Genomic DNA, 54,351 nt, shown 5'->3' on the forward strand with positions numbered 1-54,351 from the left:
GGACACCGCTCTTCCATGGGTGGTGGCTGCTCGGCCGGCTCACGGGGGCCGACCGCGCGCTCAGCGAATCAGCGGAAGAGGACGCCCGCCGCCTCGACCGTGGCGTCCGTGGGGACGGCGATCAGGCCCATCTCGGCGCCGGAGGCCAGGAGGGGGTGGGCGGGGAGGATGCGGACGGTGTAGCCGAAGGGGCCCGTCCGGTCCAGGACCAGCGGCCCCTCGTAGATCCAGCGGCCCTCCATGTCGGGCCCGCCGGCCGGCTTGAGCGGCACGGTGACCGGATCGGCGATCCGGTCGGACTCGTCGACCCGGCCGGAGACCAGCTGCACCTCGACGTCCTCGGGGGCCAGCTCCTCCAGCGCGACCCGGACGCGGAGCGCCAGGGTGCCGCCCAGTTCGGCCTGGCCGTTGGCGGGCGTGGCGGCGCTGCCGGTCTCGACATGGTCGACGGCCACCCGCGGCCAGGCCTCCCGCACCCGCGCCTTCCACCGCGCGAGGTCGCGCGCGGCGTCCGGGGTGAGGGCGCGGTGGGCGTGCGCGGCCGGCGCGTAGAGCCGCTCGACGTACTCCCGCACCATCCGGCCGGCCAGCACCTTCGGGCCGAGGGTGACGAGGGTGCGGCGGACCATCTCGACCCAGCGGTGCGGTACGCCCGCCTCGTCGCGCTCGTAGAAGCGGGGCGCGACGCGCTGTTCGAGGAGTTCGTACAGGGCCGCGGCTTCGAGGTCGTCGCGGCGTTCCTCGTCGGTGGCGGTGCCGTCGGCGGTGGGGATGGACCAGCCGAAGTCCGGCTCGTACCACTCGTCCCACCAGCCGTCGAGGACGGAGAGGTTCAGCGCGCCGTTGAGGGCCGCCTTCATGCCGGAGGTGCCGCAGGCCTCCAGGGGGCGCAGCGGGTTGTTCAGCCAGATGTCGCAGCCCGGGTAGAGCTTCTGCGCCATGGCCATGCCGTAGTCGGGCAGGAAGACGATGCGGTGCCGGACCCGCGGGTCGTCGGCGAACCTGACCAGTTCCTGGACGAGGCGCTTGCCGCTGTCGTCGGCGGGGTGCGCCTTGCCGGCCACCACGATCTGGATCGGCCGCTCGGGGTGGAGCAGCAGCTCCATGAGGCGGTCGCGGTCGCGGAGCATGAGGGTGAGGCGCTTGTAGGACGGTACCCGGCGGGCGAATCCGATGGTGAGGACGTCGGGGTCCAGGACGGAGTCGATCCAGCCCAGTTCGGCGGTGGCGGCGCCGCGCTGCCGCCAGGAGGCGCGCAGCCGGTTGCGTACTTCGGTGACGAGCTGTTCGCGCAGGGTGCGGCGGAGGTCCCAGACGGCGGGGTCGGGGATCTCAGCCACGGCCGACCAGCGTTCGGAGCCGCCGACGGTGAGGGCGTCCTCGGCGCGGGTGGCGCCGATCTGCTTGGCGCCGAGGCGGAAGACCTCGGGGGCGACCCAGGTGGGTGCGTGCACGCCGTTGGTGATCGAGGTGATCGGTACCTCGTCGGGGTCGAAGCCGGGCCAGAGGCCGGCGAACATCTCCCGGCTGACGCCGCCGTGCAGGGTGGAGACGCCGTTGGCGCGCTGGGCGAGCCGCAGGCCCATGACGGCCATGTTGAAGACGTTGGGCTCGCCGCCGGGGTAGCTCTCCATGCCGAGGCCGAGGACCCGGGCGGCGTCGATGCCGGGCAGCTCGCCGTCGGGGCCGAAGTGCCGGGCGACCAGTTCGCGGTCGAAGCGGTCGATGCCGGCGGGCACCGGGGTGTGGGTGGTGAAGACGGTGCCGGCGCGTACGGCTTCCAGGGCGCTGTCGAAGTCCAGCCCGCCGGCGTCCTCTTCGGACAGTTCGCGGATGCGTTCCAGGCCGAGGAAGCCGGCGTGGCCCTCGTTGGTGTGGAAGACCTCGGGCGCGGGGTGGCCGGTGAGCCGGCAGTACGCGCGGACGGCGCGTACGCCGCCGATGCCGAGCAGCATCTCCTGGAGGAGGCGGTGCTCGCTGCCGCCGCCGTAGAGGCGGTCGGTGACCTGGCGTTCGCCCGGGCCGTTCTCCTCGACGTCGGAGTCGAGGAGGAGCAGGGGGACGCGGCCGACACGGGCCTGCCAGACGTAGGAGCGCAGCCGGCGGCCTCCGGGCAGCGCGAGGGAGACCTGGGTCGGGCTGCCGTCGGCCTCGCGGAGCAGTTCCAGGGGCAGCTCGTTGGGGTCGAGGACCGGGTAGTGCTCCTGCTGCCAGCCCTCGCGGGAGAGGGTCTGGCGGAAGTAGCCGTGGCGGTAGAGGAGGCCGACACCGATCAGCGGGACGCCGAGGTCGGAGGCGGCTTTGAGGTGGTCGCCGGCGAGGATGCCGAGCCCGCCGGAGTACTGGGGCAGGGCCGCGGTGATGCCGAATTCCGGTGAGAAGTAGGCGACGGCCTCGGGCAGGGCGCCGTCGACGGACTGGTACCAGCGGCGGCCGCCGAGGTAGTCCTGGAGGTCGTCGGCGCAGGCGGTGAGGCGGCGCAGGAAGCGGCGGTCGGCGGCCAGCTCGGCGAGGCGTTCGGCGGTGGCGGTGCCGAGGAGCTGGACCGGGTCGGCCCCGGGCCGCTGCCGGCCGTCGGGGTCGAGGGCGTGGAACAGCTCGCGGGTTTCGGTGTGCCAGGACCAGCGCAGGTTCCGCGCCAGTTCGCTGAGCGGTCGTAGGGACGGGGGAAGGACAGGGCGCACGGTGAATCGACGAATGGCCTTCACGCTCCGACCGTAGCGGCGGGCCGCCCGCGGCAACCACAGCGCGCGCCCCGCGCCGCATACAACCGCTCGAAAGGCCCGCCCCACGCGCCAGGTGTGCTCCCGCGCGCCCCTTGCCGAACGAGCCGTACGTCTCTTGGCCGAGGTGCCTGTCCCGGCGCTGGCGGCGGGGCAGGTCCGGGGGCGCCCCGCCGGGTGCGGGAGCGGGCCGGGCACGGGAATCCGGCCAGAAATCACCGCAACCTTCGCCACGCACGGCGCACCCGATATGGCCGATTCCGCCCCGCCGTCCACTCTTGTACGGACTCCTGGCCCACGGAAGGCTGCAGGATGGCGTCGGTGGAGCGCGGTGCGGCAGCCGGCGCCACGGATCGCAACACCCTTGCCCGCCTGTCGAGTTGAAGAGGGGAACTCCGTACATGGCCTGGACACGAATAGCCCGGCGACGGCTTGCTGCGGGTGGTACGGCCACCGCGTCGGCTGCCCTGCTCTGTGCCGCCGCGCTGCCGGCCCACGCCGCGCCGCCCGAGGGCCGGATCCTGGGAGCGGGCGCGTCCGGCGCGGTGCGCAGCAGCTACATCGTCACCCTCAAGGCGGGCACCCGGGGTGTCGAGGCGCGCTCGGCGGCGGGGAAGGGCCTGGCGGCGAAGTACGGCGTGGCGATCCGCCGGACGTACCACAAGGCCATCAACGGTTACGCGATCCGGGCGAACGAGGCGCAGGCCCGGCGGCTGGCGGCCGACCCGGCGGTGGCGTCGGTGAGCCAGAACCGCACGGTGCGGCTGACGGACACGGCGCGGTCGCCGGGAGCCGCCGACGGGATGCCGGGGACCACAACTGGAACGCCGGGGACCGCCACCGGGACGCCGGGCACGGCCGCGGCCCCCGGGGTCACCCAGAAGAACCCGCCGTCCTGGGGGCTGGACCGGATCGACCAGAAGGCCCTGCCGCTGGACAGGTCGTACACGGCGCCCGCGACGGGCGGGGCCGGGGTGCAGGTGTACGTGCTGGACACCGGGGTGCGCACCTCGCACCGGGACTTCGGGGGACGCGCCAGAAGCGGGTGGGACTTCGTCGACGACGACGCGGACGCGCGGGACACCAACGGGCACGGCACCCATGTGGCCGCCACCATTGCGGGTGAGAAATACGGCGTGGCCAAGAAGGCCGGCATCGTCTCGGTACGGGTGCTGGACAGCAAGGGGGCCGGCACCACCGCCAATGTCATCGCCGGCATCGACTGGGTGGCGCAGCACGCGCGGGGACCCGCCGTGGCCAACCTGAGCCTGGGCAGCATGGCCTCGCCGCAGCTGGACCAGGCGGTGCGCAACGCCATCGCCGCCGGGGTGACCTTCACCGTCGCGGCCGGGAACAACAGCCTGCCGGCCGACCTGTACTCGCCGGCCCGGGTGCGGGAGGCGATCACCGTCGGCGCCACCGGCAGTGACGACGCCCGCGCCGAGTTCTCCAACTGGGGCCCGGGTGTGGACCTGTTCGCGCCGGGGGTGGGGATCACGTCGGCGTGGCACTCGGGGGACACGGCCGTGAAGACGCTGACCGGCACCTCGATGGCCGCGCCGCACGCCGCGGGCGCCGCCGCGCTGTACCTGGCGGACCATCCGGCGGCGAAGCCGGCGGCGGTGGGCGAAGCGCTGGTCGGGCGGGCCTCGGCGGGCCAGGTGAAGAGTGCCCTGGGCTCGCCGAACCGGCTGCTCCGGGTCGAGGGCTCCTGACCCGCGGGACCCTTCGGGACCCGGCACGACGGCCGGCTCCGCCCGACGGCGGGGCCGGTCCGCTGCTGTCCGGACCCCGCGCGGCGGGCGGCGCGCCCGGCCCGGTCACCGCGTCTGTTACGTACGAGTAGTTCACCTGCGGGCGGATTGCCCGGCCGCGGCGCGTGGGAAGGCTCTGTCGGTACGCAGTTGCGTGCCCCCCTCCCCCGCGTGTCCCCCGCCCTGCGCACCTCCAACCGAGTGAAAGGCGACAGGACCGTTCATGCCCGCAACCCGTAAGCCCGCCGCGGAGATACAAAGGACAACACCCCGCAAAGTGTCCCAAGTCTCAGGTGATCCCATGATCGGTCGCATTCCCGTCCTGGACGTCCGTCCCCAGATCGACTGCGGGCGCCGCCCGGCCAAGGCGGTGACCGGCGAAACCTTCGAAGTGTCCGCCACGGTCTTCCGGGAAGGCCATGACGCGGTCGCCGCCAACGTCGTGCTGCGCGACCCGAGCGGCCGGAGCGGCCCGTGGACGCCGATGCGGGAGCTGGCGCCGGGCACCGACCGCTGGGGGGCGACGGTCACGCCGGACGCCGAGGGCCGCTGGACGTACACCGTGGAGGCCTGGTCGGATCCGGTGACCACCTGGCGGCGCGCGGCGCAGGTCAAGATCCCGGCCGGTCAGGACACCGGGCTGGTGCTGGCCGAGGGGGCTTCGCTGCACGAGCGGGCGGCGGCCGGGGTGCCGAAGAACGCGGGGCGCGAATCGATTCTCCGGGTGGCCGACACGCTGCGGGACGAGAGCCTGCCGGCCGCCACCCGGCTGGCCGCCGCGCTCACCCCCGAGGTCATGGACATCCTCGGCCGGCACCCGCTGCGCGAACTGGTCAGCGCTTCCCGGCCGATGCCGCTGCTGGTGGAGCGGCGCCGGGCGCTGTACGGCTCGTGGTACGAGATGTTCCCGCGCTCGGAGGGGGCGTACGAGGCGCCCGACGGGACCATGGTCAGCGGCACGTTCCGGACGGCCGCCGAGCGGCTGCCGGAGATCGCCGCGATGGGCTTCGACGTGGTCTACCTGCCGCCCGTCCACCCGATCGGCACCACCCACCGCAAGGGCCCGAACAACGCGCTGTCCGCGGGGCCGCACGACGTCGGCTCGCCGTGGGCGATCGGCTCGGCCGAGGGCGGCCACGACGCGCTCCACCCGGACCTGGGCACCTTCGAGGACTTCGCGCACTTCGTGCAGACCGCGCGGGACCTGCGGATGGAGGTGGCGCTGGACTTCGCGCTGCAGTGTTCACCGGACCATCCGTGGCTGGACAAACATCCGGAGTGGTTCCACCATCGCCCCGACGGCACCATCGCGTACGCGGAGAACCCGCCGAAGAAGTACCAGGACATCCACCCGATCGCCTTCGACGCGGACTTCCGCGGGCTGGTGAAGGAGACGGAGCGGCTGCTGCGCTTCTGGATGGACAAGGGCATCCGCATCTTCCGGGTGGACAACCCGCACACCAAGCCGGTGGTGTTCTGGGAGAAGGTGATCGCGGACATCAACCGCACGGACCCGGACGTCATCTTCCTGGCGGAGGCGTTCACCCGCCCCGCCATGATGCGCACCCTGGCGCAGGTCGGCTTCCAGCAGTCCTACACCTACTTCACCTGGCGCAATTCCAAGCACGAACTGACCGAGTACCTCACCGAGCTCTCCCGCGAATCGGCCTCCTACATGCGGCCGAACCTCTTCGTGAACACCCCCGACATCCTGCACGCCTACCTCCAGCACGGGGGCCGGGCGGCCTTCGAGGTACGCGCGGTGCTCGCGGCGACGCTGTCCCCGACGTGGGGCGTGTACGCCGGCTTCGAGCTCTGTGAGGGGACTCCCGTCCGAGAGGGCAGCGAGGAGTACCTGGATTCGGAGAAGTATCAGCTGCGTCCCCGGGATTGGCAGACAGCGGGCCGTGAGGGCCGTAGCATCGCTCCCCTCATCACGGCACTCAACCGGCTGCGCCGCCGTCATCCGGCACTCCAGCAGTTGCGTGATCTGCACTTCCATCATGTCGACAACGACGCGATCCTCGCCTACTCCAAGCGCGAGGGGGCCGATGTGGTCATCACGGTCGTGAACCTGGACCCGCACCACACCCACGAGGCGACGGTGTCGTTGGACATGCCGGAGCTCGGCCTCGACCGGCACGAGTCCGTACCGGTGCGCGACGAGCTCACCGGCGAGACCTACCACTGGGGCAGGGACAACTATGTGCGCCTTGAGCCGGGACGCGCCATGGCGCCCGCGCACGTACTGTCCCTGCGACCGTCCTCACCGATCGGAGGGTCACCCAATTGATCGTCAACGAGCCCGTCCCCGACACGTTCGAGGACACTCCGGCCAAGGACCGCGATCCCGAATGGTTCAAACGAGCCGTCTTCTACGAAGTCCTGGTGCGGTCGTTCCAGGACAGCAACGGGGACGGCATCGGCGACCTCAAGGGCCTGACGGCCAAGCTGGATCATCTGCAGTGGCTGGGCGTCGACTGCCTCTGGCTGCCGCCGTTCTTCAAGTCCCCCCTGCGGGACGGCGGTTACGACGTCAGCGACTACACCTCGGTGCTGCCGGAGTTCGGTGACCTCGCCGACTTCGTGGAGTTCGTGGACGCCGCGCACCAGCGCGGCATGCGGGTGATCATCGACATGGTGATGAACCACACCAGCGACCAGCACCCGTGGTTCCAGGAGTCCCGCAGCGACCCCGACGGGCCGTACGGCGACTACTACGTCTGGGCGGACGACGACAAGCAGTACCAGGACGCCCGGATCATCTTCGTCGACACCGAGGCGTCCAACTGGACCTTCGACCCGGTGCGCAAGCAGTACTTCTGGCACCGCTTCTTCTCCCACCAGCCGGACCTCAACTACGAGAACCCGGCGGTCCAGGAGGAGATGATCTCCGCGCTGCGCTTCTGGCTGGACCTGGGCATCGACGGCTTCCGGCTGGACGCCGTGCCCTACCTCTACGCCGAGGAGGGCACCAACTGCGAGAACCTCCCGCAGTCGCACGCCTTCCTCAAGCGGGTGCGCGCCATGGTCGACGCGCACTACCCGGACACGGTGCTGCTGGCCGAGGCCAACCAGTGGCCGGAGGACGTGGTCGACTACTTCGGCGACCCGGAGACCGGCGGCGACGAGTGCCACATGGCGTTCCACTTCCCGGTGATGCCGCGGATCTTCATGGCGGTGCGCCGGGAGTCCCGCTACCCGGTCTCGGAAATCCTCGCCAAGACCCCGGCGATCCCGTCCGGCTGCCAGTGGGGCATCTTCCTCCGCAACCACGACGAGCTGACCCTCGAGATGGTCACGGACGAAGAGCGCGACTACATGTACGCGGAGTACGCCAAGGACCCGCGGATGCGCGCCAACATCGGCATCCGCCGCCGGCTCGCGCCCCTGCTGGACAACGACCGCAACCAGATCGAGCTGTTCACCGCCCTGCTGCTGTCGCTGCCCGGCACGCCGATCCTGTACTACGGCGACGAGATCGGCATGGGCGACAACATCTGGCTCGGCGACCGGGACGCGGTGCGCACGCCCATGCAGTGGACGCCGGACCGCAACGCCGGCTTCTCGTCCTGCGATCCGGGCCGGCTCTTCCTGCCCACGATCATGGACCCGGTCTACGGCTACCAGGTGACCAACGTCGAGGCCGCGATGTCCTCGCCGTCGTCCCTGCTGCACTGGACCCGGCGCATGATCGAGATCCGCAAGCAGAACCCGGCCTTCGGGCTCGGCACCTACACCGAACTGCCGTCCTCCAACCCCGCGGTCCTCGCGTACCTCCGCGAGTACGAGGACGACCTGGTGATGTGCGTGAACAACTTCTCGCGCTTCGCCCAGCCCACCGAGCTGGACCTGCAGGCGTTCGACGGGCGGCATCCGGTCGAACTGATCGGCGGCGTGCGGTTCCCGGCCATCGGCCAGCTGCCGTACCTGCTCACCCTGGCGGGCCACGGCTTCTACTGGTTCCGGCTGCGCAAGGACGCGGTGGCCTAGCCGGACGGACGTTCCGGGCACCGGCCGGGCCTGCGGGCCGGTGCCGCGCGGGCGTTCCTGCTCGGGAGCGCCCGCGCACCGCCGCGTACGGGCCCGTCGCGCCGGCCGGCCGGCCGCGGCGGGGGCGTGCATTACCCGCCCGTACATGCTCGCAAGGCGTGTTCGGGTGTTTTTCGACCTTTCGTCCGGGCAGTCTCCCTACTGCCGCACGGGCCGGATGATCCACACGCCGAGCCTGCGGGCGTGGGGACACCTGCCGCAGATTTCCGCTGCCGTACGGACGATCCTCGCCCGACACGTCCCGCACCGCCCCACAGTAAAGGCCGTATTCCGGGACACTTGCCGTAGCTGTCGTGTGCCCGGGGAAAGGACGCGACGTCATGTCGGAAACCGCCTCGACCCGTGCTCTGCAAGGCCGGCACCACCGGCCGCCCGTCACCGCCACGCCCGGGTTGCTGCCCTCGCTCGTGCCGACGCTGCGCGCATGGGTGCCGCGCCAGCGGTGGTTCGCGGGCAAGGGCCGCCCCGTCACCGGCTTCGACCTGGTCTCGGCCGCCGAACTGCTGCCCGTCGACGGGGCCGGCGCCCCCGGCCTGCTGCACCTCCTCGTCCGTGCCCGGCAGCCCGGACCGCCGGCCGGCACGCGGGAGGACGACGACTGCTACCAGCTGCTGCTCGGCGTGCAGGAGACGCTGCCGCCGCGGCTCGCGCACGCCCTGATCGGCCGTCCGGACGAGGGCCCGCTGGCCGGCCTGTCGGTCTACGACGCGCTGCTGGACCCGCGGCTGTGCACGCTGCTGCTGGAACGGCTGCGGGTGCCGGGGCAGCTGGGCGCGCTCCGCTTCACCGTCGCACCCGACACCGAGATCACCTCCGGGCTCGGCGCCCGGCCGCTCACCACGGAACAGTCCAACACCTCGGTGGTCTTCGGCGACGCGTACATCCTGAAGGTGTTCCGCCGGGCCTCCCCCGGCCTCAACCCCGACCTCGAACTGCCGCTGGCGCTGGCCCGCGCCAAGTGCTGCCGGGTACCGCCGCCCGTCGCATGGTTCGAGTCGTCGGCGGCGGGCCCGGTGCGCCCGGCCGACGGCCACCGCCACCACGCCGCAGAACCGATCACTCTCGGCGTGCTCACCCCCTTCCTGGACGGCGCGGCCGACGGCTGGCAGCTCGCGCTCAACGCCCTGTCGGTACGCGCCGACTTCACCGGCTCGGCCCGCGCGCTGGGCCACGCCACCGCCGAGGTGCACACCGCGCTCGCCGAGGCGCTGCCCACCACCGAGCTGCGCCGCCCCCACCTGGAGCTGATCGCCGCCGGCATGACCGAGCGGCTGGACGCGGCGGCCCGCGCGGTCCCGGCGCTGCGCCCGTACCGCAACCGGCTGCGCACCGCCTTCCAGGCGCTCACCACGCTCGGCGCCGACGGCCGCACCTACGCGGCCCAGCGCATCCACGGCGACCTGCACCTGGGCCAGACGCTGCGGTCCGCGGGCGAGGGCCGCTGGTCGGTCATCGACTTCGAGGGCGAGCCGGCCCGGCCGCTGGCGGAAAGGCGCGACGTCCAGCCCGCGGTGCGCGACGTGGCCGCTATGCTCCGGTCCTTCGACTACGCGGCGCGCAGCGGCCCCGGCGGCGGCGACGCCTGGTCGCTGGAGTGGGCGCGGCGCGCACGGGCCGCGTTCTGCCGCGGCTACGCCGAGGCCGGCGGCCTGGACCCGGACTCCGTTCCGGAGCTGATGCGCGCGTACGAGACCGACAAGGCCGTGTACGAGGTGCTCTACGAGGCCCGGCACCGGCCGGACTGGCTGCCGATCCCGATGGCCGCCGTCCGCCGCCTCGCCGGCCCCGATCCGCGCCTCGGCACCGACCCGGACCTGACGACCGACCCGCACGTGGGCGCGGGGCCCGACCCCTACGCCGACACGGCCCCCGAGGAGGGCGATCCGTCGTTCACGACCCACGCCCCGCCCGAGGACCGCACCTGATCACCGTGCACAGCCCTTCGATCCCCCGATCCCCCGACCGCCCCGCCAGGAGGCTCCTCCCGTGACCCCCCGTCCGCCGTCCCGCCCCTCGTCCGACCCCGCAGCGGCGCCCGACGCCGACGTACCGCAGACCTTCCTGCCGGCCCCCGCCCGGCCGGACGGGGAGCAGGAAGCCCCGCCGGCCCAGCGCACCGGGCCGGGCCCGGGGGCGGAGGCGGCCGCCGAACCCGCCGCGCCGCCGGCGCGGAAGAAGACCTCGCGTACGAAGCCGGCCGCCGCCGGGCCGTCCGACGCGCCGGCCACCGAGGTGAAGCCGGCCGGCACGCCGGAGGCCGGTGCCCCCGGGGCCGGGGGCCCGGACGCCGCCGGCCCGGCCGCCAGGAAGGCCACGGCGAAGAAGCCCGCCGCGAAGAAGCCGGCCGCCGCCTCGAAGACCGCCAAGAAGACCGCGGCGAAGAAGACCACGGCCGATGCGGCCGGGAAGCCGGCCGCGAAGAAGACCGAGAAGAAGGCGACCGGGAAGAAGGCGACCGGGAAGAAGGCGGACGCCAAGAAGCCGGCCGCCAGGAAGACCGGCACCAGGAAGCCGGCGGCCGAGTCGCCGGTGACCGGAACCCCGGCAGCGGCCGCCGTCCCGGCCGGGACCCGCGCGGCCGTGCCCGCCGCGGCCGTCACCGAGGGCGCCACCGCGCAGGTGCCGCCCGCACAGGGCCCCGCCGACGGGGCCGATTCCCGCACCCCCGAACCCGCGACTGCAGCCGGGGCCCTCGCCGGCCCGGCGGCTCCCGCGGCCCCCGGCGGGGTGCGGCCCGCGCCGCCGCTGGGCGACACCGACCGCGGCCGGCTGCTGTCCGGCACCCACCACGACCCGCACGGGCTGCTCGGCGCGCACCCGGTGCCCGGCGGGGTCCTCTTCCGCGCGCTGCGCCCGTACGCCACCTCGGTCGCGGTACTCGCCAAGGGCCTGCGGGCCGAGCTGCCGCACGAGGGCGACGGGATCTTCGCCGGGGTGCTCCCGCTGTCGGAGATCCCCGACTACCGGCTGGTGGTCACCTACGGCGAGGGCCCGGAGGCCCACGAGGTCACCACCCACGACCCGTACCGCTTCCTGCCCGCCATCGGCGAGCTGGACCTGCACCTGATCGGCGAGGGCCGGCACGAGGAGCTGTGGCAGGCGCTCGGCGCGCGCGTCATGGAGCACCAGGGCGTGTCCGGCACCCGCTTCACGGTCTGGGCGCCGAACGCACAGGGCGTCCGCGTCGCCGGGAACATGAACTACTGGGACGGCACGGTCTACCCGATGCGCTCCCTCGGCTCCACCGGCGTGTGGGAGCTGTTCATCCCGGGGCTCGGCGAGGGCGAGCTGTACAAGTTCGACATCGCGCGCCCGGACGGCAGCCACACGCTGCGCATCGACCCGATGGCCCGGCGGACCGAGTGCCCGCCCGCGAACGCCTCCGTCATCGACGTCTCGCGCCACGAGTGGGGCGACGCGGAGTGGATGGCGCGACGCGCCGAACGCCCCGTCCACACGGCCCCGTTCTCCGTCTACGAGGTCCATCTCCCCTCCTGGCGGCCGGGGCTGTCCTACCGCGAACTGGCCGAGCAGCTGCCCGCGTACGTCAAGGACCTCGGCTTCACGCACGTGGAGCTGATGCCGGTCGCCGAGCACCCCTTCGGCGGGTCCTGGGGCTACCAGGTCACCGGCTTCTACGCGCCGACAGCGCGGCTCGGCTCCCCGGACGACTTCAAGTACCTGGTGGACGCGCTGCATCAGGCCGGCATCGGCGTGATCATGGACTGGGTGCCGGCGCACTTCCCGCGCGACGACTGGGCGCTGGCGGAGTTCGACGGCCGGCCGCTGTACGAGCACGAGGACCCGGCGCGTGCCGCGCACCCCGACTGGGGCACCCTGGAGTTCGACTACGGCCGCACGGAGGTCCGTAACTTCCTGGTCGCCAACGCCGTCTACTGGTGCTCGGAGTTCCACATCGACGGCCTGCGCGTGGACGCCGTCGCCTCCATGCTCTACCTGGACTACTCCCGCGAGCACGGCGAGTGGACACCGAACCAGCACGGCGGCCGGGAGAACCTCGACGCGGTCGCCTTCCTGCAGGAGATGAACGCCACCGTCTACCGGCGCTGCCCGGGCGTGGTGACCATCGCCGAGGAGTCCACCGCCTGGGACGGCGTCACCCGCGCCACCCACCACGTCGGGCCCGGCGGCTTCGGCGGCCTGGGCTTCGGCCTGAAGTGGAACATGGGCTGGATGCACGACTCGCTGGTGTACATGTCCAAGGAGCCGGTGCACCGCAAGTACCACCACAACGAGATGACGTTCTCGATGGTGTACGCCTACTCCGAGAACTACGTCCTCCCCATCTCCCACGACGAGGTCGTCCACGGCAAGCGGTCCCTCGTCTCGAAGATGCCCGGCGACTGGTGGCAGCAGCGCGCCAACCACCGTGCGTACCTGGGCTTCATGTGGTCCCACCCGGGCAAGCAACTGCTCTTCATGGGCCAGGAGTTCGCGCAGGGCGCCGAGTGGTCCGAGGGGCACGGCCCGGACTGGTGGCTGCTGGACCCGGCGTACGACGCGGAGCCCGACCACCGCGGCGTCCGCGACCTGGTGCGCGAGCTGAACCGGCTGTACACCGCGACCCCGGCGCTGTGGGAGCGGGACACCGATCCGGGCGGCTTCTCCTGGGTGGACGGCGGGGCGTGGGAGGACAACGTCTTCTCCTTCCTGCGCTACGACAAGGAGGGCGACCCGCTGCTCGCGGTCTGCAACTTCTCGCCGGTGGTGCGGCACGAGTACCGCCTCGGCGTGCCGGAGAACGTGCCGTCCTGGCGGGAGGTGCTCAACACCGACGAGGAGCGGTTCGGCGGCAGCGGGGTGGCCAACGCCGGGCGGCTGAAGTCCGAGCCGGTGCCGTACCACGGCCGGTCCGCCTCCATCGCGCCGGTGCTGCCGCCGCTCGCCACGATCTGGCTGCGCCCCGAGGGCTGACGGCCGTACGGACGTGCTTGCGGGCCGGTGTCGCACCCCCTGCCCGTACGCACAGAAAAGGGGCCCGCCGGCGTCTGCCGCCGGCGGGCCCCGTTCCCCCGTGATCCCCCGTTCACCGGCGGCTCCCCGCCGGCCCTGACGACTCTGCCGCTTCACAGCGTCCGGGGACAGTCCCGCCACGGCTTCGTTTCGCGCCCGCGACACCCTGAGACGCAATCGAGAAATTCCGCACAAGATCGCGAACTTGGAAGGTCCCCGCCGCGGGATGCGGCGGGGACCTTCGCACGGGGAAGCGGGCGCGGTCAGACCGCCGCCTTGTCGCCCTCCGCTCGGGGTTCCGGGAGGTCGCCGGGGGATTCGGGGGCCGGGGCGTGGCCGTCGTCGACGAGGGTGGTCTCGTCGAAGGGGCGGTTGCCCGCGAGGACCTCGGTGACGCGGGCCTTGTCGATCTCCTTGGTCCAGGTGCCGATCAGGACCGTGGCGACCGCGTTGCCGGCGAAGTTGGTCAGCGCGCGGGCCTCGCTCATGAAGCGGTCGATGCCGACGATCAGGCCGACGCCGTCGACCAGGTCGGGGCGGTGCGACTGGAGGCCGCCGGCCAGGGTGGCCAGGCCGGCGCCGGTGACGCCGGCCGCGCCCTTGGAGGCGATGATCATGAAGACCAGGAGGGAGATCTGCTGGCCGAGGGAGAGCGGGCTGCCCATCGCCTCGGCGACGAACAGCGAGGACATCGTGAGGTAGATCGCGGTGCCGTCGAGGTTGAAGGAGTAGCCGGTCGGGACGGTGATGCCGACCACCGGCTTGCTGACGCCCAGGTGCTCCATCTTCGCGATCAGCCGCGGCAGCGCCGACTCGGAGGAGGAGGTGGAGAGGATCAGCAGGAACTCGCGGCCCAGGTACTTCAGCAGCGCGAAGATGTTCACGCCGGCGATCAGCCGCAGCAGCGTGCCGAGGACGACGATCACGAAGAGCAGGCAGGTCACGTAGAAGCCGACCATGATGACGGCGAGGGACTTCAGCGCGTCCAGGCCGGTCTCGCCGACCACCGCGGCGATGGCGCCGAAGGCACCCACCGGCGCGGCCCACATGATCATGGACAGGACGCGGAAGACCAGCTTCTGGAGGTGGCCGATGCCCCGCAGGACCGGCTCGCCGGACTTGCCCATCGCCTGCAGCGCGAAGCCCACCAGCAGCGCGACCAGCAGGGTCTGCAGCACCTCACCGGTGGTGAAGGCGGAGACCAGGGTGGTCGGGATGATGCCGAGCACGAACTCCGAGCTGGACTCGCCGCCGCCCTCGGTCTGTGCCTGGCCCGCGTGCCGGACCGTCTCGGTCAGGTGCAGCCCGGAGCCGGGCTCCAGGATGTTGCCGACGACCAGGCCGATGGCGAGCGCCACGGTGGACATCAGCATGAAGTAGCCGAGGGCCAGGCCGCCGACCGCGCCGACCTTGGCCGCCTTACGGACCGAGCCGACGCCGAGGACGATCGTGCAGAAGATGACCGGCGAGATCATCATCTTGATCAGGTTCACGAAGCCCGTGCCGAGCGGCTTGAGCTCCACGGCGAAGCCGGGCGCGATGAAACCGACCGCGATGCCGAGCAGCACCGCGCCGATGACGGCGATGTAGAGGTAGTGGGTGCGGTCACGCTTCTTCGGCGCGGGCGTGGCGGGCTCGCCGGGGGTCCCGCCACCCGGCAGGGTCGTTGCGGCCACGACTGCCTCCTGTCCTCGATTGTCCGGTTCTGCGTGCGACCTGCGGCTCTTGAACGCAGAACAAAGTCCCGGCGACTATGCACCCCCCTCTTGATCACGTCACCCTTACGTACATTTCGTTCATGTAAACGTGACCGGGCAAACTTATGCACATGCGCCTACCCCGCCCCCGCAGCCTGGCCGGCCAGCTCTTCGCCGTGCAGGCCGTGCTCATCGCGGTCGTCGTCGCGGGCTGTGCCGTCTTCGCGTACGTCAGCGCCGGCGAGCAGGCCGAGGAGACCGCGCGCCGCCAGGCCACCGCCGTCGCCACCTCCGTGGCCGACGCGCCCTTCACCGCGCGGGCGGTCCGCGCCGAGGACCCCACGAAGCTGCTCCAGCCCTGGACCGAGCGGGTGCGCAAGGACGCGGGCATGGCGTTCGTCGTCGTGATGGACACCGACAAGACCAGGTATACCCATACACGGCCGTCCGCCATCGGCAAGAAGTACCTCGGCCACATCGGCCCCGCGCTGCGCGGCGAGGTCTTCCACGAGACCCACCGCGGGACGCTCGGGCCGTCCGTGCGGGTCGTGGCGCCCGTACGGTCCGGCGGCCGGGTCGTCGCGCTGGTCAGCGCCGGGATCACCGTGGAGACGATCAACGGCGGGGTGCGCCGCCAGCTGCTGTCGCTGATCGCCGTGGCGGCCGGGGCGCTGGCCCTGGGCGGCCTCGGCACGTACGTCGTCAACGCCCGGCTGCGCCGCCACACGCACGGCATGAACGCCGCCGAGCTGAGCCGGCTGCACGACTACCACCAGGCCGCGCTGCACGCCGTGCGCGAGGGGCTGCTGCTGCTCGACGGGCGGCGCGCGGTCGCCCTGATCAACGACGGGGCGCGCGAGCTGCTGGGCCTCGCCGGAGACCCGGTGGGCCGGCCGGTCACGGAGCTGGGCCTGCCCGCGCCGCTCACCGAGGCGCTGCGCTCCCCCGGCCCGCGCGTCGACGAGCTGCACCTGACCGCCGACCGGGTGCTGGTGGTGAACACCTCGCCGGTCTCGGGCGGCGAACGGCGCGGCACCCTGGTCACCCTGCGGGACCACACCGAGCTGCAGGCGCTCTCCGGCGAGCTGGACTCGGTACGCGGCTTCGCCGAGGCGCTGCGCTCCCAGGCGCACGAGGCCGCCAACCGGCTGCACACCGTCGTCTCGCTGATCGAGCTGGGCCGCGCCGAGGAGGCGGTGGAGTTCGCCACGGCGGAGCTGGAGCTGGCCCAGGAGCTGACCGACCGGGTGGTGGGCGCGGTGACCGAGCCGGTGCTCTCGGCGCTGCTGCTGGGCAAGGCCGCGCAGGCGAACGAGTACGGTGTGGAGCTGTCGCTGACCGAGGACAGCGGGATCGACGACGGGCTGCTGCCCGCCCGGCTGCCCGCGCGCGACCTGGTCACCGTCCTCGGCAACCTCATCGACAACGCGATCGACGCGGCGTCGGGCGGGCGTCCGGCGGGCGAGCCGGGCCGTGTGGTGGTCACCGCGCGGGCCGCGGACGGCGAGCTGCTGCTGCGGGTCGCCGACTCCGGGCCCGGCGTGGACCCGGACCACGCCGAGGAGATCTTCCGGCGCGGCTGGACGACGAAGGAAGCGGGGCCTACGGTGCACGGCCGGGGCCTGGGGCTGGCCATCGTGCGGCAGACCGTGCGCCGGCACGGCGGCACGGTCACGCTGGACCGGGCACCCGAGGGCGGTGCGGCGTTCGCCGTCCGCCTGCCATTGCGGACGGAGCAGCCGGTATGACCTCTCAGGACGGCACGGGTGGCACCCCGCCGGACACCACCGGCGGCACTCAGCGGCCGCCGTCGTCCCCCATCCGGGTGCTGGTCGTCGAGGACGACCCCGTGGCGGCCGACGCGCACGCGCTGTACGTCGGGCGGGTGCCCGGCTTCACCGTCTCCGGCACCGTGCACACCGCCGCCGCTGCCCGCCGTCACCTGGACCAGCACCCCGTCGACCTGCTCCTGCTGGACCTGTTCCTGCCCGACGGGCACGGCCTCACGCTGGTACGGACGCTGCGCGCGGCCGGGCACACGGCCGACATCTTCGCGGTCACCTCGGCCCGGGACCTCACCGTCGTACGCGAGGGCGTGTCGCTCGGGATCGTGCAGTACGTGCTGAAGCCGTTCACGTTCTCCACGCTGCGCGACCGGCTCACCCGGTACGCCGTCTTCCGCTCGGCGGCCGGCGAGGCCAGCGGCCAGGACGAGGTGGACCGGGCGATCGGCGCGCTGCGGGCGCCGCAGCCGGCCACCCTGCCCAAGGGGCTGACCCGGGCGACGCTGCGCGCGGTGACCGACGCGCTGCGGGCGTCCCCCGAGGGGCTGTCGGCGGGCGCGGCGGCGGAGACGGTGGGCATCTCCCGGATCACGGCCCGCCGTTACCTGGAGCACCTGGTGACCGCCGGGCGGGCGGTCCGGGCTCCGCAGTACGGCCACGTCGGACGCCCCGAATTGCGGTATCGCTGGTCGGACCATTGACCTGGCCAACCGGTCACCTTACGGTCATCCCGCAGCCCGCCGTGGCCAGTTGGAGGTCGTACCATGCGTCCTGCCGTCCCGCTGATGCTCCTCTCCGCCGTGCTCGCCGCCGGCACGCTGACCGCCTGCGGCGGAGGTGCGGGCAGTGACCCGGACACCGTGAAGGTCGCGTTCATCAAGGACACCAACAACAAGGTCACGGTCCGGGACGACTACGTCGGGATGGTCGCGAAGCAGTTCGAGAAGGCCAACCCCGGCAAGAAGGTGAAGCTGCTGCCGATCCAGGCGTCGGAGAACGACTACTACGCCAAGATCCAGCAGACGATGCGCTCCCCGAAGACCGCGCCCGACCTGGTCTACGAGGACACCTTCCTGATCAACTCCGACATCGAGGCCGGGCTGCTGCGCCCGCTGGACGCCTACCTCGCCAAGTGGGACGGCTGGCAGCAGTTCCAGCCCAGCGCGAAGGCGGCGGCCAGAGCCCAGGACGGCAGGACGTACGGCGTCCCGGACGGCACGGACACCCGCGGCCTGTGGTTCAACAAGAAGATCTTCGCGAAGGCCGGGCTGCCCGCCGACTGGCGGCCGAAGACCTGGGACGAGGTGCTGGACGCGGCCCGCACGGTGAAGAAGAAGGTGCCCGGCGTCATCCCGCTGAACGTCTTCACCGGCAAGGGACCCGGCGAGGCCGCCGTCATGCAGGGCTTCGAGATGCTGCTGTACGGCACCGGCAAGGACCCGCTGTACGACCCCAAGTCGAAGAAGTGGGTGGCCGGTTCGCAGGGCTTCAAGGACAGCCTGGAGTTCATCGACACGGTCTACTCCGAGAAGCTCGGCCCCGACGTCTCCGACGCGCTCAGCCCCAACATCCAGACCAATGTCGCCACCGAGCTGCTGCCCGAGGGGAAGCTCGCGATCGACCTGGACGGCTCCTGGCTGGGCCAGCAGTGGCAGCCCAAGGGCGGCGGCAAGCCGTGGCCGGAGTGGTCGAAGACGCTCGGCCAGGCGCCCTTCCCGACGCAGCACGGCCAGGCCCCCGGCAAGGTGTCGCTGGCCGGCGGCTGGACCTGGTCCGTCCCGCAGCGGGCACGCAACCCCGAGCTGGCCTGGAAGCTGATCGAGACCCTGCAGACGAAGCAGAACGCGCTGGAGTGGTGCCTGCGCGGCGCCCAGATCGCGGTGCGCAAGGACGTGGCCGAGGACCCCCGGTACCTGAAGTCCATGCCCGGCGTCGGCTTCTTCACCGGGCTGGTGCCGGTCAGCCAGTACCGGCCCGCGCTGCCCGTCTACCCGAAGGTCTCCGCCGCCATCGGAGAGGCGATGGAGTCGGTCACCGCGGGCGACGCCTCACCCGAGCAGGCGGCGAAGGCGTACGACGGTCAGCTGAGGTCGACCGTCGACGGCCAGGTCGTGACCAGGCGCTGACGGGGCCGGACCGTGCGACGCTCCCGTCCCCTGCGCTGGCTGCCGCTGGCCCCCGCCACCGTCGTCCTGCTGCTCTTCCTCGCGGGCCCGATCGTCTACTGCGTGTACATCGCATTCACCGACATGCAGCTGACCGGGCAGGAGTCCACCTCGTTCGTGGGGCTGGCCAACTTCCGGCGCGCCTTCGCCGACCACGACTTCCTGAACGCGGTCGTCCTCACGCTGGTCTTCACCCTGGTCTCCACCGTCCTGGGCCACAACCTCCTCGGCCTGTCCCTGGCCGGGCTGATGCGCCGCGCCTCGAAGCCGGTGCGCACGGTCACCGGCGCGGTCGTGATCTGCGCCTGGGTGGTCCCCGAGATCGTCGCGGGCTTCCTGCTCTACACCTTCTTCGAGCGCCGCGGCACCCTCAACGCCCTCCTGGACTGGCTCCATCTGCCCACCCAGAACTGGCTGTTCACGCTGCCCGTCCTCGCCGTCTCGCTCGCCAACGTCTGGCGCGGCACGGCCTTCTCGATGCTGCTGTACTCCGCCGCGCTCTCCGACATCCCCACCGAGATCACCGAGTCGGCCGAGGTGGACGGCGCGACCGGCCGGCAGCGTCTGTGGCACATCACCCTGCCCATGATCCGCCGCTCCATCGGCACCAACCTGATGCTGAACACCCTCCAGACGCTCTCGGTCTTCGGGCTGATCTGGGCGATGACCCGCGGCGGGCCCGGCAACCGGAGCCAGACCCTGCCGGTGTTCATGTACGACCAGGCGTTCATGAAGGCGCTGATCGGCTACGGCACCGCGGTCGCGCTGCTGCTCCTGCTGGTCGGCGCCCTCTTCTCCGCCGTCTACCTGCGCCTGCTGCGCGAGGAGGTCTGATGGCCGGGGCCCTGTCCCGCCGCACCCGCCGGCGGCTGGCGGCGGACGCCGCGCTGCTGCTGGTGGCCGCGGCCTTCGCCCTGCCGCTGCTGTGGATGGTCTTCGCCTCGCTGGACGCGCACGCGACGCTGCGTGTCCGGCCGCCGGAGGCCCCGACGACGGCCAACTTCGGCGCCGTGCTGACCGACGAGATCACCTTCACGCCGATGCTCAACAGCCTCGTGCTGTGCGGCGGCGGCACGGTCGTGACGGTGGTCTGCGCGGCCCTGGCCGCCTACCCGCTCTCCCGCTACCGCTCGCGGTTCAGCCGCCCGTACCTGCTGACCATCCTCTTCGCCACCTGCCTGCCCATCACCGCGATCATGGTCCCGGTCTACGGCCTCTTCGTGCAGATCAACCTGATCGACACCCTCTACGGCACCGCGCTCTTCCTCGCCGCCGCCCAACTCCCCTTCGCCGTATGGCTGATGAAGAACTTCATGGACGGGGTGCCGAAGGCGCTGGAGGAGGCCGCGTGGACCGACGGCGCCTCCTGGCGGCAGACCCTCTTCCGGATCGTGCTGCCGCTCATGGGCCCGGGTCTGACCGTGGTGTCGATCTACACCTTCATCATGATGTGGGGGAACTTCTTCGTCCCGTTCATGCTGCTGCTCTCCCCCGACCAGCTGCCCGCCTCGGTCAGCATCTTCACCTTCTTCGGCAACTACGGCGCCGTCGCCTTCGGCGAGCTGGCCGCGTTCTCGGTGCTGTACTCCATGCCGGTCATCGTGCTGTACGTGCTGATCTCCCGCCGGCTGGGCGGCGGCTTCACGCTGGGCGGGGCGGTGAAGGGCTGAGCGAGCGCTCAGTAAGTGGCCAGTTTTGGCCGAGAATCCTCTCGCCAACCGGTCACGGTCCGTGAAAAAATCACCCACCGTCACAAGATCACTCTGCGCTACCCGTAGATTGCTACGAGTTTTCGAAGCAAAGCGCCGAACTACCCGCGTAGACACATCCTGGTCCTTTACGGTGTGGCCGTGCACACGCCAGACAGGGGCGAGCGCCGCCCACCCTTCGACGCCCAGGCAGCCAAGCGCATGCGCGAGGCTCTCGGAATGACGCCCGCGCACGTCGCGTACGGGATCAACGCCGCCTACGGGCGACCGATCCAGCCACGGACGATCGCCGCGTGGGAGCGGGGCGAGGGCTCGCCGACGGAGAGCGAGCTGAACGCGCTCGCGGGCGCCCTGTGGTGCGCGCCCGGTGATCTGCTCGGCACCCCGGACACCCTGCGCGAGTACCGCATCGCCCGCGGCATCGCCGCCGACGACCTCGCGCTGCGGATCGGGATGGAGATCCCCGCGTACGAGCGGATGGAGGCCACCGGCCAGTGGCAGGGCAACGACCGGCAGGCCGCGGCCCTCAAGGCCGAGCTGGACCTCCCGCTGCCCGCGCTGGTCAAGCTGACCGGCCGCGACCGGCAGCTGGCGGAGATGCTGCGCAGCGCCGCGACGACACGCTGGCAGGCGTACACGCGCCCGGTCTGCAAGCTGCTGGGGCTGCCCAAGCCCGTGGTGCAGAAGGCGCTGGAGTTCCTCTTCGAGGAGTACCACCGGCGGATGGCCGGGACGCTGGGCTGGGGCGGCGGCGTGGAGACCGCGGCGGAGTCCAGCGACGCGGGCCGGGAGTTCCTGGCCGACGTGCTCGGCCACTTCTGGGAGCAGGTCGGGGAGGGCTGACGGCGCCGGGACCGGCCGGCGTCCCGGCCCCGGCCCGCGGGCCGGCTCAGAAGACCGACTCGGCCTCCAGCATGCGGTCGGCCGGCACGGTCTTGAGGTGGGTGACCGCCTCGGCGAGCGGGACCATGGTGATGTCCGTGCCGCGCAGCGCCGTCATCTTGCCGAAGTCACCGCGGTGCGCCGCCTCGACGGCGTGCCAGCCGAAGCGGGTGGCGAGCACGCGGTCGTACGCGGTGGGGGTGCCGCCGCGCTGCACGTGGCCGAGGATGACCGGGCGGGCCTCCTTGCCCAGCCGCCGCTCCAGCTCGACGGCGAGCTTGGTGCCGATGCCCTGGAAGCGCTCGTGACCGAACTGGTCGATCTCGCCCTTGGCGTAGTCCATCGTGCCCTCGGCGGGGTGCGCGCCCTCGGCGACGCAGACGACGGCGAACTTCTTGCCCCGGGCGAAGCGCTCCTCGACCATCTTGACCAGGTCGTTCACGTCGAAGGGGCGCTCGGGCAGGCAGATGCCGTGGGCGCCGCCGGCCATGCCGGACTCCAGCGCGATCCAGCCCGCGTGCCGGCCCATGACCTCCACGACCATGACGCGCTGGTGCGACTCGGCGGTGGTCTTCAGCCGGTCGATGGCCTCGGTCGCGACGCCGACGGCGGTGTCGAAGCCGAAGGTGCGGTCGGTGGAGGAGATGTCGTTGTCGATGGTCTTCGGCACACCGACCACCGGCAGGCCCGCGTCGGCGAGCATCCGGGCCGCGGTGAGCGTGCCCTCGCCGCCGATCGGGATGAGGACGTCGATGCCGTAGTCCTTGGACAGGTCCTTGGCCTCCTCGCAGGCCTGGCGCAGCCGGGCGCGCTCCAGCCGGGAGGAGCCGAGGATGGTGCCGCCCCGGGCGAGGATGCCGCCGACGGCGTCGAGGTCGAGCTTGCGGTAACGGCCGTCGAGCAGACCCTTGAAGCCGTCCTCGAAGCCGATGACCTCGTCGTCGTGGCCCGTGACGGCGCGGTGCACCACAGAGCGGATCACGGCGTTGAGGCCGGGGCAGTCGCCGCCCGCGGTCAGGACTCCGATACGCATCGTGCTGAGTCTCCTGTGCTCGATGTTGGTTCTGGTGAGCCGGTGCGATTGTTTCACGGGCCGGTGTCCGGTGACCTCACGCGCCTCGGGTACTCCGTCTCCGGGTACCCCGCACAGGGGGCCTCACCCGCCTCCTGCACCCGCCTTCGCCCACGGGCGGCAACCATGGACACTGGGAGGAAGCGGCTTATCCACTGACGCAGGTATTGTCAAGGGGGGCAAGGCCACCATAACGGGTAATTTCCCCCTGTGAGCATCGGAAAAGGACGGAGATCGCGCGTGACGCGGAGCGTGTACGTGACCGGCATCGGCCGCGGCGACGGACGCCAGGTGATCGAGCTGGGGGTCATGGAGCTGCTGACCCGCCATGTCGACCGGGTCGGCGTCTTCCGCCCGCTCGTGCACGACGACGGCCCCGACCGCCTCTTCGATCTGCTGCGCGCGCGGTACCGCCTCACCCAGCCCGCCGACTCGGTGTACGGCATGGGCTACGAGGAGGCCAACGCGCTCCAGGCCGAGCAGGGCACCGACGAGCTGGTCTCCCGGCTGGTGGACCGCTTCCACGCGGTCGCCAGGGAGTACGACTACGTCCTGGTGCTGGGCACGGACTACGCCGACACCGGCCTGCCGGACGAGCTGAGCCTGAACGCCCGGCTGGCGAACGAGTTCGGCGCCTCCCTCGTCCCGGTCGTCGCGGGCCGCGACCAGGAGCCGGAGGCCGTCCGGGACGAGGCGCGCAACGCCTACCGCGCCTTCGACTCCATGGGCTGCGACGTGGTCGCCGTGGTCGTGAACCGGGTGGCCCCCGCCGACCGCGCCGCCGTCGTGGAGGCGCTGGCCGCCCACCTCCCCGTGCCCTGCTACGCGCTCCCCGAGGACTCCTCGCTCTCCGCGCCGACCGTCTCCCAGATCGTGCACGCGCTCGGCGGCGAGGTGCTGCTCGGCGACGACTCCGGCATGGCCAGGGACGCGAAGGACTTCGTCTTCGGCGGCGCCATGCTGCCCACGTTCCTCAAGGCGCTGACCGAGGGCTGCCTGGTCGTGGCGCCCGGCGACCGCGCCGACCTGATCATCGGCTCGCTCGCCGCGCACAGCGCAGGCGCCCCGCCCATCGCCGGTGTGCTGCTCACCCTGGGCGAGCGCCCGGGGCCCGACATCATGGCGCTGGCCGCCCGGCTGGCGCCCGGTACGCCGGTGATATCCGTGCCCGGCGGGTCCTTCCCCACGGCCGGCGAGCTCTTCGCGATCGAGGGCAAGCTGAGCGCCGCCTCGCCGCGCAAGGCCGAGACCGCGCTGGGCCTCTTCGAGCGGCACGTGGACACCGTCGAGCTGACCAAGCGCATCGCCGTCCTGAAGTCCGACCGGGTCACGCCGATGATGTTCGAGCACGAGCTGATCGAGCGGTCCCGGTCCGGACGCCGCCGCGTCGTACTGCCCGAGGGCACCGAGGAGCGGGTGCTGCGCGCCGCCGACGTGCTGCTCCGCCGGGACGTGTGCGACCTGACGCTGCTGGGCGAGGAGGACGCCATCCGCAAGCGCGCCGCCGACCTCTCCATCGAGCTGGGCGACGCGCACATCATCGACCCGCAGACCGCGCCGGTGCGCGAGCGCTTCGCCGAGCGGTACGCGGAGCTGCGCGCCCACAAGGGCGTGACGTACGAGCTGGCGTACGACGTGGTCGCTGACGTCTCCTACTTCGGCACCCTGATGGTGCAGGAGGGCCTGGCCGACGGCATGGTGTCGGGCGCCGTGCACTCCACCGCCGCGACCATCCGGCCCGCCTTCGAGGTCATCAAGACCAAGCCGGACGCCCAGATCGTCTCCTCGGTCTTCTTCATGTGCCTGGCCGACCGGGTCCTGGTCTACGGCGACTGCGCGGTCAACCCTGACCCGAACGCCGAGCAGCTGGCCGACATCGCCATCCAGTCCGCCACCACGGCGGCGCAGTTCGGCGTCGAGCCGCGGATCGCGATGCTGTCGTACTCCACCGGCACCTCCGGGTCCGGCGCGGACGTGGACAAGGTGCGCAAGGCCACCGAGCTGGTCCGCGAGCGCCGCCCCGACCTGCTGGTGGAGGGCCCGATCCAGTACGACGCCGCGGTGGACGCGGACGTCGCCCGTACCAAGCTGCCGGAGTCGGAGGTCGCGGGCCGGGCCACCGTGCTGGTCTTCCCCGACCTGAACACCGGCAACAACACCTACAAGGCCGTGCAGCGGTCGGCCGGCGCGGTCGCCGTCGGCCCGGTCCTGCAGGGACTGCGCAAGCCGGTCAACGACCTCTCGCGCGGTGCCCTGGTCCAGGACATCGTCAACACCGTCGCCATCACCGCCATCCAGGCGCAGGGCGGCACCGCCCCGGCCGGCCGCTGACCGGCGCTCCCCGACCCATCCCTTCTCCCGAACCGAAAGCCTCTCCATGACTGCCGACGCCACCCGAGTCCTCGTCCTGAACTCCGGATCCTCCTCGCTCAAGTACCAGCTGCTGGACATGAACGGGGGCACCCGGCTGGCGGTGGGGCTGGCCGAGCGGATCGGCGAGCGGACCTCGCGGCTGGTGCACACCCCGCTGGCCACCGGCGGGAAGGAGCGCGAGCGCACGGAGCGGCTGGCCGACCACGACGCGGCGCTGAAGGCGGTCGCGGACGAGCTGGCGGCCGACGGGCTGGGCCTGGACTCCCCCGAGCTGGCCGCGATCGGCCACCGGGTGGTGCACGGCGGGCTGAAGCTCACCGAGCCGACCGTCGTCGACGACGCGGTGCTCAAGGAGATCGAGCGGCTGATACCGGTGGCGCCGCTGCACAACCCCGCCAACCTCACCGGGATCAGGACGGCCCAGCGGCTCCGCCCCGACCTGCCGCAGGTCGCGGTCTTCGACACCGCCTTCCACTCGACGATGCCGGAGTACGCGGCCCGGTACGCGATCGACGTGGAGACGGCCGACGCGCACCGCGTGCGCCGGTACGGCTTCCACGGCACCTCGCACGCGTACGTCTCGCGCGAGACCGCCAAGCTGCTGGGCAAGGACCCGTCCGAGGTCAATGTCATCGTGCTGCACCTGGGCAACGGCGCCTCGGCTTCGGCGGTGGCCGGCGGCCGCTGCGTCGACACCTCGATGGGGCTGACCCCGCTGGAGGGCCTGGTCATGGGCACCCGCTCGGGTGACATCGACCCGGCGGTCATCTTCCACCTGGAGCGCAACGCCGGGATGTCCAGCGCCGAGATCGACGACCTGCTGAACAAGAAGAGCGGGCTCGTCGGGATCTGCGGCGACAACGACATGCGGGAGATCCGGCGCCGGATCGACGAGGGGGACCGGCGGGCGGCCCTCGCCTTCGACATCTACATCCACCGGCTGCGCAAGTACATCGGCGCCTACAGCGCCGTGCTGGGCCGGGTCGACGCGGTGGCCTTCACCGCGGGCGTCGGCGAGAACGCGGCGCCGGTGCGCGAGGCCGCGGTGCGGGGCCTGGAGGAGATGGGGCTCGCGGTGGACGCGCGGCTGAACGCCGAGCGGTCCGGCGAGGCACGCATCATCTCCCCGGAGTACTCCCGGGTCGCGGTGGCAGTGGTGCCGACCGACGAGGAGCTGGAGATCGCCAACCAGACATACGCACTGGTCAGCGCCTAAGTTTCGGCGCTTCCGCCAGGTGGAATATTCCGCTCTGAAACAAACCGATAGGATTCAGCCCATGCGCCGTTCGAAAATCGTCTGCACCCTGGGCCCCGCCGTTGACTCCTTCGACCAGCTGAAGACGCTGATCGAGGCCGGCATGAACGTGGCCCGTTTCAACATGAGCCATGGCACCCACGCGGAGCACGAGGAGCGGTATCACCGCCTCCGCAAGGCCGCCGAGGAGACCGGCCGCGCCATCGGTGTCCTCGCCGACCTCCAGGGCCCGAAGATCCGCCTGGAGACCTTCGCCGACGGTCCGGTGGAGCTGGTGCGCGGTGACGAGTTCGTCATCACCACCGAGGACGTCCCCGGTGACAAGACCATCTGCGGCACCACCTACAAGGGCCTGCCCGGCGACGTCTCCAAGGGCGACCCGGTCCTGATCAACGACGGCAACGTCGCCCTCCAGGTGGTCGAGGTCGACGGCCCGCGCGTGCGCTGCATCGTCATCGAGGGCGGCGTCATCTCCGACCACAAGGGCATCAACCTGCCCGGCGCGGCGGTCAACGTCCCGGCGCTGTCCGAGAAGGACATCGAGGACCTGAAGTTCGCGCTGAACATGGGCTGCGACCTGGTCGCGCTCTCCTTCGTGCGGGACGCCAAGGACGTCCAGGACGTGCACCGCGTCATGGACGAGGTCGGCCGCCGGGTGCCGGTGATCGCCAAGGTGGAGAAGCCGCAGGCGGTCGCCAACATGGAAGAGGTCGTCGCGGCCTTCGACGGCGTGATGGTGGCCCGCGGTGACCTGGCGGTGGAGTACCCGCTGGAGAAGGTCCCGATGGTGCAGAAGCGCCTGGTGGAGATGTGCCGGCGGAACGCCAAGCCGGTGATCGTGGCGACCCAGATGATGGAGTCGATGATCACCAACTCCCGGCCGACCCGCGCCGAGGCGTCCGACGTCGCCAACGCGATCCTGGACGGCGCCGACGCGGTCATGCTCTCCGCCGAGTCCTCGGTCGGCCAGTACCCCATCCAGACCGTCAAGACGATGTCGAAGATCGTCGAGGCGGCCGAGGAGGAGCTGCTGTCCAAGGGCCTGCAGCCGCTGGTGCCGGGCAAGAAGCCGCGTACGCAGGGCGGTTCGGTGGCCCGTGCGGCGGCCGAGATGGCCGACTTCCTGGACGGCAAGGCGCTGGTGGCCTTCACCAAGTCCGGTGACACCGCGCGCCGGCTGTCCCGCTACCGCGCGGTGCAGCCGATCCTGGCCTTCACCACCGACGAGTCCACCCGCAACCAGCTGTCGCTGAGCTGGGGCGTGGAGACCTTCGTCGTGGAGCACGTGAACACCACCGACGCCATGGTCGACCTGGTCGACTCCGAGCTGCTGAAGCTCAAGCGGTACAACGCCGGTGACACCATGATCATCACGGCCGGTTCGCCCCCCGGCGTCCCCGGCACCACCAACATGGTCCGGGTGCACCACCTGGGCGGCGAGCGCGCCTGACGCGCCCGTACGTACGCGAAGGCCCCGCTCCTCGGAGGAGGAGCGGGGCCTTCGCTGTGCGGCTCCCGGAGTGGTATCGGCCGGTGCTGCTGCGTCAGTCGGTGATGAACTGGTGCAGGCCCGGGACGTGCAGGTTGCCGCCGAACTGGCCCGCCTGGTCGATCTTCACCTTGGTGAAGTAGGCGAACGGGGTGTTGAGCGGCGGCGGGTGCTCCGGGTCGAACGTCACGGGGATGAGCCCGAAGAGGTTGCCCTGCAGCTTCTCGGTGTACATGGTCACCTTGCCGCCGCGGATCGTGGACGTGGAACCCTTGGCCGCCTGGACGTGGTACTTCTTGCCGGACGTCGGGTCGTCCACGATCTGGTGCAGGTCGCCGATGTCCACGCTGTCGGCGGTGAACTTCAGGGCCTGCTTGGTGTGGCCGTTCTGGGTGGTGACGTTGACGACGCCCGCGTAGTCCAGGCCGCGCAGGGTGAGCGCGGAGGACTCCAGGTGCCAGGGGTCGTCGGGCAGGGTGACGGGGGTCTGCTCGTCCTTGCCCTTCTGCTTGTTCTCCACGACGCAGGGGTAACCCTGCTTGCCGTTGGCGTCCTTGCCGTCCAGACCGCCGCCGGGCAGGGCGTTGTCCGCCATGCCCACGGCGCCGTGGACGGTGTCGCCGACGGTCTTCGAGCCGCCCTTGAGCGAGTCGCCGGCCTTGCCGAGGCCGTCGGTGACGCCCTTGACGGTGTCCTCGACGGGCTTGGTGGCCTTCCCGGCGGACGCGTCGGAGTCCTTGGTGTCCTCGGTGTCCTTGGTGTCCTCGGTGTCCTTGGTGTCCTCGGTGTCCTCGGCAGCGGACTCCGAGGCCGACGGGGTCGGGCTCGGCGAGTCGGTGGACTCCTCGCCGGACTTCCCGCCGCCCAGCAGACCGCCGAGCGCGTCACCGACGCCGCCCAGCAGGCCGCCGTCCTTCTTCTCCTCCTCGGGGGAGGCGGACGGCGAGGGCGTCGCGGAGTCCGACGACTCGTCGCTCTTCTCGCTCTTGGGCGTGGCGGACGGCTCGGACGTCTTGTCCTCGTCCGTGCCGGAGGGCGAGGCGGAGGGCTTCGCGGACGGCTCGGTGGTGTCCTTGCCGTCCTTGGCGCCGTCCTTGGCGTCCTTGTCCTTCGCCTCGGTGCCGTCCTCGTCCTTGGACTTGGCGTCCTTGTCGTCCACCTTGTCCGGGGCGGTCACGCACGGACCGCCGCGGAAGGGGCTCTCCGGGGGCTTGGGCTTGGCCATGGCCAGCTGGGGCGTGAGCCCCATGCCCATGAGCACGGCGGAGGGCATGGCGGCGATGGCGATCGCCTTGCCGGCGGGCACGTGCAGCCGCGTCAGCAGCGGCTTCCTCGGCGCCGCGTGCCGCCCGGATCTCGCCCCGGCGGCTGCGCCCTCGTCGTGCAGCTCGTCACCCGGCACGGTGCCTCCCGTTCGTCCCGTTGGTCGGGCTCTTGCCTGACAGGTCGTCCAGTACGCCCCGCGAACCGCCCGCTCCGGCCGCCGCGGGCCGGCCGCCGCCGAACGCGTCGAACGCGTCATCCGCGCCGTCGTCCGTACGCCCGGAGGGCCCGTCGGCTTCCCCGTCCCCGGCCTCGGCCGGGACCGGCTTGCCGGGCGCCCAGGAGACCGCCAGCGCACCACCGATCAGCCCCAGCAGGAAGCCGATCAGGAAGGCACCGAAGTTGGAGACGACCAGGGACACCAGCGAGAGCAGGATCGCCGCGACACCGGCGAACACGCGCGAAGCGGGCTGGAACCACATGGTCAGGCCGAGCACGACCAGCAGCACGCCGATGATCAGCGAGCCCGCGCCCGCCGTCGTCGCCATGCGGACGGTCAGGGAACCGATCGTGAGGTTCGCGTAAGGGATGTACATGATCGGGATGCCGGCCAGCAGGGTCAGCAGCCCGCCCCAGTACGGGCGTTGTCCACGCCAAACCCGGAACGAACGGCGCTGCCGGCCGATTGTCTCGCTCAGCCGTGGTCGCGTGTCGGCGCTCATCTCGTACAGCTCCTCGGGACTGGCAATTCGGTGGTACGTGAGCTGGTGGTGCTCGGTGCTGTCGACGGCCGGCGCACGGGCACAGGGACGGCCCGGGGGCCTGCCGCGGTCGGCGGCCCCGTGCCCGCACGCTCAGTGCGTCAGTAGCACTCGTTCTTGCCCGCGGAGACCTTCATCTTCAGGCCGCTGAGCTTGAACGTGCCGGCGGTGGTCGCCCACGCCGTCTGCTTGACGCCGGTCAGGGTGGCCGTGTCGGCCTCCTGGGCGAACGAACCGGGGTCCGCCTTGTCGCCCTTCTTGATGCCGGGGCCCTTGGACGTCGAACCCGCAGCAACACCGATGTTGATGTTGTTGAAGGTCGCGTCCGCCTGCAGCTGGTCCAGGTCGATGTAGAGGTTCTTCGCCTCGACCGGCGTGTCACCGCCACCCGCCTGCAGCTTCATCGACACGTCACCGAAGACCGGGACGGGCACGACGACGGACTGGCACAGGTTCTTGATCTTGGCGTTGGAGAACGCCGAGACCGCGACCGGGATCTGCTTGCCGCCCTTCTGGGCGTCAACAGCGCCGTACTGGACGAACCCGGTGCCGTCCAGGCGGTCGGTAGCCACCTTGAACTGCTGGCCGGACACGCTGAACGACGCCGCCAGCGCGCCCTGCGAGAGGGCCACGCCGATCGCGGCCGTCGCAGCGACGCTCGGCACCATGACGACGGCGAACCGCTTCCATCTGGTCCCGCCACGAGCCAGGGACTCCATGACTTTCCTCCTTCTCGGACGTACATCTCCGGCGCCGGCCGCTCGGTCATGGATGCGGCCGCACCTGGGATGGGAGAAGTGCTACGTCCTCGGGAAGGAGAGCGCCGCTTCGGAGGACTTGCGTTTCCGAACCACCGGCGATCACCCCCGAGCGACAACCACTGGCCACGCTCTCGCGCAACCTCTCTGGACAGGCTCCGCCGGGACGGCGAAGACCCCCCTGTCCTCGGCCGGCGACTGCGCCGGCCACCCGGTGGGGACCCATCTCCCGCGGCTCCCGGCCGGCTGCCGGGCTGCGGGGGTGATGGACCGAGCTTGGCTGATCGTGGTCCATTCGGAGCCGCCGCACAAGGGGCTCGTTACCTACGAGTAACAGAAGAATGACGAGGCGCGTACCGAGCGAGATCACCCGGGTACACAGGGTCGCCTTTAACGCGGAAGAAACATCCATAAATTCCGGTCAAAACGCCTCAAGGCAGCCCAGCGGGCTTACTCCAAGTAACAGCGGCCACGATTACCAAGTTTTGGTAAAACGTGGCCGCCGTTCCGTTTGAGGAGGAAGGACTTGGCGAGGCGTCAGAACAGGACGCGGGCCAGCGCGGTGCGCGCGCTCACCACGCGCGGATCGTCGGTGCCGATGACCTCGAAGAGCTCCAGCAGCCGCACGCGCGCGGCCTCCCGGTCGTCACCCGCGGTGCGCTTCACGACGTCGACCAGCCGCCCGAAGGCGTCCTCCACGTGCCCGCCGACCAGGTCGAGATCGGCGGCGCGGATCTGGGCCTGCACGTCACCCGGGCTGTCGGCCGCCTCCTTGCGCACGGCCTGCGGGTCGAGGTCCTGCACCCGGTGCAGCAGCTCGGCCTGCGCGAGCCCCAGCTTGGCCTCGGCGTTGGCCGGGTCGTCGGAGAGCACGTTCTTGTACGCCTGGATCGCGCCACCGAGGTCGCCGGAGTCCAGCGCCTGGGTCGCCGCCTCCAGCAGCGCGTCGTACGGGCCGGCCGGCGCGGGCGCCTCGGCCTCGGCCGCGCCCTGCTCCGCCGGGTCGACGGGCGCGCCGACGATGCCGAACTGCTGCTCGGCGGCCTGGATCAGCTGGTCCAGCACCTGCCGGATCTGCGCCTCCGGGGCCGCGCCCTGGAACAGCGGGATCGGCTGGCCGGCGACGACGGCGAACACCGCGGGGATGCCCTGCACGCCGAACTGCTGGAAGAGGGCCTGGTTCTGGTCTACGTCGATCTTGGCGAGCACGAACTTGCCGGCGTACTCCCCGGCCAGGCGCTCCAGCAGCGGCCCCAGCTGCTTGCACGGCTCGCACCACTCGGCCCAGAAGTCGATGACGACCGGGACCTCGGTGGAGCGCTGCAGGATCTCCTGCTGGAAACCCGCCTCGTCGACATTGATCACGAGCCGGCCGGCCGCCGGAGCCCGGCCGGTGCGCGCGGCCTCGGCGCGCGCCTGTTCCGCCTTCTGCTTCGCTTCCCCGGCCGCCTTCACCGCGGCGAGGTCGACCACTCCACTCATGGACATATTGCGTGGCTGCATGGTCCCATCCTCCCCCCTGAGCGGGCCGTTCCGGAAAGCGGTGCGGAAAATCCAGGGCCCCCATGGCCCTGGACCCCGCGGGGTGAGCTCCGCACCCGGCCGCGCATCCCGCCGGATTGCCTGAGGCGGGCCGGAAACAGAGCTCTGTGGTGGTCCCGAGGAGGACCGGTTCGTGGGCACGGCCCCGAGGAGGGCCGGCATGTGCGGCCCCCGAGGGAGGACCGCGCTGCGGCCAAGGGTCCCCACCCTCGGCCAGTGTGGCGTCGCTCTTTCGCTACGAGTCGTAGCGTAACTCTCCGGTCCCCCGGCGCCGCAAGCGCGCGGGCCCGCCGCGCCCGTGATCTGCCTCACCCGCCGCATGGGCCCCGCGCCTACCGGCCGGTATGGTCGGCCGCATGCAGTGCTCTCCCACCGGCCCCCGCGAGGGGCGCGCCCGCCCCACCGGCCGCACGGGACGCCCGCGCAGCGCCGAGGCCGACGCCGCGATCCTGGACGCCACCCGCGCCGCGCTCGTCGAGCTGGGCTGGGGGAAGCTGACGATGAGCGACGTGGCGGCGCGCGCCAAGGTCGCCAAGACGACGCTGTACCGCCGCTGGGCCGGCAAGAACGAACTGGTCCTGGACGCCGTCGCGGTCCTCTTCGACGAGCTCGAACTGCCCGACCGGGGCTGTCTGAAGGACGACATCGAGGGCGTGGTCCTCCAGTTCGCCGCGCTGCTGGCCCGCCCGGAGACCAAGACGGCACTGATGGCGGTGGTCGCCGAGTCCACCACGGACGAGGCGCTGCGCGGCCGCATCCGCTCCGCCGTCGTGGAGCGCCAGAAGCGGCTGGTGGTGGAGGGCCGGGAGCGGGCCCAGCGGCGCGGCGAACTGCCGCCGGACGCCGACGGCCCGGAGGGTGCCGCGGCGGCCGCGCGCGCCGTCGACCTGATCTTCGACGTGATCGCGGGTGCGGTGGTGCACCGCGCCCTGGTCAGCGGCGAGCCGGTGGACGCGGCCTGGGCGGCCCGCTTCACCAGCCTGCTGCTCGCCGGGCTGGGCGGGGTCGAGAACCGGGCCTGAGCGCGGCGCCCCGCACCGGCGGCACCGCCGCCCCGTCCCGGTCCCGGCCGGAGCGGCCCACCGCCCGGCCCCGGCCGGAGCGGCCCGCCGCTCAGACCTGGTAGCGGTCGGCCGCGAAGAGGTGCAGATGCCCGCCGACCCAGTCCGAGGTGCGCCGCAGCCCCACCGCCAGCGGCACCCGCGGCTCCCAGCCGGACAGCTCACGGGCGCGCGCGTTGTCCGACAGCAGCCGCTCCACCTCGCTGCCGGCGGGCCGCAGCCGCGCCCGGTCCACGACCACCTCGGCGCGCCGCCCCGAGGCCGCCATCAGCTCCTCCGCGAGCCGCCCGATCGAGATCTCCCGGCCCGTACCGAGGTTGACCACCTCCCCCACGGCCCCGTCGCACTCGGCGAGCGCGAGGAACCCCTCGGCGGTGTCGGTGACGTAGGTGAAGTCGCGGGTGGGCGTGAGCGAGCCGAGCCGGATCTCGCGGGCGCCGGAGTGCAGCTGGGCGAGGATCGTGGGGATCACGGCCCGTGCCGACTGCCGGGGCCCGTAGGTGTTGAACGGGCGGACCACCGTGACCGGCAGCTCGAAGGCGTGCCAGTGGGAGAGCGCCGTCATGTCCGCGCCGATCTTCGAGGCGGAGTACGGGGACTGCGGCTGGAGCGGGTGGTCCTCGCCGATGGGCACGGTGCGCGCGGTGCCGTACACCTCGCTGGTGGAGGTGTGCACCAGCCGCCGCACGCCGTGCAGCCGGGCGGCCTCGCACACGTTCTCCGTGCCGACCACGTTGGTCTGCACGTAGGCGCCGGGCGAGTCGTAGCTGTACGGGATGCCGATGAGCGCGGCGAGGTGGAAGACCGTGTCGCAGCCGGCCACCGCGTCCCGCACCCGGCCGGGGTCCCGCACGTCACCGGCCAGCATCTCCACGGGACCGTCCGCGCGGAGGTAGCGGGCCAGATGCCCCTTCTCCGCGTACGGCTTGTAGTGCACCAGGGCACGGACCCGGGCGCCGCGCGCGACGAGCAGGTCGACGAGCGTGGACCCGATGAACCCCTCGGCGCCGGTGACGAGGACCCGGCGGCCCTCCCAGAAGCTGTGCTGCGTGGTCATGCGTACTCCTTCGGAGAGGTGGCGGTGGTGGCGGGGGCCCGGCCGGCCAGCCGGAGGACCTTGGCCGCGAGCAGGTCGGCGGCGCGCGCGTGGCTGCCGGGGTCGGCCGCCGCGCCCATCGCCGCCAGCCGCGCCGGGTCGTCCAGCAGCGGGCCGGTGACGGCGTCGAGCCGCTCGGCGGTGGTCTCCGCGTCCGGCAGCAGCACCGCGGCCCCGGCGTCGGAGAGCACCCGTGCGTTGTGCGTCTGGTGGTCGCCGGGCGCGTGCGGATAGGGGACGAGGACGGCGGGCATGCCGATCGCGGCCAGCTCGGCGACGGTCGCCGAACCGGCCCGGCACACCACCAGGTCGGCGGCGGCGTACGCGAGGTCCATCCGGTCCAGGTACGGGACCGCCTCGGCGACCGCCGCGCCGCCCTCGGCGGCCAGCCGCTCCCGCGCCGCGTCCAGCGCCGCCGGGCCGGTCTTGACCAGCAGCCGCAGGTCCGTGCGGTGCCGGTGCCGCGCTGCCAGCCCGAGGGCGGCCTCGGTGAGCCGGGCCGCCCCCAGGCTGCCGCCGTTGACCAGCAGCAGCCGGGCGCCGTCCGGGATGCCCAGCGCGCGGCGGGCCGGGCCGCGCAGCGCCGCCCGGTCCAGCCCCGCCAGCGGCCCGGACAGCGGCATCCCGACCGTCTCGGCCCGCTCGCCGCCCGGCAGGTGCGCGCGGCTGCGGTCGAAGGCGAGGGCGATGTGCGGGGTGAGCCGGGCCGCGAACCTGTTGGCCCGGCCCGGTACCGCGTTGGACTCGTGGATCAGGCTCGGCAGCCCGGCCAGCCGGGCGCCGACGATCACCGGCGCGCTGGGGTAGCCGCCCATGCCGACCGCGACCTGCGCGCCCTGCGCCCGCAGGATCGCCCGGCACTGGGCGCCGGACCTCAGCAGGTCGGCGGGGAGCAGGAAGCGCCGGGCGCCCAGCGCCGGGTCGAAGGGGATCATGTCGACGGTGTGCAGGCGGTGGCCGGCCCGCGGGATCAGCCGCGTCTCCAGCCCGCGCTCGGTGCCGACGAAGGAGATCACCGCGTCGGGCTCGGCGCGGCGCAGCGCGTCGGCGAGCGCCAGCCCCGGATAGATGTGGCCGCCGGTGCCCCCGGCACCGATGACGACGGAGAGTGGTGTGCGCATGGCCGCCACGCTCGCCGCGCGCCCTAAGAACGTTCTAAGAGCACCCTTTGGCAGCCTTGGATCATGCCGCCGACCGCATCGCCCCCGCCGCTCCCGGACGCCGCCCCGGCCGCGCCCCGCATCCTCGTCGTCGACGACGACGCCGAAGTGCGCGCCGCGGTCGAGGACGGCCTGACCGTGGAGGGCTACCGGGTGCGCGGCGCGGCCGACGGCCTGGCGGCCCTGAGCGCGGTCGCCGCCTGGCAGCCGGACGCCATCGTGCTGGACGTGATGATGCCCGTCCTGGACGGGCTCGCCGTCTGCCGGCGGCTGCGCGCGCTGGAGGACCGTACGCCCATCCTCGTGCTGACCGCGCTGGACTCGGTGAGCGAGCGGGTGGACGGGCTGGACGCGGGCGCCGACGACTACCTCGTGAAGCCCTTCGCGCTGGACGAACTGACCGCCCGGGTGCGGGCCCTGCTCCGCCGCGTCACCCCGCCGGAGGCCGACGGCGCGGTCCTGGCCGTCGCCGGCCTGGTGCTCGACCCGGCCACCCGGAGCGGGCACCGGGCCGGCCGGCGGCTGGAGTTCAGCCGTACCGAGTGGGCGCTGCTGGAGCTGCTCGCGCGCAACCCCGGCCAGGTCGTGCCGCGCGAGGTGATCCAGGAGCGGGTCTGGGGCCGCGACTTCGGCCCGGACTCCAACTCCCTCGCGGTCTACGTCGGCTATCTGCGCCGCAAGCTGGAGGCGGGCGGCGAACCCCGGCTGCTGCACACCGTGCACGGCATCGGCTACCGGCTGGGCGAGGCATGAGCGGGCGGCGCGGGGCCGGGGCACCGTGGCGGCGCCGGCGGCCGCTGCGCACCCGGCTGGCGCTGGCCGCCTCGGCGGCCGTCGCCCTGGTCGCGGTCGGCGTGTGCACCGCCGCCTTCGTCATCATCCGGTACGCCATGGGCCACCAGCTGGAGCTGAACCTCACCCAGTCGGCGACCCTGGTCATGCAGCAGCACCGGGACGAGCCGCCCGGCGTCCTCGCCGCCGAGTGCCGCTTCCTGTCGGCCCCGGCCTGCTCCCAGATCGTCCCCACCGACCCCGCCGACGATCCGGACCGGCCGTACGCGCTGCCGGTCACCGACGCCACCCGTGAGGCAGCGGCCGGCCGGCGCGCCCCCTACTACAGCGCGCTCACCCTGCACGGCCGCCCGGCCCGGATGCTGACCCAGCACTTCAAGGACGGCACGGCGGTGCAGGTGGCGCTGCGTGCGGACACCGTGGAGAAGGGCGTGCGGCAGGCCGCCGGGATGCTGGCGGCGGTGGGCGGCGCGGGCGTGCTGCTGGCCGCCGCGCTCGGCTACTGGGTCTCCCGTACGGGGCTGGCGCCCGTGGCCCGGCTGACCGCGGCGGCGGAACGGATCGCGGCCACCCGCGACGCGGGGCACCGGATCGAGCTGCCCGCCGGGCCGCCCGGCCGCGAGGACGAACTCACCCGGCTGGCCGCCAGCTTCAACACCATGCTCGGCGAGCTGGAGCAGTCGGTCACCGCTCAGCGCCGGCTGGTCGCGGACGCCTCGCACGAGCTGCGCACCCCGCTGACGGCGCTGCGCACCAACGCCGAGCTGCTGGCCCGCGCCGACCGGCTGACCGAGGCCCAGCGCGACCGCGCCTCGGCGGCCCTGGGCCGCCAGCTGCGCGAGGTGACCACCCTGGTCAACGACCTGATCGAGCTGGCACGCGACGAGGAGCCGCGCCCGCTGGTCGAGCAGGTGCGCCCCGCCGCGCTCCTGGAGCACGCGGTGGGCGCGGCCCGCGGCCACTGGCCCGGCGTCGGCTTCACCGTACGGACCGACGAGGCCGCGGCGCCGGTGACCGTGCCCGGCGTACCGGCCCGGCTCACCCGGCTGCTCTCCAACCTGCTGGACAACGCGGCCAAGTTCTCCCCGCCCGGCGGCCCCGTCGAGGCGGAGCTGACCGCCCCGCCGGGCGGCCTGGAGATCACCGTCCGGGACCACGGGCCCGGCATCGCCGACGAGGACCTGCCGCACGTCTTCGACCGCTTCTACCGCGCACAGGCCGCGCGAGCGCTGCCCGGCTCCGGGCTGGGCCTGGCGATGGCCCGGCAGATCGCCCGCGCGCACCGCGCCCGGCTCACCGCTGAGCGGGCGCCGGGCGGCGGGGCGCTGTTCCGGCTGCGCTTCCCGCTGGACGGGGCGGAGTGACGGGTGGTCAGTCCGTCTTCTGCCAGGCGCAGCTGCCCAGCGTGGCGCGCCCCGCGGCCACCAGCTTCTCCGCCGCCGCGGCCTTCGCCATGCCGCTGTGGCCGCCGGCGCAGATCACCGTGCGGTCCGGGTGTCCGGCCAGGTCGACCAGGATCTGGTCCCAGTGCCGGTACTGCACGTCGTGCCCGGAGTCGGCGTACGAGCGCACCACCGGCTTGCCCGGCAGGTGCCGCCGCCAGGTGTCGACCGTGCTCGGCGGCACGGTGGTGTCCTTCTTGCCGCTGTAGAGGAAGACCGGCGCGGTGAGCTTGGACAGATCGGGGCCCGGCCGCTGGCAGTACAGCTTCTGCTCGTGCACCTGCGGCGCCGGGTCGGCCTTCTGGCCGCGCTGGTTGTAGGTGCGGGCGCCCTCCTCGTACGCGGTGTCGGCGAAGCCCGGGATCTGCTTCGTCGGGCTGTCGTCGGGGAACGCCCACCACTTGCGGGGGTCGGCGATCGTCGGCGCCAGCTGCTCGCCCAGCTCCGCGTCGGACAGGCCGCAGTAGTCGGGCCGCTTGCCGTACGGGGGCAGGGCGGCGGCCAGGTGCAGCGCCTGGATGCGCTGCGGCGCGCGGCTCGCCAGCTCCGCCGCGTACGGCCCGCCGCCGGAGATCGCGGCGACGCTGACCTTCCGCACGCCGATCCGGTCCAGTACCTCCAGCGCGTCCTTCGCGAAGTCGGCCTTGCCGAGGGACTCGTCGTACGCGGTGTCGCCGAAACCGTTGCGCTCCACCGATATCAGCCGCAGGTGCAGCGACTCACGGGTGGAGCGGAAGAAGTCGGTCATGTGCGCGGCCCGCGCGCTGGTGCCCGTGCCGCCGATGAACAGCACGGGCTTGCCGTCCCGCGGCCCCTCGTCGATGTAGTGCGCGGTGCGGCCCGAGGACAGCTTCGTGGCCCGGACCTCGGGGCCGAGGGAGTCGAAGTCGTCCTGGATACGGGCCTGGTGGAGGCCGGCCGCGTGCGGCCCGGGCGCGGGCTCCGCCGTGGCGGACGTGCCGAGCACGACGGAACCGGTGAGCAGGGCGGTGGCCAGCGCGGTCGCGCCGCAGGCGGCGAGCACGGATCTCTTCACGTACGTCTCCCGGAGGGGTAGGTGCATGCAGACTGCACCCACCTACCCAGCGCCTCCGGAAGAACGCCGCGGATTCCGTTGCGTACGCGCGTGCTCAGAACCCCGCCGGCTCCGTGTACACGCCCCACTCGTCCCGCAGCGCGCCGCAGATCTCGCCCAGCGTCGCCTCGGCGCGCACGGCGTCCAGCATCGGCTCGATCATGTTGCCGCCGCCGCGGGCCGCGGCCAGCATGGCGTCCAGCGCGCCGCGCACCGCCGCGTCGTCACGCGCCGCCTTGCGGTCGGCGAGTACCCGCACCTGCTCGCGCTCCACCTCGTGGCTGACCCGCAGGATCTCCAGGTCGCCGGTGACCGAGCCCTCGTGGCAGTTGACGCCGACGACCTTCTTGTCGCCCTTCTCCAGCGCCTGCTGGTACTGGAAGGCCGACTCGGCGATCTCGCCGGTGAACCAGCCGTCCTCGATGCCGCGCAGGATGCCGGAGGTCATCGGGCCGATCGGGTGCTGCCCGTCGGGCACGGCGCGGGCGCCGCGCTCCTTGATCCGGTCGAAGATCTTCTCGGCGTCCGCCTCGATCCGGTCGGTGAGCTGCTCGACGTACCACGAACCGCCCAGCGGGTCGGCGACGTTGGCGACGCCGGTCTCCTCCATCAGCACCTGCTGCGTGCGCAGCGCGATCTCGGCCGCCTGCTCGCTGGGCAGCGCCAGGGTCTCGTCCAGGGCGTTGGTGTGCAGCGAGTTGGTGCCGCCGAGCACGGCGGCGAGGGCCTCGACCGCGGTCCGCACGACGTTGTTGTACGGCTGCTGCGCGGTCAGCGAGACACCCGCGGTCTGCGTGTGGAACCGCAGCCACTGCGCCTTCTCGCTGGTGGCGCCGTACACGTCGCGCATCCAGCGGGCCCAGATGCGGCGCGCGGCGCGGAACTTGGCGATCTCCTCGAAGAAGTCGACGTGCGCGTCGAAGAAGAAGGACAGGCCGGGCGCGAACGTGTTGACGTCCAGGCCGCGGGAGAGCCCCAGCTCGACGTAGCCGAAGCCGTCGGCGAGGGTGTACGCCAGCTCCTGCGCGGCCGTCGCGCCCGCCTCGCGGATGTGGTAGCCGGAGACCGAGAGCGGCTTGTACGCGGGGATGTCGCGCGCGCAGTGCTCCATCAGGTCGCCGATCAGCCGCAGGTGCGGCTCCGGCTCGAACAGCCACTCCTTCTGGGCGATGTACTCCTTGAAGATGTCGGTCTGCAGCGTGCCGTTCAGGACGCCGGGGTCGACGCCCTGGCGCTCGGCGGCGACCAGGTACATGCAGAAGACCGGGACGGCCGGTCCGGAGATCGTCATCGAGGTCGTGACGTCGCCGAGTGGGATGTCCTTGAAGAGGACCTCCATGTCGGCGGCCGAGTCGATGGCGACGCCGCAGTGGCCGACCTCGCCGAGCGAGCGCGGGTCGTCGGAGTCGCGGCCCATCAGGGTCGGCATGTCGAAGGCGACGGACAGGCCGCCGCCGCCCGCCTTGAGGATCATCTTGTACCGCTCGTTCGTCTGCTCGGCGTTGCCGAAGCCCGCGAACTGGCGGATGGTCCACGTCCGGCCGCGGTAGCCGGTCGGGTACAGGCCGCGCGTGAAGGGGTATTCGCCGGGCCAGCCGATCCGCTCGAAGCCTTCGTAGGCGTCGCCGGGGCGGGGACCGTAGACCGGGTCGACGGGGTCGCCCGAGAGCGTGCTGAAGTCCGCGTCGCGCTTGCGTGCGGAGTCGTACCGGGCCTGCCAGCGGCGGCGGCCCTCTTCGATCGCGTCAGCGTCCATGCCTCAAATTTACTTGGACGTCCTACTAATTGTCGATGGCAGTCCGCCGCGAAACGCCCCGGAGGGCCCGCGATCAGCCCCGCAGGGCCGCCAGATGCGCGTCCCTGACGTCCGCCGTCTGGCCCTGGACCAGCAGGAACATGCCCTCACGGGCCAGCCGCTGAGCCGGCCGGTCCAGACCCACGGCCCGGCCGCCGCCCGCCACGACAGCGGCCGTCGTCGCCGCCCGCAGCACGTCGTACGCCCGCATCTTCGCGGCCAGCCGGTCGGCGATCCGCTCCCCCGCCGGCACCTCGTCCAGCAGCGCGTACGCCTCCTTGCGCACCGCCGCCAGCCGCTCGCGCAGCACCCCGGCGGTCTGCGCGGCGGCCTCGTCGCCCGAGGCATCCAGCAGGTCCAGCGCGGCCCGCGTCACGCCCAGCACCGCCGGGTTCACGTTGGTGTTCTTCGGCCGGTCGGCCGCGGCCCACGCCGCGTACGGCTGCCGCAGCGCCACCGCGCCGTCCGGCAGCACCAGCCCGTCCAGCTCCAGGCCGACCGTGCGGGTACCGGAGAGCGCGGCCAGCTCCAGCGGCTCCGTGGCCCGCAGCCCGGGCTGCTCACGGGCCTCCACGACGCCGAAGACGACCTCGCCGCCCTCCGTCGCGCCGCCGAGCATCAGGACGTCGTTCAGGCCCCAGCCGGTGTACCACGGCACCCGGCCGTCGAAGCGCCAGCCGGAGTGCTCGCGAGTGACCCGCACCGGCAGCCCGGGGAAGGCACGCAGATGGGAGAAGGCGATGCCGGACAGCAGGGTGCCGTCGCACAGCGGGCGCAGCAGCTGCTCACGGACGGGCGTGCCCTCGGGCGCCGCCGCGAGGGTGGCGACGGGCGTGTGGTGCTGCGCCTGGACGAAGAAGGTGGCGCAGCAGGCCCCGGCCAGGGTCTCGGCGATCTCCCGGACACGGGGGCCGGCGCCGCGGCCCCGCCGTACGCGGCCGGGCCGGTGGCCCCGAGCACGCCCGACGCCTTGACCGCGGCGATCGCGGCCGGGTCCACGCCCTCGCGGTCGGCGCGCTCGGCGGCCGGCGCGAGGGTGTCACGGGCGAGCCGCCGGGCGGCGGTGACGAGCGGGTGGTCGTCGTACGGCGTGCTCACGGGTGCCGGGCTCAGACCTTGGCGGTCTGCGGCGCGGCGGTGCCGGAGACCAGCGGCTCCAGCTCGCGGGAGACCTTGCGCTCGACGAAGAAGGCGGCGGTGGGGATCGTGCCGGCGATCAGCACCCACAGCAGCTTGCCGAACGGCATCTTGGCCTTGGAGCCCATGTCGAAGGCGAAGACCAGGTAGATCACGTACAGCCAGCCGTGGGCGATGCCGACGACGCTGGTGAAGCCGGCCGCACCGTCGATGTGCAGCAGGTACTTGGCGATCACGCCGAGGGTCAGGAGGACCAGCAGCACGCCCGTCACGTACGCCATCGTCCGGTAGCGGGTCAGCACGCTCTTCTTCATGCATCGAGCGTAACCGCACCGACGGGGGCGATCTTCGCCGCCCCCACGCATGGCGAAGGGCTTGATCGGCCCTTATTCACGGGGGTCTTATGCGGCCGTGCTCATTCGTCCTTGAAATCCGCCGCCGCCACCCGCAGCGGGCGCAGCAGGGCGAAGATTTCCTGGCATTCCTCGGCGTCGTACGCGCCGAGCCCGAAGTCCATCGCCATCAGGTCGCGGGTGGCCGCGTCGCAGACCTCGCGCCCCTTGTCGGTGATGGACGCGAGCGTGCCGCGCCCGTCGTTGGGGTTCGGGCGCTTGGCGACCAGGCCGGACTTCACCAGCCGGTCGACGGTGTTGGTGACCGAGGTGGGGTGCACCATCAGACGTTCGCCGATCTTGGACATCGGCAGCTCGCCGGCCTGCGAGAAGGTCAGCAGCACCAGGGCTTCGTAGCGCGCGAAGGTGAGGCCGTACGGCTTGACCACGGCATCCACCTCGCCGAGCAGGATCTGCTGGGCCCGCATGATCGAGGTGATCGCCGCCATCGACGGGACGGCCCCCCACCGGCGCTGCCACAGCTCGTCGGCGCGGGCGATGGGATCGAAGGGGAGACTGAGCGGCTTCGGCACGTATCCGACCCTACCGGTCGCCCATATCGTGGTCAGCCCTGTCTCAGGGAACGGGCGCGGGCGGGGCGCCGGCCCCGCCCGATCCGGTCAGTCCCGGCCCTCCGCCAGGTACCGCTCGACCGTGTCCACCTTCGAGGTGAGGCCGTCGGTGACGCCGGGCCTGATGTCGGCCTTCAGGACCAGGGAGACGCGGCCGGCGCGCTCCTCGACCGCGGCGACGGCGCGCTTGACGACGTCCATGACCTCGTCCCACTCGCCCTCGATGGAGGTGAACATGGCGTCCGTGCGGTTGGGCAGCCCGGACTCGCGGACCACCCGTACCGCGTCGGCCACGTACTCCCCGACGTCCTCGCCGACGCCGAGCGGGCTCACCGAGAATGCGACGATCATGCGTTGACCACGCCTTCCATCTCCTTGCGGGCGCGTGCGGCGATCACCGAGGCCTCGGCCTCGCGCTTGAGCTTCCGCTCGGCGAAGAAGCCGCCGGTGGGCAGCACGGAGAGGACGAAGTAGAGGGCGGCGGTGCCCAGCGACCACTTGGTGCGGTTCCAGGCGTCCAGCCAGAAGATCACGTACAGGATGAACAGCACACCGTGGACGGCACCCATCACCGGCACCGCGTTGAAGTCCGTGGTCCGCTTCAGGACCGAGCAGATCAGCAGCAGGATGAAGGAGACGGCCTCGGGCGCGGAGACCAGGCGGAGCCGGCGCAGGGCGGATGCGGTCTTGATGTCCACGGGAACCTCGTTCGGGTGGGTCGGTGCAGCCTTTAGCTTGTGCTTACATTCACAAGCACCGTTCCATTGTGACAGCCACGCGGCCGCCCCCGGTCGCCGGGCCCGCCCCCGGCCGGTCCCCGCCGGGCCCTCTGCCCGCGGACGCCGCGGCGGACTACGGTCTGGTCCCGTGGCTCAGTTTCGGCTCCAGGGGAGCAAAGTGCTCGCCGTCGACATGACCGGCGACGCCGTGAAGGCGAAGAACGGCGCCATGGTCGCCTACGACGGCCGGATGGCGTTCAAGAAGATGAGCGGCGGGGGCGAGGGCCTGCGCGGCATGGTGACCCGGCGGCTGACCGGGGAGCAGATGGAAGTCATGGAGGTGAAGGGCGAGGGCACCTGCTATTTCGCGGACCGCGCGAGCGAGATCAACCTGGTGAGCCTGCACGGCGAGAAGCTGTACGTGGAGGCCAGCAACCTGCTGTGCACGGACGCCGCGCTGCGCACCGGGACCACCTTCACGGGGCTGCGCGGTGCCTCCCAGGGCAACGGCCTGTTCACCACGACGGTGGAGGGGACCGGGCAGGCCGCGATCACCTCCGACGGGCCCGCGGTGGTGCTGCGGGTGACGCGGGACGCTCCGCTCCAGGTCGACCCGGGCGCGTACGTCGCGCACACCGGCGACCTGCGGCAGCACTTCCAGTCCGGTGTGAACTTCCGCACGTTCATGGGCGAGGGCTCGGGCGAGTCCTTCCAGATCCGCTTCGAGGGCGAGGGCCTGGTGTACGTACAGCCCAGCGAGCGCAACACGATCGGGGGCGAGGTCTGATGCCGTTCACGGTCCTCAACTCGCGCATGGTCCGGGCGCAGGTCGCGCCGGGGCAGCGGCTGTTCAGCCAGCGCGGCGCGATGCTGGCGTACCAGGGCGAGGTCAGCTTCACCCCGAACATCCAGGGCGGCCAGGGCGGGCTGGGGTCGATGATCGGCCGCCGGATCGCGAACGAGGCCACCCCGCTGATGACGGTGGAGGGCAACGGCTCGGTGATGTTCGGGCACGGCGGCCACCACGTGCACGTCGTCGACCTGACCGGCGACACCCTGTACGTGGAGGCCGACCGGCTGCTGGCGTTCGACGGGACGCTGCGCCAGGGCACGATGTTCATGGGCTCCCAGGGCGGCGTGATGGGCATGGTGCGCGGCCAGGTGACCGGCCAGGGCCTGTTCACCACCACGCTCGAGGGGCACGGCTCGGTGGCGGTCATGGCGCACGGCGGCGTGATCGAACTGCCGATCCGCCCGGACCGGCCGGTGCACGTGGACCCGCAGGCGTACGTGGCGCACCGCGGGAACGTGCGCAACAAGCTCTCGACGGCGATCGGCTGGCGGGAGATGGTCGGCCGCGGCTCGGGCGAGGCGTTCCAGCTGGAGCTGTCGGGCCAGGGCACCGTCTACGTACAGGCTTCGGAGGAAAAGCTGTGACCGGTCCCGTCATTCACGATGTGCATTCGCTGCCGGCGGACGACAACGTCAATCCGTACGCGTTCTGCGTGGACCTGAACGGGCAGTGGTTCCTGCAGAAGGGGAAGATGGTCGCCTACTTCGGGCAGATCGATTTCCAGGGAATCGGGCACGGCGCGCTGGACCGGCTGGTCGCGAGCGCTTTCCATTCGCCGTTGCACGCGGCGGACTGGGTGGTCGCGCAGGGCCGCGGGAAAATGGTGCTGGCGGACCGCGCTTTCGATGTGAATTCCTATGACCTGGAGGACGGCAATCTCACGATCCGGTCCGGGAATCTGCTCGCTTTCCAGCCGTCCCTGTCGTTGAAGCAGTCGATCGTGCCGGGTTTTTCGACGCTCATCGGCACGGGGAAGTTCGTCGCCGCTTCGAACGGTCCGGTGGTCTTCGCGGAGCCGCCGATCCGGGTCGATCCGCAGGCGCTGGTGGGCTGGGCGGACTGCCCCTCGCCCTGCCACCACTACGATCACCAGTATCTGCGCGGCTTCCTCGGGGGCCTGCGGGCGCACACCGGGATCGGCGGGGTGTCCGGCGAGGAGCACCAGTTCGAGTTCGTCGGGGCCGGGACCGTGCTGCTGCAGTCGACCGAGCAGCTGATGCCGGAGCTGCCGACGGGCGCGGTGCCGGCGGAACCCGGCGTACCGGGCGGCTCCGCTGGTCACGACGGTGGCTCACAAATGCCTCAGCTGCCGGGATCCCTCGGGGGGCTCCAGCGCCGCTTCGGGCTGTGAGCGGTAGTCTGCGGAGGGTGACCTCGAACGTCTGAGCCCTCCCGGCGGACTGACCACCGGCGGGCGGGCCCGGGTGAGGGCACGATCACGGGGCATGACTAATTCACTATTCAACTTTCACGGGTAGAATTCATTCATGACGACCGACAGCGACACTCCCTGGCTGACCGACCAGGAGCAGCGTGCCTGGCGCACCCACCTCGACGTCAGCAGGCTGCTGACGCACCAGCTCGAACGGGACCTCCAGCCGTTCGGGCTGACCTACAACGACTACGAGATCCTGGTGAACCTCTCCGAGGCGGAGGACCGCCGGATGCGGATGAGTGACCTCGCCGCCTCCACCCTGCAGTCCAAGAGCCGGCTCTCGCACCAGATCACCCGGATGGAGAACGCCGGGCTGGTGCGCCGCGAGAGCTGCGAGTCCGACCGGCGCGGGCTGTACGCGGTGCTCACCGACGAGGGCTGGGAGACCATGCGGCGGGTGGCGCCGCACCATGTGGCCTCCGTGCGCAAGCACTTCATCGACCTCTTCTCGGCGGACGACCTGGCCGCGCTGCGCGCCTCGCTGACGCCGGTGGCCGACCACCTCCGGGGGCACCGCGGCAAGTACTGACCGGCCCGGCGCCGCACGGGAGGCGGGCGGGGGAACCCCGTCGTACCCGCGCGGCGCCGCGGCCGGCCGGTGCCGGCCGCCGGGCTCAGCCCGAGGCGCGCGAGCCGTTCGCGCCCTGTGAGCCGCGCGTGCCGTGCGGTCCACGCGAGCCGTTCGGGCTCTGCGAGCCGTGCGCGCCCTCCGGGCCGTGCGCGCCGTCCGGTGCGACCGGCAGCCGCAGTTCGAACGCCGCGCCCTCGCGCACCGCGAGCGTGCCGCCGTGCCGTTCGGCGATGTCCCGGGCGATCGCGAGGCCCAGTCCGGCGCCGCCCTCGTCACGGCTGCGCGCGTCGTCCAGCCGGACGAACCGCTCGAAGATCCGCTCCCGGTCGGCCTCGGCCACGCCGGGCCCGTCGTCGTCCACCCGCAGCACGGCCCAGCCGTCCTCGCGGCCGACGGCCACCCGCACCTGCGAACGGGCGTGCCGCTGGGCGTTGTCGACGAGGTTGCCGAGGATGCGGCCGAGCTGGCCGCGCGAGCCCGACACCTGCACGCTCGGCAGGTCACCGGTGCGTACCGGCAGCCGGTCGGCGACCCGCTGCGACAGCTCCTCGCGGGCCAGCGCGCCCAGGTCGACGCGGGTGTCCTTGGGCCGCTCCCCCGCGTCCAGCCGGGCGAGCAGCAGCAGGTCGGCGGCCAGGTGCTGGAGCCGTACGGTGTCCTCCACCGCGCCCGGCAGGTCCAGCAGTTCGGGGTGGGCCTCGGCCACCTCCAACTGGGTGCGCAGGCTGGCGATGGGGCTGCGCAGCTCGTGCGAGGCATCCGCGATGAAGCGGCGCTGGCGTTCCACGGACGCCTCCAGCGCGGCCAGCGTCTCGTTGGTGGTACGGGCCAGCCGGGCGATCTCGTCGCGCGAGGCGGGCTCCGGCACCCGCCGGGACAGGTCCGTACTGGCGGTGATCGCGGCCATCTCCGCGCGGATGTCCTCGACGGGGCGCAGCGCGCGGCGGGTGACCAGCCAGGTGACGCCCGCGACGACCAGGAGCAGCAGCGGCAGGCCGATGAGCATGGCGGTCCGTACCGAGCCGAGGGTCTTCTCCTCGGCGCCGACCGGGGTGCCGGCCATGACGGTCACGGTGCGGTCGTGGGTGTCGGTGGCGTCGACCTCGGCCCAGCGGTAGTCGGCGCGCTCGCCGTCGACGACGGCCGTGCCGTCGGAGTTGTCGACGTCGTCGTCCACCTCGCCGGGGCGGGGGGCCTCGCCCTGCCCGCTGTCCTCGCCGTGCCGGCCGGTGCCGGGCGGCGTGCCCCGGTGGACCTTCCAGCCGTCCACCTCCTGGAGGTCCTCGTCGGCCGCCAGCACGCGGCCGTGTTCGTCGTCGACGAGGACGGGGTGCTCGTCGGGGTCCGGGAGGTCCAGGTCCTTGTAGGCGGTGCCGGTGGCGATCGCGGAGGCGACCTCGCGCGCCGTGACCTCGGCGTGCAGGTCGGCCTGGGAGACCAGGTTCGCGCGCAGCACCAGCAGGACCGCTATGCCGACGCCGATCAGGGCGAGGGCCACCACGGCCGTGGCGCCGGCGGCGGCCCTGGCCCGTACCGAGCCGAGGGCCCTAAGCACCTGGCACCATCCGGTAGCCGGCGCCGCGCACGGTCTGGATCGTGGCCGCGCCCAGCTTGCGGCGGAGGGCGCTGACGTAGACCTCGACGATGTTCGGGTCGCCCTCGTAGGCGAAGTCCCAGACGTGCTCCAGGATGTCGAGCTTGGAGACCACGTCGCCGGCGCGCAGCGCGAGCTGTTCCAGCACGGCGAACTCCTTGGTGGTCAGGGGCACCTCGGCGTCCCCGCGGCGGACCGTGCGGGCGCCCTGGTCGATGCTGAGGGGGCCGACGGTCAGGACCGGGAGCGCGGTGCGGCCGCGGCGGCGCAGCAGGGCCTTCACGCGGGCGACCAGGACGACGTAGCTGAAGGGCTTGGTGAGGTAGTCGTCGGCGCCGGTGTCCAGGCCCTCGGCCTCGTCGTACTCGCCGTCCTTGGCGGTGAGCATGAGGATGGGCACGTCGTTGCCGGCGGCGCGCAGGGCGGCGCAGACCCGGTAGCCGTTCATGCCGGGCAGCATGATGTCCAGGACGAGCAGGTCGTAGGCGCCCTCGCTCGCCCTGTGCAGGCCCTCCGGGCCGTCGTGCACGACGTCCACGGCGTACCCCTCGGCGGTCAGGCCGGCGGCGAGGGAACGGGCCAGCCGCTTCTCGTCCTCCACGATCAACAGGCGCATGCGACCAGAGTGCCACCGCCTTGCTGAAGGCGACTTCAGGGTGGCGTTGCTGAAGGCCCCTTCAGGCTTCTTCAGGGTGGCTTCAGGAACGGCTCGGCAGTGTGTGGTCATCACCTGGGGGCCACCCCCGGCCCCCTCCGGGAGACCCCCGGCCCCTGGGTGATCCGCAACAGCTACCGCTTTGGAGGCTTCCACCATGAAGCGCAATGTCGTCATCGCCACCGTCGCCGCGGCCGCCCTGATCGCCGGCGGTACCGCGACCGCCGTCGCGATCGGCAACGAGGACGGGACGACAGCGGCGCCGGACACGTCGTCCGCGCAGGGGCAGCAGGCAGGCGGCGCGGAGAACGGCCGGAACCAGCCGCAGGACGACGACCACGACGGCGACGGCAACGACGCCCGGGACGCGCGTGCCGCCACGGTCACCGCGCAGCAGGCGGCGGCCGCCGCGCTGAAGGCGGTACCGGGCTCGGTCACCGAAGTGGACCTGGACGACGACGCGTCGGGCGTCGCGTGGGAGGTCAGCGTCCTGGGCAAGGACGGCCGGTGGCACGACCTCACCATCGGCGCCGACAGGGCCGAGGTGCGCCACCAGCACGTCGACCGGGACGGCGACGGGGACTTCGGCAAGCAGAAGGTCCGCTCCGCGCTGAACGACGCCTCCGTGGACATCGCGCAGGCCGCCCGGAAGGCCGCCGCGCACGGCACGGTCGTGTCCGTGGAGCTGGACGGTCCCGACCACGGCAAGAAGCTGGTCTGGGAGGCCGAGACGGTCACCAAGGACGGCGCCGAGCACCACGTCACCGTCGATCCGGCCGGTGGCGCCGTCTCCCAGGCGCACTCGGACGACGACGGCGACGACGACTGACCACGTTCGTGACCTGCGGCGCCCCCCGCCGCCGGTCCGGCCGGCCGGCTCCCCGCCCCCCGGGGAACCGGCCGGCCCGTTCCGTCAGCCCTGTTCCGTCAGGAGCCCCGGTCCGTCAGGAGCCCTGTTCCGTCAGGCCCGCCACCAGTTCGTCGGCGGCGGTGTACGGGTCGAGCGTGCCGGCCACGATGCGCTCGGCCAGGGCGCCGAGCCGGCGGTCGCCGTGCAGGTCGCCGATGCGCTCGCGGAGGGTGGTGACGGCGATGGTCTCCACCTCGCGGGCCGCGCGCGCCGCCCGGCGCTCGGCGAGCACGCCGTGCTCGTCCATCCAGGCCCGGTGCTTCTCCAGCGCCTCCACGACCTCGTCGACGCCCTCGCCGCGCGCCGCGACCGTCTTCACGATGGGCGGCCGCCAGTCGCCGGGCGCGCGGGACTCCCCCAGGCCCAGCATGTGGTTCAGCTCGCGGGCCGTCGCGTCGGCGCCGTCCCGGTCCGCCTTGTTGACGACGTACACGTCACCGATCTCCAGGATGCCCGCCTTGGCGGCCTGGATGCCGTCGCCCATGCCCGGCGCGAGCAGCACCATGCTGGTGTCGGCCTGCGAGGCGATCTCCACCTCGGACTGGCCCACGCCGACGGTCTCCACGAGGATCACGTCGCAGCCCGCCGCGTCCAGTACGCGGATGGCCTGCGGCGCCGCCCAGGCCAGGCCGCCGAGGTGGCCGCGGGTGGCCATGGAGCGGATGTAGACGCCGGGGTCGGAGGCGTGCTCGCTCATCCGGACCCGGTCGCCGAGCAGGGCGCCGCCGGAGAACGGCGAGGAGGGGTCGACGGCGAGGACGCCCACCCGCTTGCCCGTCTTCCGGTAGGCGCTGACCAGCGCGGAGGTGGACGTCGACTTGCCCACGCCCGGCGAGCCGGTGAGGCCCACGACGTACGCCTGACCCGTCAGCGGGGCCAGTGCGGCCATCACCTCGCGCAGCTGCGGCGAGGCGCCCTCCACCAGCGAGATCAGCCGGGCCACCGCACGCGGCCGGCCCTCGCGGGCCTGGGCGACCAGGGTGGGGACATCTGCCATTGCCCATCGCTCCGTTCTCTGTCCCTGCGGATGTACGTACGGGCCGGTACGGGCGCCGCACGGGCACCCGTACCTCAGCAGCCCGGTCGGGTCACTTGCCGGGCACCTTGACGATCAGGGCGTCGCCCTGGCCGCCGCCGCCGCACAGGGCCGCCGCGCCCACGCCGCCGCCGCGCCGGCGCAGTTCCAGCGCGAGGTGCAGGACGATGCGGGCGCCGGACATGCCGATGGGGTGGCCGAGCGCGATGGCGCCGCCGTTGACGTTCACCTTTTCCGGCGAAACCCCGAGGTCCTTCATGGACTGCACGGCGACCGCGGCGAACGCCTCGTTGATCTCGATGAGGTCGAGGTCGGCGACCGTCAGGCCCTCCTTGCCGAGGGCGTGGTTGATGGCGTTGCTGGGCTGGGACTGCAGGGAGTTGTCCGGGCCCGCGACGTTGCCGTGCGCGCCGATCTCCGCGATCCAGTCCAGGCCCAGCTGCTCGGCCTTGGCCTTGCTCATCACGACGACCGCGGCGGCGCCGTCGGAGATCTGCGAGGAGCTGCCGGCGGTGATGGTGCCGTCCTTGGCGAAGGCGGGGCGCAGCTTGCCCAGGGACTCGGCGGTGGTCTCGCCGCGGATGCCCTCGTCCTGGCTGAAGACGACGGGCTCGCCCTTGCGCTGCGGGATCTCCACGGGGGTGATCTCCGCCTCGAAGAGGCCGTTCTTCTGGGCGGCAGCGGCGCGCTGGTGGGAGCGGGCCGCGACCTCGTCCTGCTCGGCGCGCCGGATGCCGAGGCGGGTGTTGTGCTTCTCGGTGGACTCGCCCATCGCGACGTTCTCGAAGGAGTCGGTGAGGCCGTCGTGCGCCATGGAGTCCAGCATCTCCACCGCGCCGTACTTGTAGCCGCCGCGGGACTTCGGGAGGAGGTGCGGCGCGTTGGTCATCGACTCCTGGCCGCCGGCCACGACGATGTCGAACTCGCCCGCGCGGATGAGCTGGTCGGCCAGCGCGATGGCGTCCAGGCCGGAGAGGCAGACCTTGTTGACGGTCAGGGCCGGGACGTTCATCGGGATGCCGGCCTTCACGGCCGCCTGGCGGGCGGGGATCTGGCCCGCGCCGGCCTGGAGGACCTGGCCCATGATCACGTACTGCACCTGGTCGCCGCCGATGCCGGCCCGGTCCAGCGCGGCCTTGATGGCGAAGCCGCCGAGGTCCGCGCCGGAGAAGGACTTCAGGGAGCCCAGCAGGCGCCCCATGGGAGTACGGGCCCCCGCGACGATCACGGAGGTGGTGCTGCCGTTCGATGAGGACATCAGCGCGGCCCTTCCTGTGCAGGGAAGTTAACGAGGGTTTTCATCAATGTACTGAGCGGTACCGCACCGGGTCACCGGGCTGTGGATGTGATCGCGCGCACGTTGCGTAATCATGCGTGCGAGCGGTGCACTGGAGAAATGCTGACGCGAATCGACCACATCGGGATCGCCTGTCATGACCTCGACGCGACCGTCGAGTTCTACCGGGCGACGTACGGGTTCGAGGTCTTCCACAAGGAGATCAACGAGGAGCAGGGCGTCCGGGAGGCCATGCTCAAGATCAACGATACGTCCGACGGCGGCTCTTCGTACCTGCAGCTGCTGGAGCCGACCCGAGAGGATTCGGCCGTGGGCAAGTGGCTGGCGAAGAACGGTGAGGGGGTGCACCACATCGCCTTCGGCACCGCGGATGTGGACGGTGATGCTGCTGACATCCGCGGGAAGGGCGTACGGGTCCTCTACGACGAGCCGCGCCGTGGTTCGATGGGCTCCCGGATCACCTTCCTGCACCCCAAGGACTGCCACGGCGTGCTGACCGAACTGGTCACGGCCTCCCAGGAGCACTGACCTTCGCGTTCCCCGGCCGGTAGAGTGCTGCTTCGGCCGGGGTCCGGATCGGGGCTCGGTCCAATCTCCGCCGATGATCTGACACCATTTCTTCGGAAGGGTCAGCTCCACGCACGACGGAGCCGGCCGCCACCATGACCAGGGGACGGATGGGACCGCGCAGTGCGGGGCAACGACCGCTACGAGGCTGACGATCACCTCTCGCAGTTCGAGGCCGAGATGGAGCGGCTGAAGACGGAGCGGGACAAGGCCGTCCAGCATGCCGACGACCTCGGCTATCAGGTCGAAGTTCTGCGTGCCAAGCTTCACGAGGCACGCCGTACCCTCATGACGCGGCCGGCGTACGACAACGTCAGCGCCCAGGCCGAACAGCTGCTGCGGAACGCCCAGATCCAGGCGGACCAGCTGCGCGCCGACGCCGAGCGGGAGCTGCGCGAGGCCCGCGCCCAGACGCAGCGCCTCCTCCAGGAGCAGGCCGAGCGCCAGTCGCGGCTGGAGGCCGAGCTGCACACCGAGGCGGTGGAGCGGCGCCGGCGGCTGGACGAGGAGCTGAACGAGCGCCGGGCCACCGTCGAGAGCCACGTCAACGAGAACGTCGCCTGGGCCGAGCAGCTGCGCGCCCGCACCGAGTCCCAGGCCCGCCGGCTGCTGGACGAGTCCAGAGCCGAGGCCGAGCAGCAGCTCGCGCACGCCCGCGCCGAGGCCCAGCGGCTGACCGAGCAGGCCCGCGAGCGGCTGAGCGCCGAGGCCGAGCAGGCGCGCGCCGAGGCCGACGCCATCCTGCGCCGCGCCCGTACGGACGCCGAGCGGCTGCTGAACGCCGCCTCCACCCAGGCCCAGGAGGCCACCGACCAGGCCGAACAGCTGCGGACCTCGACGGCCGGAGAGACCGAGGAGGCCCGCCGGCGCAGCGCCGAGCTGACCCGCGCCGCCGAGGAGCGGATGCAGGAGGCCGAGACGGCGCTGCGCGAGGCGCGCGCCCGGGCCGACAAGCTCGTCGAGGAGGCCGAGGCGGCCGCCGCCAAGCGGCTGTCCGCGACCGAGTCGGAGAACGAGCAGCGCACCCGTACGGCCCGGCAGGAGGTCGCCCGGCTGGTCGGCGAGGCCACCAAGGAGGCCGAGGCCGCCAAGGCCGAGGCCGAGCAGCTGCGCGCCGACGCCAGGGCCGAGGCCGAGCGGCTGGTCTCCGAGGCCCAGGAGGCGGCCCGCGCCAAGGCGGCCGAGGACTCCGCCGCGCAGCTGGCGAAGGCCGCGCGGACCGCCGAGGAGATGGTCAGCAAGGCGGCGGAGGACGCCAAGGCCACCACGAAGGCCGCCGCCGAGGAGGCCGAGCGGATCCGCAAGGAGGCCGAGGCCGAGGCGGACCGGCTGCACGAGGAGGCGCACGAGACCGCGCAGGCGCTCAAGGGCGCCGCGAAGGACGACACCAAGGAGTACCGCGCCAAGACCGTCGAGCTGCAGGAGGAGGCGCGCCGGCTGCGCGGCGAGGCCGAGCAGCTGCGGGCCGAGGCGGTCGACGAGGGCGAGCGGATCCGCGGCGAGGCGCGCCGCGAGGCCGTGCAGCAGATCGAGGAGGCCGCGGCCACCGCCGAGGAGCTGCTGGCCAAGGCCAAGTCGGACGCCGAGGAGACCCGTTCGGGCGCCGCGGCGGACAGCGAGCGGGTGCGCAGCGAGGCCGCCGAGCGCGCCGCGCAGCTGCGCGCGCAGGCCGAGGAGGCGCTGGAGCAGGCCCGCCAGGAGGCCGAGGACCTGCACGCGGCCGCCGAGGAGGCAGCGGCGGCGACCCGTGCCGAGGCCGAGGCGGCCGCCACGGAGCTGCGGGCCGAGGCCGAGCGCAGCGCGGACGAGCGGCGCGAGCTGGCCCAGGCCGAGCTGGACCGGCTGCACACCGAGGCGGAGGAGCGGGTCGCCGCGGCCGAGACGGCGCTGCGCGAGGCCCGCGAGGAGGCCGAGCGGCTCCGCAAGGAGGCCCACGGA

Annotated in this window: 42 protein-coding genes and 2 pseudogenes; 24 read left to right on the forward strand and 20 right to left on the reverse strand. The window is 72.4% G+C overall.

Features of this window, described 5'->3' with window-relative positions:
• Window positions 1–68: 68 nt before the first annotated feature.
• Window positions 69–2,708, reverse strand: coding sequence for an alpha-glucan family phosphorylase (glgP, locus tag C3486_RS21870; RefSeq protein WP_103834449.1), 2,640 nt, complete (start codon window positions 2,706–2,708; stop codon window positions 69–71).
• Window positions 2,709–3,124: 416 nt separating this feature from the next.
• On the opposite strand from glgP, the gene C3486_RS21875 reads away from it, so the two are divergent.
• From C3486_RS21875 to glgB, 5 genes are all read left to right on the forward strand, one after another.
• The gene (locus C3486_RS21875) at window positions 3,125–4,438 is read left to right on the forward strand and encodes a S8 family peptidase (protein WP_103834450.1); all 1,314 of its coding nucleotides are present in this window, start codon (window positions 3,125–3,127) and stop codon (window positions 4,436–4,438) included.
• Window positions 4,439–4,778: 340 nt separating this feature from the next.
• Complete coding sequence (locus tag C3486_RS21880; RefSeq protein WP_103834451.1) at window positions 4,779–6,770, forward strand: alpha-1,4-glucan--maltose-1-phosphate maltosyltransferase; 1,992 nt, start codon at window positions 4,779–4,781, stop codon at window positions 6,768–6,770.
• The gene (gene treS / locus C3486_RS21885) at window positions 6,767–8,470 is read left to right on the forward strand and encodes a maltose alpha-D-glucosyltransferase (protein ID WP_103834452.1); all 1,704 of its coding nucleotides are present in this window, start codon (window positions 6,767–6,769) and stop codon (window positions 8,468–8,470) included. Before C3486_RS21880 ends, treS begins: the two co-directional genes overlap by 4 nt.
• A gap of 380 nt (window positions 8,471–8,850) precedes the next feature.
• Complete coding sequence (locus C3486_RS21890) at window positions 8,851–10,455, forward strand: maltokinase (RefSeq protein ID WP_181138644.1); 1,605 nt, start codon at window positions 8,851–8,853, stop codon at window positions 10,453–10,455.
• A gap of 61 nt (window positions 10,456–10,516) precedes the next feature.
• Entirely contained in the window at window positions 10,517–13,465 is a 2,949-nt protein-coding gene (glgB, locus tag C3486_RS21895; RefSeq protein ID WP_103834453.1) for a 1,4-alpha-glucan branching enzyme, read from the forward strand.
• A 302-nt stretch (window positions 13,466–13,767) separates the two neighbouring features.
• Here the strand turns inward: glgB and C3486_RS21900 are convergent, their stop codons facing one another.
• Entirely contained in the window at window positions 13,768–15,180 is a 1,413-nt protein-coding gene (locus C3486_RS21900) for a cation:dicarboxylate symporter family transporter (protein ID WP_103834454.1), read from the reverse strand.
• Between the two features lie 152 nt (window positions 15,181–15,332).
• Between C3486_RS21900 and C3486_RS21905 the strand changes: the two genes are divergently transcribed.
• The 6 genes from C3486_RS21905 (at window position 15,333) to C3486_RS21930 (ending at window position 21,702) form a co-directional block, all read left to right on the forward strand.
• Complete coding sequence (locus C3486_RS21905; RefSeq protein WP_103834487.1) at window positions 15,333–16,949, forward strand: sensor histidine kinase; 1,617 nt, start codon at window positions 15,333–15,335, stop codon at window positions 16,947–16,949.
• On the forward strand, window positions 16,946–17,686 hold the full coding sequence (locus tag C3486_RS21910) for a response regulator (protein WP_103834455.1): 741 nt from the start codon (window positions 16,946–16,948) through the stop codon (window positions 17,684–17,686). The genes C3486_RS21905 and C3486_RS21910 overlap by 4 nt, the downstream gene beginning before the upstream one ends.
• A gap of 63 nt (window positions 17,687–17,749) precedes the next feature.
• Window positions 17,750–19,111 carry an extracellular solute-binding protein gene (locus C3486_RS21915; protein ID WP_103834456.1) on the forward strand — a complete coding sequence of 454 codons (1,362 nt, stop codon included), beginning with the start codon at window positions 17,750–17,752 and terminating at the stop codon, window positions 19,109–19,111.
• Between the two features lie 12 nt (window positions 19,112–19,123).
• Window positions 19,124–19,984 carry a carbohydrate ABC transporter permease gene (locus tag C3486_RS21920; RefSeq protein WP_103834457.1) on the forward strand — a complete coding sequence of 287 codons (861 nt, stop codon included), beginning with the start codon at window positions 19,124–19,126 and terminating at the stop codon, window positions 19,982–19,984.
• The gene (locus tag C3486_RS21925; RefSeq protein WP_103834458.1) at window positions 19,984–20,820 is read left to right on the forward strand and encodes a carbohydrate ABC transporter permease; all 837 of its coding nucleotides are present in this window, start codon (window positions 19,984–19,986) and stop codon (window positions 20,818–20,820) included. The genes C3486_RS21920 and C3486_RS21925 overlap by 1 nt, the downstream gene beginning before the upstream one ends.
• A gap of 258 nt (window positions 20,821–21,078) precedes the next feature.
• A complete protein-coding gene (locus C3486_RS21930; protein WP_258052925.1) occupies window positions 21,079–21,702 on the forward strand; it encodes an XRE family transcriptional regulator in 624 nt (207 codons plus the stop codon).
• A gap of 46 nt (window positions 21,703–21,748) precedes the next feature.
• Here the strand turns inward: C3486_RS21930 and C3486_RS21935 are convergent, their stop codons facing one another.
• Window positions 21,749–22,774, reverse strand: a complete 1,026-nt coding sequence (locus C3486_RS21935) for an ATP-dependent 6-phosphofructokinase (RefSeq protein ID WP_103834460.1) — start codon at window positions 22,772–22,774, stop codon at window positions 21,749–21,751.
• Between the two features lie 279 nt (window positions 22,775–23,053).
• On the opposite strand from C3486_RS21935, the gene pta reads away from it, so the two are divergent.
• From pta to pyk, 3 genes are all read left to right on the forward strand, one after another.
• The gene (gene pta / locus C3486_RS21940; protein ID WP_103834461.1) at window positions 23,054–25,144 is read left to right on the forward strand and encodes a phosphate acetyltransferase; all 2,091 of its coding nucleotides are present in this window, start codon (window positions 23,054–23,056) and stop codon (window positions 25,142–25,144) included.
• 46 nt (window positions 25,145–25,190) lie between these two features.
• Window positions 25,191–26,402 carry an acetate kinase gene (locus C3486_RS21945; protein ID WP_103834462.1) on the forward strand — a complete coding sequence of 404 codons (1,212 nt, stop codon included), beginning with the start codon at window positions 25,191–25,193 and terminating at the stop codon, window positions 26,400–26,402.
• A 61-nt stretch (window positions 26,403–26,463) separates the two neighbouring features.
• Complete coding sequence (pyk, locus tag C3486_RS21950; protein ID WP_103834463.1) at window positions 26,464–27,891, forward strand: pyruvate kinase; 1,428 nt, start codon at window positions 26,464–26,466, stop codon at window positions 27,889–27,891.
• Between the two features lie 94 nt (window positions 27,892–27,985).
• Here the strand turns inward: pyk and C3486_RS21955 are convergent, their stop codons facing one another.
• The 4 genes from C3486_RS21955 to C3486_RS21975 form a co-directional block, all read right to left on the reverse strand.
• The gene (locus C3486_RS21955) at window positions 27,986–29,332 is read right to left on the reverse strand and encodes a hypothetical protein (protein ID WP_103834464.1); all 1,347 of its coding nucleotides are present in this window, start codon (window positions 29,330–29,332) and stop codon (window positions 27,986–27,988) included.
• Window positions 29,322–29,915, reverse strand: coding sequence for a DUF6114 domain-containing protein (locus C3486_RS21960; RefSeq protein ID WP_103834465.1), 594 nt, complete (start codon window positions 29,913–29,915; stop codon window positions 29,322–29,324). Before C3486_RS21960 ends, C3486_RS21955 begins: the two co-directional genes overlap by 11 nt.
• 140 nt (window positions 29,916–30,055) lie before the next feature.
• A complete protein-coding gene (locus C3486_RS21965) occupies window positions 30,056–30,673 on the reverse strand; it encodes a DUF6230 family protein (RefSeq protein WP_103834466.1) in 618 nt (205 codons plus the stop codon).
• Between the two features lie 576 nt (window positions 30,674–31,249).
• Window positions 31,250–32,215, reverse strand: coding sequence for a tetratricopeptide repeat protein (locus C3486_RS21975; protein ID WP_103834467.1), 966 nt, complete (start codon window positions 32,213–32,215; stop codon window positions 31,250–31,252).
• A 395-nt stretch (window positions 32,216–32,610) separates the two neighbouring features.
• Here C3486_RS21975 and C3486_RS21980 point away from each other — a divergent pair, with 395 nt between their 5' ends.
• On the forward strand, window positions 32,611–33,276 hold the full coding sequence (locus tag C3486_RS21980) for a TetR/AcrR family transcriptional regulator (protein ID WP_258052926.1): 666 nt from the start codon (window positions 32,611–32,613) through the stop codon (window positions 33,274–33,276).
• 91 nt (window positions 33,277–33,367) lie between these two features.
• On the opposite strand, the gene C3486_RS21985 is transcribed toward C3486_RS21980, so the two are convergent.
• Window positions 33,368–34,372 (reverse strand): GDP-mannose 4,6-dehydratase, encoded by a 1,005-nt coding sequence (locus C3486_RS21985; protein WP_103834469.1) that lies wholly within the window; start codon window positions 34,370–34,372, stop codon window positions 33,368–33,370.
• Complete coding sequence (locus tag C3486_RS21990) at window positions 34,369–35,532, reverse strand: glycosyltransferase (RefSeq protein ID WP_103834470.1); 1,164 nt, start codon at window positions 35,530–35,532, stop codon at window positions 34,369–34,371. The genes C3486_RS21985 and C3486_RS21990 overlap by 4 nt, the downstream gene beginning before the upstream one ends.
• A 63-nt stretch (window positions 35,533–35,595) precedes the next feature.
• Between C3486_RS21990 and C3486_RS21995 the strand changes: the two genes are divergently transcribed.
• Together C3486_RS21995 and C3486_RS22000 are read left to right on the forward strand one after the other, a co-directional pair.
• Window positions 35,596–36,324, forward strand: coding sequence for a response regulator transcription factor (locus C3486_RS21995; protein ID WP_103834471.1), 729 nt, complete (start codon window positions 35,596–35,598; stop codon window positions 36,322–36,324).
• Complete coding sequence (locus C3486_RS22000; RefSeq protein WP_103834472.1) at window positions 36,321–37,727, forward strand: cell wall metabolism sensor histidine kinase WalK; 1,407 nt, start codon at window positions 36,321–36,323, stop codon at window positions 37,725–37,727. The genes C3486_RS21995 and C3486_RS22000 overlap by 4 nt, the downstream gene beginning before the upstream one ends.
• 7 nt (window positions 37,728–37,734) lie before the next feature.
• Here C3486_RS22000 and C3486_RS22005 read toward each other — a convergent pair whose 3' ends face one another.
• The 7 genes and pseudogenes from C3486_RS22005 to C3486_RS22035 all read right to left on the reverse strand — a co-directional run bounded on the left by C3486_RS22005 (window position 37,735) and on the right by C3486_RS22035 (window position 43,474).
• Window positions 37,735–38,841 (reverse strand): alpha/beta fold hydrolase, encoded by a 1,107-nt coding sequence (locus C3486_RS22005; RefSeq protein ID WP_258052927.1) that lies wholly within the window; start codon window positions 38,839–38,841, stop codon window positions 37,735–37,737.
• A 94-nt stretch (window positions 38,842–38,935) separates the two neighbouring features.
• On the reverse strand, window positions 38,936–40,636 hold the full coding sequence (locus tag C3486_RS22010; protein WP_103834474.1) for a methylmalonyl-CoA mutase: 1,701 nt from the start codon (window positions 40,634–40,636) through the stop codon (window positions 38,936–38,938).
• 73 nt (window positions 40,637–40,709) lie between these two features.
• Window positions 40,710–41,773 (reverse strand): annotated as a pseudogene (locus tag C3486_RS22015) (acyl-CoA dehydrogenase family protein).
• Window positions 41,774–41,784: 11 nt separating this feature from the next.
• Window positions 41,785–42,126: a DUF3817 domain-containing protein gene (locus C3486_RS22020; protein WP_103834475.1), complete on the reverse strand. Its 342-nt coding sequence runs from the start codon at window positions 42,124–42,126 to the stop codon at window positions 41,785–41,787.
• Window positions 42,127–42,227: 101 nt separating this feature from the next.
• Window positions 42,228–42,737, reverse strand: coding sequence for a MarR family winged helix-turn-helix transcriptional regulator (locus tag C3486_RS22025; protein ID WP_052865096.1), 510 nt, complete (start codon window positions 42,735–42,737; stop codon window positions 42,228–42,230).
• Window positions 42,738–42,824: 87 nt separating this feature from the next.
• Entirely contained in the window at window positions 42,825–43,127 is a 303-nt protein-coding gene (locus C3486_RS22030) for an MTH1187 family thiamine-binding protein (protein WP_103834476.1), read from the reverse strand.
• Window positions 43,124–43,474, reverse strand: a complete 351-nt coding sequence (locus tag C3486_RS22035; RefSeq protein ID WP_103834477.1) for a DUF3817 domain-containing protein — start codon at window positions 43,472–43,474, stop codon at window positions 43,124–43,126. The genes C3486_RS22030 and C3486_RS22035 overlap by 4 nt, the downstream gene beginning before the upstream one ends.
• A 169-nt stretch (window positions 43,475–43,643) precedes the next feature.
• On the opposite strand from C3486_RS22035, the gene C3486_RS22040 reads away from it, so the two are divergent.
• The 4 genes from C3486_RS22040 to C3486_RS22055 all read left to right on the forward strand — a co-directional run bounded on the left by C3486_RS22040 (window position 43,644) and on the right by C3486_RS22055 (window position 46,312).
• The gene (locus tag C3486_RS22040; protein ID WP_103834478.1) at window positions 43,644–44,282 is read left to right on the forward strand and encodes an AIM24 family protein; all 639 of its coding nucleotides are present in this window, start codon (window positions 43,644–43,646) and stop codon (window positions 44,280–44,282) included.
• On the forward strand, window positions 44,282–44,932 hold the full coding sequence (locus C3486_RS22045) for an AIM24 family protein (protein WP_103834479.1): 651 nt from the start codon (window positions 44,282–44,284) through the stop codon (window positions 44,930–44,932). Before C3486_RS22040 ends, C3486_RS22045 begins: the two co-directional genes overlap by 1 nt.
• Window positions 44,929–45,699 (forward strand): AIM24 family protein, encoded by a 771-nt coding sequence (locus C3486_RS22050; RefSeq protein ID WP_103834480.1) that lies wholly within the window; start codon window positions 44,929–44,931, stop codon window positions 45,697–45,699. The genes C3486_RS22045 and C3486_RS22050 overlap by 4 nt, the downstream gene beginning before the upstream one ends.
• Before the next feature lie 136 nt (window positions 45,700–45,835).
• Complete coding sequence (locus C3486_RS22055) at window positions 45,836–46,312, forward strand: MarR family winged helix-turn-helix transcriptional regulator (RefSeq protein WP_103834481.1); 477 nt, start codon at window positions 45,836–45,838, stop codon at window positions 46,310–46,312.
• 85 nt (window positions 46,313–46,397) lie between these two features.
• On the opposite strand, the gene C3486_RS22060 is transcribed toward C3486_RS22055, so the two are convergent.
• A complete protein-coding gene (locus C3486_RS22060) occupies window positions 46,398–47,909 on the reverse strand; it encodes a HAMP domain-containing sensor histidine kinase (RefSeq protein WP_103834482.1) in 1,512 nt (503 codons plus the stop codon).
• Window positions 47,902–48,564, reverse strand: coding sequence for a response regulator transcription factor (locus C3486_RS22065; protein WP_103834483.1), 663 nt, complete (start codon window positions 48,562–48,564; stop codon window positions 47,902–47,904). The genes C3486_RS22060 and C3486_RS22065 overlap by 8 nt, the downstream gene beginning before the upstream one ends.
• 196 nt (window positions 48,565–48,760) lie before the next feature.
• On the opposite strand from C3486_RS22065, the gene C3486_RS22070 reads away from it, so the two are divergent.
• Window positions 48,761–49,432, forward strand: a complete 672-nt coding sequence (locus C3486_RS22070) for a PepSY domain-containing protein (RefSeq protein ID WP_103834484.1) — start codon at window positions 48,761–48,763, stop codon at window positions 49,430–49,432.
• Between the two features lie 115 nt (window positions 49,433–49,547).
• Here the strand turns inward: C3486_RS22070 and meaB are convergent, their stop codons facing one another.
• Window positions 49,548–50,510: a methylmalonyl Co-A mutase-associated GTPase MeaB gene (meaB, locus tag C3486_RS22075; protein WP_103834485.1), complete on the reverse strand. Its 963-nt coding sequence runs from the start codon at window positions 50,508–50,510 to the stop codon at window positions 49,548–49,550.
• Window positions 50,511–50,601: 91 nt separating this feature from the next.
• A complete protein-coding gene (locus C3486_RS22080) occupies window positions 50,602–51,777 on the reverse strand; it encodes an acetyl-CoA C-acetyltransferase (protein ID WP_103834488.1) in 1,176 nt (391 codons plus the stop codon).
• Window positions 51,778–51,945: 168 nt separating this feature from the next.
• On the opposite strand from C3486_RS22080, the gene mce reads away from it, so the two are divergent.
• Window positions 51,946–52,374 carry a methylmalonyl-CoA epimerase gene (gene mce / locus C3486_RS22085; RefSeq protein WP_103834486.1) on the forward strand — a complete coding sequence of 143 codons (429 nt, stop codon included), beginning with the start codon at window positions 51,946–51,948 and terminating at the stop codon, window positions 52,372–52,374.
• A gap of 162 nt (window positions 52,375–52,536) precedes the next feature.
• Window positions 52,537–54,351 (forward strand): annotated as a pseudogene (locus C3486_RS22090) (hypothetical protein); the annotation flags it as partial.

Origin of the sequence: Streptomyces sp. Ru73 (assembly GCF_002920575.1) — a bacterium.
Lineage (GTDB): Bacteria > Actinomycetota > Actinomycetes > Streptomycetales > Streptomycetaceae > Streptomyces.

Coding starts and splice junctions, on each gene's coding strand:
- C3486_RS21990 (WP_103834470.1), bottom strand. CDS start 35,532: ATGCGCACACCACTCTCCGTCGTCATCGGTGCCGGGGGCACCGGCGGC.
- C3486_RS21875 (WP_103834450.1), top strand. CDS start 3,125: ATGGCCTGGACACGAATAGCCCGGCGACGGCTTGCTGCGGGTGGTACG.
- C3486_RS21905 (WP_103834487.1), top strand. CDS start 15,333: ATGCGCCTACCCCGCCCCCGCAGCCTGGCCGGCCAGCTCTTCGCCGTG.
- C3486_RS22045 (WP_103834479.1), top strand. CDS start 44,282: ATGCCGTTCACGGTCCTCAACTCGCGCATGGTCCGGGCGCAGGTCGCG.
- C3486_RS21945 (WP_103834462.1), top strand. CDS start 25,191: ATGACTGCCGACGCCACCCGAGTCCTCGTCCTGAACTCCGGATCCTCC.
- mce (WP_103834486.1), top strand. CDS start 51,946: ATGCTGACGCGAATCGACCACATCGGGATCGCCTGTCATGACCTCGAC.
- C3486_RS21915 (WP_103834456.1), top strand. CDS start 17,750: ATGCGTCCTGCCGTCCCGCTGATGCTCCTCTCCGCCGTGCTCGCCGCC.
- C3486_RS21930 (WP_258052925.1), top strand. CDS start 21,079: ATGACGCCCGCGCACGTCGCGTACGGGATCAACGCCGCCTACGGGCGA.
- C3486_RS21965 (WP_103834466.1), bottom strand. CDS start 30,673: ATGGAGTCCCTGGCTCGTGGCGGGACCAGATGGAAGCGGTTCGCCGTC.
- C3486_RS22020 (WP_103834475.1), bottom strand. CDS start 42,126: ATGAAGAAGAGCGTGCTGACCCGCTACCGGACGATGGCGTACGTGACG.
- C3486_RS21910 (WP_103834455.1), top strand. CDS start 16,946: ATGACCTCTCAGGACGGCACGGGTGGCACCCCGCCGGACACCACCGGC.
- C3486_RS21985 (WP_103834469.1), bottom strand. CDS start 34,372: ATGACCACGCAGCACAGCTTCTGGGAGGGCCGCCGGGTCCTCGTCACC.
- C3486_RS22065 (WP_103834483.1), bottom strand. CDS start 48,564: ATGCGCCTGTTGATCGTGGAGGACGAGAAGCGGCTGGCCCGTTCCCTC.
- C3486_RS21980 (WP_258052926.1), top strand. CDS start 32,611: ATGCAGTGCTCTCCCACCGGCCCCCGCGAGGGGCGCGCCCGCCCCACC.
- C3486_RS21995 (WP_103834471.1), top strand. CDS start 35,596: ATGCCGCCGACCGCATCGCCCCCGCCGCTCCCGGACGCCGCCCCGGCC.
- C3486_RS21935 (WP_103834460.1), bottom strand. CDS start 22,774: ATGCGTATCGGAGTCCTGACCGCGGGCGGCGACTGCCCCGGCCTCAAC.
- C3486_RS22055 (WP_103834481.1), top strand. CDS start 45,836: ATGACGACCGACAGCGACACTCCCTGGCTGACCGACCAGGAGCAGCGT.
- C3486_RS22070 (WP_103834484.1), top strand. CDS start 48,761: ATGAAGCGCAATGTCGTCATCGCCACCGTCGCCGCGGCCGCCCTGATC.
- meaB (WP_103834485.1), bottom strand. CDS start 50,510: ATGGCAGATGTCCCCACCCTGGTCGCCCAGGCCCGCGAGGGCCGGCCG.
- C3486_RS21960 (WP_103834465.1), bottom strand. CDS start 29,915: ATGAGCGCCGACACGCGACCACGGCTGAGCGAGACAATCGGCCGGCAG.
- pyk (WP_103834463.1), top strand. CDS start 26,464: ATGCGCCGTTCGAAAATCGTCTGCACCCTGGGCCCCGCCGTTGACTCC.
- C3486_RS22030 (WP_103834476.1), bottom strand. CDS start 43,127: ATGATCGTCGCATTCTCGGTGAGCCCGCTCGGCGTCGGCGAGGACGTC.
- C3486_RS22000 (WP_103834472.1), top strand. CDS start 36,321: ATGAGCGGGCGGCGCGGGGCCGGGGCACCGTGGCGGCGCCGGCGGCCG.
- C3486_RS22010 (WP_103834474.1), bottom strand. CDS start 40,636: ATGGACGCTGACGCGATCGAAGAGGGCCGCCGCCGCTGGCAGGCCCGG.
- C3486_RS21880 (WP_103834451.1), top strand. CDS start 4,779: ATGATCGGTCGCATTCCCGTCCTGGACGTCCGTCCCCAGATCGACTGC.
- C3486_RS21890 (WP_181138644.1), top strand. CDS start 8,851: ATGTCGGAAACCGCCTCGACCCGTGCTCTGCAAGGCCGGCACCACCGG.
- C3486_RS21975 (WP_103834467.1), bottom strand. CDS start 32,215: ATGCAGCCACGCAATATGTCCATGAGTGGAGTGGTCGACCTCGCCGCG.
- C3486_RS21925 (WP_103834458.1), top strand. CDS start 19,984: ATGGCCGGGGCCCTGTCCCGCCGCACCCGCCGGCGGCTGGCGGCGGAC.